The sequence below is a fragment of the Aeromonas sp. 2692-1 genome, assembly GCF_013085505.1.
In the GTDB taxonomy this organism is placed as follows: Bacteria; Pseudomonadota; Gammaproteobacteria; order Enterobacterales; family Aeromonadaceae; genus Aeromonas; species Aeromonas hydrophila.
The window spans coordinates 4,842,061-4,897,803 of record NZ_CP038513.1 but is presented as its reverse complement, the minus strand read 5'-3'; the positions used below and the strand labels follow the sequence as shown (position 1 = coordinate 4,897,803).

The following is a 55,743-nucleotide window of genomic DNA, read 5'->3' as shown; positions in this document are numbered from 1 at the left end:
GCCTGCGTGCCGCCGGCCCGGAAGACTTCGATACCGAGTGGCTCTCGCTGACCCTGGGGGTCAAGCTGGTGGCGGATGTGAACGAGGCGCTGGCCCACATGCGCGAGCACAACGCCGGTCACTCCGATGCCATCCTCACCAACGATCTGGCCAATGCCGAGCGTTTCGTCAACGGGGCCGGTTCGGCGGCGGTCTATGTCAATGCCTCCACCCGCTTCACCGACGGCGGCCAGTTCGGTCTGGGGGCCGAGGTGGCGGTCTCGACCCAGATGCTGCATGCTCGCGGCCCCATGGGGTTGACCGAACTCACCAGCTACAAGTGGGTGGGATTGGCGGACTATCTGAGTCGCGCCTGACGCCTTTGTGGCCCTGTGTGAAGATGCCGACTCAGGTCGGCATTTTTTTGCTTTTTTCTTGCCTGCTATCAGGGGCTTGCATATAACTATCCAGCGAGGTGTGGCGATATTTTGAGCGCTGCGCTAGCCACAAAAACGGGAGCAGATTCAAGGATGAAGCAAACAGATTGGATGAAGCGCTGGGGCTCGCTCTGGCTGGGGTTGCCGCTGCTGCTGGGGGCACTCTGCTTCAGCAGCAGCAGCCACGCCAGCTGGGATCAGGATCTCTACCGCCAGTTGGGGCTGGCCGGCAAGCTCGACAAACAGGTATTTCGCAAGGCCATCAACAGTTACCAGAGCGTGCGCCACAAGCGCAAACCCATCCTCACCATCATCGACTACAGCAAACCTTCGACCATGCGCCGGCTGTTCGTCATCGACGTGAAACGCCACAAGCTGCTCTACCACACCTGGGTCAGCCATGGCCGCAATTCGGGCGAGCTGGCCGCCAACCAGTTTTCCAACCAGTTCAACTCCATGAAGAGCTCGCTCGGGGTCTATCGCACTGCCGAGACCTATCAGGGCAAGCACGGCTATTCGCTGCGCCTCGATGGCCTCAGCCCTGGCCAGAACAGCAATGCCCGCAAGCGGGCCATCGTGGTGCACGGCGCCGACTATGCCAGCCCGCGCCATCTGCGCAAATATGACAAACTGGGCCGCAGCTGGGGCTGCCCCGCACTGCCCAAGGAGCAATCCAGGGCCATCATCGACATCATCAAGGGGGGCAGCGTCATCTACGCTCACGGCTGAGGCCGGCCCGCGAGCCCAAATATAAAAGGCCAGCGAATGCTGGCCTTTTGCAGTGAGTCTGGCGTTGCGGCTACTTGCGTACCACCAGCACGGGGCAGGGGGCATGGCGCACCACGGACTCGGCCACGCTGCCTACCAGCAGATGGCTGATGCCGGAGCGGCCGTGGCTGCCCATCACCACCAGGTCGGCTTTCTCTTCCTTGGCCTGCACGACGATCTCGTCGGCGGCGCGACCGAAGCGCACCTCGAAGGTGGCCGGGATCGGCAGGCTGGCGATCAGCTCCTTCATCTGGCTCTTGGCCTGACGCTCCATCTCATGGGTGATCTCGATGGCAGTCATGTGCAGGATCTTGTAGCTGTCGAAGCCGTGCAGTTGATCCACCACATGGACCAGTTTGAGTTCGGCCTTGTGGCTCTGGGCCATGAATACGGCATAGTCGAGCACGGCTTGTGACATCTGGGAAAAATCGACCGGACAGAGCAGGGTTTTAATGGATGGCATATGAAGGCTCCCCTATGTTGGGTTACTAATGAATCTTATTGTCAATAATACCGATTCAGCGGGCAATAACCCTCGACTCGCTCGCAAAACCGGGAAAAAGAGGTGCGTTGCCGGCAGATCTTCATATCATGGGGAATGGCTTGGGCGCGGCTGCAAACGGCATCGCCTGCGGAGAAACGGTAAGACATGATTCGTTTGTTGCTTTCATTGACGTTGCTGATTTGCTGGCCAGGTCGGGCCGATCCCCTCTATGTCTATTGCGATGACTGGCCGGGCTTCTGCCAGCCGGATGGCAGGGGTGTCTATCTGGACATAGTGCGGGCCATCTATCAGCCCAACGGCTACCAGGTCATGCCGCGTATCGTGCCCTACAAACGGGCCCTGGCGGTGATCGCCCAGAAAGGGGGTGACATGGCGATGGGGGTCTATCGGGATGAGGTGAGCGGCGTGCTGCAACCCCGCCATCCCGCCTCGGCCGATGATCTGACGGTGCTGATGCTCAAGAAGTGGCGGCCCCAGTGGCAAGGGGAGCACAGTCTGAGCGGGCAGGGGGTGGTATGGCTGCGGGGCTGGGCCTTTGACAAGTACATACCGGTCTCCATGCGCTGGCACGAGATCGACAGCCACGACATGGCGCTGCAGCTGCTGGCCAAGGAGCGCTATCGCTATTACCTGACCGCCGGGGTGCTCTACTCGGCGGACTCCATTCCCGCCAACATGCAGCGCATCTTCCTGCGCTGGGTCCCGACCTATCCCATCTTTGCCGATACCGAGAAGGGGCGCAGCCTGCAACAGCTCTGGGATCAAGGCATGGTCAATCTGGTGCGACACGGCACCCTGGCCGAGATCTACCGACGCTACCAGCTCTACGACTATTACCGCGATTTCATCAAGCAGCAGGAGCAGAGGCTAGCCCCTGGCAACTAAAGCGCCCTGCGCCGGGGGCTGGCTACCTGTGCAGGCTCTCTTCGGTCAGCTTGCCGCGCAGCCGCTTGGCCAGCCGGTCATAGAGGATCACGTTGACCGAGGCCGCCAGGTTCATGCAACCGTGAGGTATGGCTACGTAGATCATCTGCTGCTTACTTGGCACGCAGCTGCTTGGCCAGTCGGTCGTAGAGGATCACATTGACCGAGGCCGCCAGGTTCATGCAGCCGTGCGTCGGGACGTAGATCACCTCCTGCACCGCCTTGAAGCGGGCGGGATCCAGGGTGCCGTCCTCCGGGCCGAAGATGTAGAAGGCGCGCGCCGGGTGCACATAGTCCGGCAGCGAGGTGGCCCCCTCGATCAGGTCCACCAGCACCGGCGTGCAGCCGGCCGGCACCATCTCCATCAGATCGTCGACCCCGAGCAGGGGGATCTTCTCCACCATCTGCTTGGTATCGGTGGCGAAGCGGCGCGCCAGCTCGAAGCGGTTGCCGGTGTAGTAGACCTCGTCCGCCCCGTAGCAGCCGGCGGCCCGCATCACGGCCCCCACGTTCTCCGGTGACTTGGGGTTGACCAGCCCGATGCAGCAATAGCCTGCGTCGCCATGCGGCGCTGACTCGTCCCCCTGTGGTGGCAGGCATTCGTGATCTGACTCTCTCATCTCGCTCTCCTCTGTGGCGGCCGCATTATACTCCCGCGCCGCCCCTTGCCCAGCCTGGGTATGCACTCCCGCCTGACGGGCCCAACAAGGGGGCGCTTGCACCGTCCCGGCGCAACTCGGCCTGAGTGGCCGCAGTGGCGCAGGGGCTGACATCTTGGCGCAGGGTTTGCAGTTATCCCAGGAGAGAGTAAATGCGGCTTATCCGGACAAAGGCGTCCGTCCCCAGCGGGGGCGGGCGCTTTTTTTATGGGCCATGGCAGCGGCGACCCAGGGATGGGGAGCCGGACGACGAGGAGCAAGGGAATGAACACCACCTGTGCCTATTGTGGAGTGGGCTGCGGCATCCGGCTGAGCCAGGAGGGGGATGGCTGGCAGCTGCAGGGGGATGAGGGGCATCCGGCCAACGCGGGGGCTCTGTGCGTCAAGGGGGCCAGTCTGCTGGAGAGTCTGGATTTCCCCGATCGCCTGCTCTATCCGCGTTGGCTGGGGCAGCGCATCGACTGGGAGCAGGCCCTGGATACCCTGGCGGAGCGTTTCGCCGCCATTCTGGCCGAATCCGGCCCACAGGCCATCGGCATCTACCTGTCGGGCCAGCTCACCACCGAGGATTACTACGTCGCCAACAAGCTGATGAAGGGGTATCTCGGCAGCGCCAACGTGGATACCAACTCCCGGCTCTGCATGTCGTCGGCGGTGGCGGCCCATCAGCGCGCCTTCGGCGAGGATCTGGTGCCCGCCTGTTACGAGGATCTGGAACTGGCGGATCTGGTGGTGATCACTGGCGCCAACACCGCCTGGACCCACCCCGTGCTGTTTCGTCGCCTGCAGCAGGCGCGGGCGCGGCGCCCCGAGCTCAGGCTGGTGGTACTGGATCCGCGCCGCACCATGACGGCGGAGCAGGGGGACCTGCACCTGGCCCTCAGGCCCGGCAGCGACGTGGCACTGTGGAACGGACTGTGCCGCTACCTGCTCGATCACGACGGCTGGGACAAGGATTACGTGGCGCGTCATGTGAGCGGCTTCGAGGCGCTGGCGGCGGCGCTGGACGACCCGGCCTGGCAGCTGGAGGCGGTGGCCCAATGTTGCGATCTGGCGCCAGGGGATCTGCTCGGCTTCTACCGGCTGTTTGCCTGCACCCCCAAAACGGTCAGTCTGTTCTGCCAGGGGATCAACCAGTCCAACCAAGGGGTGGACAAGGCCAACGCCATCATCAACGCCCATCTGCTGTGCGGGCGCATCGGCAAGCCGGGGGCGGCTCCCTTCTCCATGACGGGGCAACCGAACGCCATGGGCGGGCGCGAGGTGGGGGGGCTGGCGACCCAGCTGGCGGCCCACATGGGCTTTGGCGAGGCTGAGCGCGATCGGGTGCAGCGTTTCTGGCAGAGCCCGACCATGGTGGGCGGCCCCGGCCACAAGGCGGTGGAATTGTTTGAGGCGGTGCACCGGGGGGAGATCCGCGCGCTCTGGGTACTCGGCACCAACCCGGCGGTCTCCCTGCCAGACGGCAACCGGGTGCGTGAGGCGCTGGCTCGCTGCGAGCTGCTGGTGGTCTCCGAGGTGACCGCGAACACCGACACGGCGCGCCTCGCCCACCTGCTGCTGCCCGCCGCCGCCTGGGGGGAGAAGAGCGGCACCGTCACCAACTCGGAGCGCACCATCAGCCGCCAGCGCGCCTTCCTGCCCCTGCCGGGGGAGGCCAGGCCCGACTGGTGGGCGCTGACCCGGCTGGCCCGCCGGCTCGGCTTCGGTGAAGGGTTTGCCTATGAGCACGAGCACGAGATCTTCTGTGAACACGCCGCCCTGTCGGGCTTTGAGAACGAGGGGCAACGCCAGTTCGACATCTCGGGGCTGGCCCGCCTCAGTCGGGCCGAGTTCGAGGCGCTGGCGCCGCTGAGTTGGCCCGTCAATGCCCGCTGGCCCCAGGGCCGGGCCCGGCTGTTCGAGGATGGGCGCTTCGCCACCCCGGATGGCCGTGCCCGTCTGCTGCCCCTGGCCCAGCTCTTTCCCCCCGAGCCTGTCGCTGCGCCAGAAGCGGTGCAGCCGCAGGCGGGCCTCTCCTTGCTGCTTAACAGTGGTCGGCTGCGGGATCAGTGGCACACCATGACCCGCACCGGCCACGTACCGCGCCTGCAGGAGGCCGAGCCCTGGCCCAGGGTGCGGCTCGGCGCCGCCAGCCTGCTGGCGCTGGGGTTCAAGGAGGGGGATCTGGTGCGCCTTCACAACGAGCTCGGGGAGGCGCGGCTGTTGGTGGGGCTGGACGAGGGGCTCAGGGAGGGGGAGGCCTTCCTGCCCATGCACTGGACCGACAGCCAGTGCAGTCAGGGGGCGGTCAATCGCCTTATTGCCGCCGTGGTGGATCCCCTTTCCGGCCAGCCCATGTTCAAGCAGGGCCGGGTGCGGGCCGAGCCGCAGCCGACCCGTTGGCAGGGACTCTGGCTCGGTCGGCGAGACTGGGACGAGCCGCTGGACTGGTGGGCCAGGCGCCCCCTGCCCGAGGGCAACTGCACCCTGCTGGCCTCCTGGTCAGAAGCGCCCGAAGCCTTGTGGCAACGGCTGGCAACCCAGGGACGCTGGCTGCGACTGCCGCTAGCATCGGGCTGGCTCGCCGTGGTGCTGGCCGGGGATCGCATCGATGGCCTGCTGCTGGTGGGGGAGCGGCGCCCGGACATCAAGGTCGAGCTGCTGGCGAGCCTGCTCGGCACCCCGCTGCAGGCGGGAGCCCTGAGCCAGACCCTGAGTGCAGCCCTGCTGGGGGAGAGCCGGCTGATCTGCTCCTGCCTGCGGGTGTCGGAGCTGCGCATCGTCGATGCCATCGTGCGACAGGGGGTGAGCGAGCTGGCGGGGCTGCAGGCCCTGCTCGGCTGCGGCAGCAACTGCGGAACCTGCCTGCCAGAGATCGACAAGCTGTTGATCAAACATGTTTTTATCACCACCGCTTAAGACGGGATACAAGGAGTCTGTGATGAGCCAAATCAGTCTGGTAGGGGCCGGTCCAGGCCCGCTCGAATTGTTGACCCTGCGCGCGCTGCAGCGGCTCGAGGCGGCGGAGGTGGTGGTCTATGACCGCCTGGTGGGGGAGGAGATCCTGGCCCGCATTCCCCAGGGGGCGGCCCGCTTTGACGTGGGCAAGCGCTGCGGCGAGCCGAGCCCGAGTCAGGCGCAGATCAACGCCCTGCTGCTGGCGCTGGCTCGCACCGGCAAGCGGGTGGTGCGGCTCAAGGGGGGCGATCCCCTGGTGTTCGGCCGTGGTGGCGAGGAGGCACTGCACCTGGCCCGCCACGGCATCGAGGCCGAACTGGTGCCCGGCATCACGGCGGCGCTTGGCTGCGCCGCCAGCAGCCTGATCCCGCTGACCCACAGGGGGCTGGCCCGCTCCCTGACCCTGGTCACCGGCCACCTGATGGACGAGGGCGACTATCAGGGCTGGCAGGGATTGACCCGGGCCGGCCACACCCTGGTGTTCTACATGGGGCTGGAGCGGGCGGCCGAGATCCGGCAGGGGTTGCTGGCGGCCGGTGCCTCACCGGATCTGCCGGTGGCGCTGGTGGTGGCCGGTTGCAGCGCCCGCCAGCAAGTCCATGAGACCCGGCTGGACGGGCTGGCGCAGGCCGCCGGGGCCCTGCTCGGCCAGAGCCCGGTGCTGATGATCATGGGGGAGGTGGTGCGCCTGCGGGCCGAGCTGCAGGGCCTGCTGGGACAGGCGCTGGATCGGGTGGCCTGAGCCGCCGCTCCCCCTCTACCTCTACTACCTCCAGAGGAATAAAAAGGGGGTAGATTCAAACAGTTGGCGCTCATGTTGCCTCTGTGGTGACAGACCACAGTGGTGGCAGACCAATCGAATGCCGTTGGCAAGGAGCGCCATGACCATTCTCACTTCAGGGGGGCCCGCTGGCCCCGTTTCCCGCCTGCTGATCCACGCCGACGAGCCGGGTCAGGCCAACCGGATGGCCCTCTTGGTCAGCCAGTATGGCCATCAGCCCAGGATCCTCGATGCTCGCCAGCTGCTGAGCCCGGACGGGCAGGGAGATGCCCTGCTCGTCAGCAGTCGCCGTTTCGACGCCGAGACGCGGCTCGGTCTCTCCCTCTGGCCTGACATGCCGCGCCTGCTGTTCTGCGAGCGGCTGGGGGGCGAGGCGCAGCAGGCCTTGCTGCAACAGGGAGTCTTGCTGGTGCCCCACCCGTGCGGGGAGAAGGAGCCGGTGGAGCAGTGGCTGCGCCTCGCCCGCAGCCAGCTGGCCATGGTGCAGGCGCTGGCGCAGACCGAGAGCGAGCTGCGCCAGCAGCTGGTGGAGCGGCGGCTGATCGAGCAGGCCAAGGGGCGGCTGATGCGCCATCAGGGGCTGGACGAGGAGCAGGCCTACCGCCTGATGCGCAGCACCGCCATGAGTCGGCACCTGAGCCTGGGGGAGCTGGCTCGGCAACTGCTGTTGGCACTGCCCGCCTGAGAACCGGGTCCACGCTCCTACTGCGAGGCCGTGATCAAGGCTCATGTGCCGCTCGGAATCCTCATTTATGTCTATAAACTCCGGTTCCTGCGCTGCTCTTTACCTTGCTGACGACCTCTCGTGACAGATCGCGAACCGGTTCTGAAGGGACTGGCAAACCGTTTTGGTGCAACTGCGCCTCATTGAGGCGCATAAACGGGCAGGGGAGGCGCCTAGGGCCGCTCAGGGCCCGCCAGCGGTGGCTTGGCCAGATTGGCACGGAAAGTGAATCAACGAACAGACAGAACAAGACGCAGTGGTGAGGCCGCAAGGCTCCACCGGCAACAGGGCAAAGAAGCCTCACCGATCCCGGATCGGTGGGGCTTTTTTTTGGTCGTCATCCTGCAACGAGGCAGGCGGGCGAGAGCCCGGAACAGGAACCGAGCGAGGGAATGGCATGAACAGACGACAAGGATGTGCGGGGATGCTGCTGGCGGTGTTGTCACTGCCGGCGCTGGCCGTGGTGGGGGCGCCCGAGCAGGAGGAGATCAAGCTCGGCTTCATCAAGCTGACCGACATGGCACCGCTGGCGGTGGCCTATGAGCGCGGCTATTTCGAGGACGAGGGGCTCTATGTCACCCTCGAGGCCCAGGCGAACTGGAAGATCCTGCTGGATCGGGTGATCGACGGCGAGCTGGACGGCGCCCAGATGCTGGCGGGCCAGCCCCTGGCGGCTCACATCGGCATCGGTACCCAGGCCGAGCTGGTGACGGCGTTTGCCATGGATCTCAACGGCAACGCCATCACGGTGGCCAAGCCGGTGTGGGCCGCCATGGCGGCCAAACTGCCCAAACCGGTGGCGGGCAAGGTGCCGGCGCCGGTGAGCGCCGCCGCCCTCAAGCCGGTGGTGGAGCAATACCGGCAGGCGGGCAAGCCGTTCAACATGGGGATGGTGTTCCCCGTCTCTCCCCACAACTACGAGCTCAGGTACTGGCTGGCGGCCGGCGGCCTGAATCCCGGTTTCTACGCACCCAAGCTCGGGGACAACTCGGGCCAGCGCCAGGCGGACGTGCTGCTGTCAGTCACCCCGCCGCCGCAGATGCCTGCCACCCTGGAGGCGGGCACCATCGCCGGCTACAGCGTGGGGGAGCCCTGGAACCAGCAGGCGCTCGCCAAGGGGATCGGGGTGCCGGTCATTACCGATCAGGAGGTCTGGCGCAACAACCCTGAGAAGGTGTTCGGCGTCACCCGGCAGTGGGCCGAGCGCCACCCCAACGCCCACGTCCGGCTGGTGAAGGCGCTGCTGCGGGCCGCCTGGTGGCTGGATGCCGAGCAGAACGGCAACCGGCGCGAGGCGGCCAGACTCTTGGCCAAGCCCGAGTACGTGGGGGCCGACGAGGCGGTGATCGCCAGCTCCATGACCGGCACCTTCGAGTACGGCAAGGGGGACGTGCGCCAATTGCCGGACTTCAACGTCTTCTTTCGCCATCACGCTACCTACCCCTACTACTCGGACGCCATCTGGTATCTGACCCAGATGCGGCGCTGGGGCCAGATCCCCGAGGCCAAGCCGGATGCCTGGTTCGAGCAGGTGGCCAAGGCAGTGTATCAACCCGAGGTCTATCGTCTGGCCGCCGAGGCGCTGATCGCCGAGGGCAAGCTCAAGGCGCAGGACTTCCCCGACTTTGCCAGCGAGCAGGGCTATCGCGGCCCTCAGGATGGCTTCATTGACGGCCTCATCTACGACGGCCGCCACCCCAACGCCTATCTGCAGCAGTTCGCCATCGGCCTCAAGGGCGATGAGCGGGTGCAATGAGCGAGGAGCGCGCAATGAAACGACATCAGTGGAAAATCATGGATTGGAAAAACCTGGTGCAGCCCCTGTTGGGTGTGCTGCTGTTCCTCGGCCTCTGGCAGTGGGGGGCGAGCCAGGTACAGACCAGCCTAGGCACGTTGCCGGGGCCGCTTGCCACCGCCAGCCAGCTCTGGTCGCTGGGTCAGGATCACCTGGCCGAGCGGGAGAAAGCGAGCGCCTTCCTCGAGCGCCAGCGGGTGCGCAACGCCGAGCGACTGGCTGCGGATCCGGCGGCCGAGGTAAAGCTGCGCCCCTACACAGGGCGCCCCACCTTCTTCGATCAGATAGGGACCAGCCTGCTCACCGTGCTGTGCGGCTTTGGCCTCGCGACCCTGATCGCCATCCCGTGCGGGGTACTGCTCGGCATGAATCAGGGGCTCTATCGCGCCGCCAACCCGGTGATCCAGCTGCTCAAGCCGGTGTCGCCGCTGGCCTGGCTGCCGCTCATCACCCTGGTGGTGAGTGCACTCTACGCCAGCCCGACTCCCTGGCTTGCCAAATCTTTCCTCACCTCGGCGCTGACGGTGACCCTCTGCTCCCTCTGGCCGACCCTGATCAACACTGCGGTCGGGGTGGCGGGGCTGGACCGGGATCTGCACAACGTCAGCCGGGTGTTGCGGCTCTCTTTCCTGACCCACGTGCGGCGCATCGTGCTGCCCGGCGCCCTGCCCATGATCTTTACCGGGCTGCGGCTCTCCCTGGGGGTGGCCTGGATGGTGCTGATCGCGGCTGAGATGCTGGCCCAGAACCCGGGGCTCGGCAAGTTCGTGTGGGACGAGTTCCAGAGCGGCGGCTCGACCTCGCTGGCCCGCATCATGGTGGCGGTGATCACCATTGGCCTCATCGGCTGCGCCCTGGACAGGGGCATGCTGGCCCTGCAGCAGTGGTTGTCCTGGGACAAGCGGCAGGTGCTGCGTTAATCACATTCATATTCAGGCGGGAGAAGAGCCAATGAAGAGTTATCTGCAGTTAAGCGACGTCGGCATCTCGTTCGAGACGGAGCAGGGGCGCTTCGAGGCACTCAGCCGGGTCAACCTGCGCATCGAGCGGGGGGAGTTCGTCTCCCTCATCGGTCACTCCGGCTGCGGCAAGAGTACCGTGCTCAATCTGGTGGCCGGGCTGCTGGAGCCCACCACGGGGGGCATCATCCTCGACGGGCGCGAGGTGGCGGGGCCGGGCCCGGAGCGGGCCATGGTGTTCCAGAACCACGCCCTGCTGCCCTGGCTCAGCGTCCAGCAGAACGTAGCGCTGGCAGTGGCCCAGGTGGAGCCGAACCGGCGGGCGGTGGCGGAGCGGGTGGACTACTACCTCTCCCTGGTGCAGATGGATCACGCCAGCCAGAAGATGCCCCATGAGCTGTCGGGAGGGATGAAGCAGCGGGTCGGCATCGCCCGCGCCCTGTCGCTCTCCCCCAAGGTGCTGCTGATGGACGAGCCGTTCGGTGCCCTCGATGCCCTGACCCGGGCTCATCTGCAGGACGCCCTGATGGCCATCCAGGCGGAGCTTGGCAACACCGTCATCATGATCACCCACGACGTGGACGAGGCGGTGCTGCTCTCCGATCGCATTGTCATGATGACCAATGGCCCCGCCGCCACGGTCGGGGAGATCCTGACCGTGGACTTGCCAAGGCCCAGAGACAGGGTCGCCCTGGCGGACGATGGTCACTATCACAAGCTGCGCCAGCAGGTGCTGCGCTTCCTCTACGAGAAGCAGCGCAAGGTGACGCCCCTCAAGGTGGCCGAGCCAGTTCGCAGCCAGCGCCGGGCCTGAGCCCCAGAATTCAAGGAAGAGAAATATGGCTAACAAAGAGAAACTGCTGATGGCGGGCAACGGCATGGATGATGAGATGGACCATCACTGCGTCGAGTCGTCCGAGAGGATGGAGAAACAGCGGCTGCTGGTGGTAGGCAACGGCATGGTGGGTCATCACTTTGTCGAGCAACTGGTGGCGGTCGGTGGCCTCGAGCGCTTCGAGGTGACGGTGTTCGGCGCCGAGCCGGACTCCGCCTACGACAGGGTGCACCTCTCTGAAGTATTCGGCGGCAAGGCGCCCGAGGCGCTGCGCATGGCGGATCCCGCCCGGTATGAAGAGAACGGCATTGCGCTGCGGCTGGGGGCCGAGGTGGAGGTGCTGGACAGAGATACCCGCACCCTGACCCTGGCCTGTGGCGAGCAGTTCGGTTACGACCGACTGGTGCTGGCGACCGGCTCCGTGCCCTTCGTGCCGCCCATTCCCGGCCATCGGCGGGAAGGCTGCTTCGTCTACCGCACCCTGGGGGATCTCGCCGCCATCCGCGATGCCTGCGCTGGCGCCCGCAGTGGCGTGGTGATCGGCGGCGGCCTGCTCGGGCTGGAAGCGGCCAACGCGCTGCGCCTGCTCGGCCTCAAGACCCAGGTGGTGGAGTTCGCCCCCAGGCTGATGCCGGTGCAGCTCGACGAGAGCGGCGGCGCCGTGCTGCGAGACAAGATCCGGGCGCTCGGGGTCGAGGTGCTGGTGGAGAAGGTCACCGAGTGCATCGAGGACGGGGAGCAGGCCCGCCACCGGCTGCGCTTCAAGGACGGCTCTCACCTGGAGACCGACGTGCTGCTGTTTTCGGCCGGCATCCGACCCGCCGACGGCCTGGCCCGACAGGCCGGGCTGAGCGTCGGCGAGCGTGGCGGCATCTGCATCGACGACGGCTGCCACAGCTCGGATCCCGCCATCTTCGCCATCGGTGAGTGCGCGCTCTGGCAGGGCCGCATCTTCGGGCTAGTGGCACCCGGCTATCAGATGGCCCGCGCCGCCGTGGCCAGCCTGTGCGGCGGCGAGAGCCGCTTCGTGGGGGCGGACATGTCCACCAAGCTCAAGTTGATGGGGGTGGATGTGGGTTCCATCGGTGACGCCCACGCCAGCACCGCCGGCGCCCAGGAGCTGCTGTTGCTGGACAGGGTCAACGGCATCTACAAGAAGCTGGTGACCGACGGCGAGGGGAGCCGGTTGCTCGGCGCCATCCTGGTGGGGGACGGCACCGATTATGAGCGGCTGCTGCAGTACTACCAGAACGGGGTGGCACTGCCCCAGCCGCCGCTCTCCCTGCTGGTGGGGGAGGCGGGTGGCGCGGCGGCGCCCCTGGTGCTGCCGGACAGCGCCATCCTCTGCTCCTGCCACAACGTCAGCAAGGGGGCCGTGGTGGCCGCCGTCAAGGCGGGCAATCACGAGCTGGCGGCGGTGAAGAGCTGCACCAAGGCGGGCACCGGCTGCGGCGGCTGCAGCAACCTGCTCAAGCAGGTGGTGGAGCAGACCCTGGAGGATCTCGGGGTAGAGGCGGACAAGGGGCTGTGCGAGCACTTCGCCCACAGCCGTCAGGAGCTCTATCACCTGGCCAGGGTCGGCGAGCTGAAGAGCTTCGAGGCGCTGCGCGACAAGCACGGCAAGGGGCTGGGCTGCGACATCTGCCGGCCGACAGTCGCCTCCATCCTGGCGTCGCTCTGGAACGAGCACGTGCTGGAGCAGCCCCACCGCGCCCTGCAAGACAGCAACGACGCCTTCCTTGCCAACCTGCAAAAGGACGGCACCTACTCGGTGGTGCCGCGCATTCCGGGCGGGGAGATCACCCCGGAGGGCCTCATCACCATCGGCGAGGTGGCGCGCAAGTACGGCCTCTACACCAAGATCACCGGCGGCCAGCGCATCGACCTGTTCGGCGCCCGGGTCGATCAGCTGCCCGCCATCTGGGGTGAGCTGGTGGATGCGGGGTTCGAGACCGGTCAGGCCTACGGCAAGTCGGTGCGCACCGTGAAGTCCTGCGTGGGTTCGACCTGGTGCCGCTACGGGGTGCAGGACTCCATGACCCTGACCCAGACCCTGGAGCACCGCTACAAGGGGCTGCGGGCTCCCCACAAGCTGAAGTTTGCGGTCTCCGGCTGCACCCGGGAGTGCGCCGAGGCCCAGAGCAAGGACATAGGCGTCATCGCCACCGAGCGGGGCTGGAACCTCTATGTGTGCGGCAACGGCGGCATGCGGCCGCGCCACGCCGACCTCTTTGCCACCGATCTCGACGAGCAGACCCTGATCCGCTACATCGACCGGCTGCTGATGTTCTACGTGCGCACCGGGGACAGGCTGCAGCGCACCTCGGTCTGGATGGAGAGCATGGAGGGCGGGCTCGACTACCTCAAGTCGGTGATCATCGAGGACCGACTCGGCATCGGCGCCGAGCTGGAAGCCATGATGGAGGGGATAGTCGGCAGCTGGCAGTGTGAATGGAAGAGCACCTTGGCGGATCCGGACAAACTCAAACTGTTCGAGGCCTTCGTCAACCGGCCCGAGGATCAGACGCCGCCACGGCGGGAGGAGCGGGGTCAGTGGGTGCCGGATATCGCTGTCAAGGCGGTGGTATGAACCGGGCCAGCGGGTTGCAAGCCAGCCATCGGCATCAAGGAGAGGGTATGAATGGTAGCTATGAGTTGGGCAGCAGCCATAAAGAGCAGGAGGTTGAGATGAACAGACTCAAGGACGATATGTTGCCATCGGAGCATGGCGAATGGCTGCGGGCATGCGAGCTGGCCGCCTTGCCTGAGCAGGCGGGGCGCAGCGCCTGGCTGGGGGGGAGGGCGCTGGCGCTGTTCCGGCTCGGTGAGCGGATCTATGCGCTGGACGCGGTGGATCCCCTGACCGGGGTAGCGGTGCTGGGCCGCGGCCTGGTGGGGGATTGCGACGGTGAGCCGGTAGTAGCCTCGCCGCTCTACAAGCAGCGTTACGCCCTGGCGGATGGCCGCTGCCTGGACGACCCGGCATTGCGGGTCGCCTGCTGGCCGGTGATGCACAGTGCCGGCGAGGTCTGGGTGTTGTTGGGGTGAATGGCACCATCTGAAAACCGTTTTCCTGTCACCGGGTTTTGCCCGGTGATTTTTTGTGCGCAAGCCGACAATTTTTGCACGAGGCGATGGCGGGTAAACGTTTTTCGGAAATAATGGACAAACGTTTGTAACTGGATGTTTGTCTATGACGGAACGTGAGCAAGAGATCCTCGCCCTGCTGCGCCAGGACCCCATGATTGCCCAGCAGGAGCTGGCAGACAGGCTCGGCATCAGCCGCTCAGCGCTGGCGAGCCACATCTCCAGCCTGATGCGCCAGGGCTATGTGCAGGGGCGCGGTTATGTGCTGCGGGAAGGGCCCTACGCCGTGGTGATCGGCGGCGCCAACATGGATATCTGCGGCTGCAGCCACGACAACCTGCGCATCGGCGACTCCAACCCCGGCAAGGTACGCACCTCGGCCGGCGGGGTGGGGCGCAACATCGCCGAGAACCTGGCGCGGCTTGGCACCGACACCCGGCTGCTGAGCGCGGTGGGCAACGATCAATACGGCCATCATCTGCTGGACGTGACCCAGCGTGCCGGCGTCGACGTGCGCCAGGTGCTGATGCTGGATGGCCAGGCCACCTCCTGTTACCTCAGCCTGCACGATGGCAGCGGCGAGATGAGCTGCGCCGTCAACGACATGGCGATCATCGAGCAGCTCACCCCGGCCCGGCTCACCCCCTTGAGCGGTTTTCTCGGCGCGGCCCGGCTCTGGGTGCTCGACACCAACCTCGCCACTCACACCCTCGACTGGTTGTTCGAGCGCCAGGGGGAGCACATCATCTTCGTCGACACCGTCTCGGTGGCCAAGGTGGAGAAGATCCGCCCCTGGCTGCACCGCATCCACACCCTCAAGCCCAACCGCAGCGAGGCGGAGCAGCTGTGCGGCTTCACCATCGCCGGGCCCGACACCTGGCCCATGGCGGCGGCCTGGTTCCACCGCGCCGGGGTGCAGCGGTTGTTCCTGAGCCTCGGCGATCAGGGAATTTTCTATAGCGACGGGGAGTGCCAGGGCCATCTGCCCGTGCTCGGCAGCCCGGTCGTCAACGTGACCGGCGGCGGCGATGCCTTCATGGCAGGGCTGGCCCACGCCTGGTTGCAGGAACAGGGCATCATGGAGACAACCCGGTTCGCCCTCGGTTGCGCCGCCCTCACCGTCAATTGTTCCGATACCGTCTTTTCCGGCCTATCCAAGGCCGCCGTTGAACGCATGCTGGAGGAGTACCCATGTTGAACGCTTACCTCGATATCCAACCTGAAGTCGCCGCCGCGCTGGCCGCCGGCAAGCCGGTGGTGGCCCTGGAGTCCACCATCATCTCCCACGGCATGCCCTATCCGCAGAACGTGGAGACGGCGCGCCAGGTCGAGCAGGTGGTGCGCGACAACGGCGCCGTGCCGGCCACCATCGCCATCATCGATGGCCGCCTCAAGGTGGGTCTGGATGAGGGGGCGCTGGAGGCGCTGGGCCGGGCCGGTCATGCTGCCACCAAGTGCAGCCGCCGCGACATTCCCTTCGTGCTGGCGAACAAGGGGCTGGGGGCGACCACGGTGGCCTCCACCATGATCATCGCCGCCATGGCCGGGATCCGGGTGTTCGCCACCGGCGGCATCGGCGGCGTGCACCGCGGTGCCCAGGAGACCTTCGACATCTCGGCCGACCTGCAGGAATTTGCGCAGACCCCGGTAGCCGTGGTCTGCGCCGGTGCCAAGTCGATCCTCGACATCGGTCTGACCCTGGAGTACTTGGAGACCCAGGGCGTGCCGGTGATCGGCTACCAGACCGAGGAGCTGCCCGCCTTCTACACCCGCGAGAGCGGCTTCAAGGTGGATTACCGGCTGGAGAGCCCGGCGGCGATCGCCGAGGCGCTGCGTCTGAAGTGGGAGCTGGGGCTGGCGGGGGGGCCGTAGTGGCCAACCCGATCCCGACCCAGTTTGCCATGCCTAAGGCCGACATCGACGCCGCCATTGCCCAGGCACTGCGAGAGGCGGACGAGCAGGGGGTCAAGGGCAAGGAGTCCACCCCCTTCCTGCTGGCCCGGGTGTGCGAGCTGACCGGCGGCAACTCGCTGGCGGCCAACATCCAGCTGGTACTGAACAACGCCGCGCTGGGGGCGCGCATCGCCGCCAGCCTCTGATCCGCTGTCGCAACAAAAAAGAGGGCCCGCGGGCCCTCTTTTTTTCATCTCGGCTCAGTGAGTCGCCGGGGGACGTTATTGCAGCACCAGTCGACCGTGCAGCGGCTGCACGGGGCGGTTGTTGGGGTGGTGCATCACCGCCTTGAAGGCGTCGATCTGGGCCTGACTCACCTGCACCGGTTGCTTCATCACCAGCCAGCGTACCCCTTCCGAGCAGGGCGGAGTGGTCAGCGAGCCGCTGAAGCGGTAGTAGTCGCGTTTGGCGGGCAGCAGTTGTTCGGCCGAGATCGGTTCCTTGAAGGCGTGACTCTCTCCCGCCTTGGCCGGCAGCAGTTGCCAGGCCTGGCTCAGGGCAGCATTGGCCTGGCCCGGCTCGAACATCACCGCCACCACCGCCAGCTCACCCTTGGCGTTGGCATGCACCAGGTGCCCCTCCAGCGGATAGGAGTGGCCCTTGATGAGGTTTTCGCTGGGGGCGTGGAAGTGGAACTGCTTGAGCTCAAAGCGCATGCCGTCGAGCTCAAGGCGGCTGCCCGGGGCATAGTTGACCTGCACCGTGTGGCCGTTGTTGGTGACGCTGCGCCCCCCGCCAGGTAGTGAAACTGCAGCGGGGCCAGCTTGGCCTCGACCAGACCGTCGAGGTTGACCGGCGACTGGTTGCTGCCTGCACACTGGCCAAATTCCGGGGTCAGTCTGGCCCACTGCGCCGGGCCGGCCTCACCGCTGTATTCCCAATGCGGGGTGGCGGCGAAGGCGGTGGGGCAGAGCAACAGGGCGGCGGCCAACAGGGACTTTCTCATCATGCATCCTTATCTTGATTGAAAAGCACGGCGATCCGTTTCCTGCATTGACGAGGAAATAACGGAAGGCATCATCTGAATTGCGGGATACAGAAGGTCAGACAGTATTTTTATTATTGGTTGGGTGACCACCAACGATATTTATGATGTATTCAAGATGAATCTAAATAATGGGCGGTCACGCCTGCATATTGAATAATCGCTTTATTCAATGACAGCAATCTAATTAATTGGCTGTCATCGCAGATGAATTTGCTCATAATTCATTCATCGGAATTCAGTTCTTTTTTGCCGCGCAAGTCCCCGCCACCAGTCCGTCTGTAATATATTAATTCATTGTTTTTAATGTGGTTTTTGTTGGTCTCATTTGATCTTGAACAAATAATGCACAGGCTTTCCCGGGCAGGCTGAGGCTGCTGTTATGCACAGCCACAAGGGAGAGAGAAAAAATGAATAAATATTGTCTGTTGCTGGCGTTGGGCCTGCCAGGGATGGGGTGGGCGAACGAGCCGATCCAGCCGGTGGAAGCGGCCAAGGTGAGCGCACCGGAAAAAGTCGAGCTGGGCAAGATGCTGTTCTTCGAGCCGCGGCTCTCGAAATCCAACGCCATCTCCTGCAACTCCTGCCACAACCTGGCCACCGGCGGGGTAGACAACCAGGTCAGTTCCCTCGGCCACAAGTGGAAGGAGGGGCCGATCAACTCGCCCACCGTGCTCAACTCCAGCCTCAACTTCGTGCAGTTCTGGGATGGGCGTGCCAAGGATCTGCAGGCGCAGGCGGCGGGCCCCATCGAGAACCCGCTGGAGATGGCCTTCACCCACAAGCTGGCGGTGGAGACCCTGCACACCCTGCCCGAGTACCGGGCCCGGTTCAGCGCCGTGTACGGCAAGGCGGACTTCGGCATCGACGAGGTGACCGATGCCATCGCCGCCTTCGAGGAGACCCTGGTCACCCCCAACGCGCCGTTCGATCGCTGGCTGAAGGGGGATGCCAAGGCGCTGACCGCGCAGCAGCTGAAGGGCTATCAGCTGTTCAAGGAGAAGGGTTGCACCGCCTGCCACAACGGGGTGGCCATCGGCGGCAACTCCTATCAGAAGATGGGGCTGGTCAAGCCGTTCAAGACCGACAACCCGGCCCAGGGACGCGGTGGGGTGACCGGCGAGAAGCAGTTCATCGGCTGGTTCAAGGTGCCGACCCTGCGCAACATCGAGCTGACCTATCCCTACTTCCACGACGGATCTGTGTGGGATCTGAAGGAGGCGGTGCAGATCATGGCGGACATCCAGCTCGGCCAGACCCTGAGCGAGCAGGAGGCGGACGACATGACCGCCTACCTCAAGAGCCTGACCGGCGAGCAGCCGCAGATCGTGTTGCCTATTCTGCCGCCCTCCCAACCCGATACCCCCAGGCCTCAGGTCAAGAGCTGAGCGGGAGTGATGATTGCAGCGGAGCCACCGGCTCCGCTTTTTTGTTCCTATCTATCTGATAAGCCTCTCGAAGTTACTGCACTGACACAATGACAAAAGGATGACAATCCCCCAGCTGGCGGCGTCGATTTTACCGATTTGCAGCCCTCTTCACATTTCCGACACGCTCACAATTTGTTCGATTGCCTTACTCATCCGACCTGGTGTCAAATCACTCCGCCTAATACAAGGAGTGGCATAATAATGAATAATATCAATAAATTAGTTCTGGCTATCGGATTCACTCTCACCACCTTCCCGAGCCTGGCGGCGGGCTTCCAATGCAAGGATCACGTCAAGCTCGGGGTGCCCAGCCAATCCAGTCAACTGCTGTGCCGGGACGGCTATGCCGCCGGTTACAACTACGACACCAAGGTCTCTGACTGGGTCTCTTACCGGATGACGGCCGCCAGCGCCCAGGGGCAGGTGCCGCGCAAGGATGCCTTTGCCGAGGACAAGGAGGTGCCGGTGCAGTTCCGCGCCACCCTGGCCGACTACAAGGGCTCAGGTTATGACCGCGGCCATCAGGCACCGGCGGCGGACATGCGCTCCACTGCCACCACCATGAAGCAGAGCTTCCTGCTGACCAACATGACCCCGCAGCTGCCGGCGCTCAACCAGGGGGCCTGGCGCATCCTGGAGGAGAAGACCCGGCAGTGGGCCATCGCCTACCAGGATGTCTACGTGATCACCGGCCCCATCTTCACCAACTCCGACGCCTCCATCGGCAACGGCGTGACCGTGCCCCACGCCTATTACCGGGTGGTGATGGATGTGGCCAACAAGGAGGCGATCGCCTTCATCCTGCCGCAGCAGAACGTGTCGGCCAGCAAGCTGGCAGACTACATCGTGACGGTGGATGCGGTGGAGGAGCAGACCGGACTGGACTTCTTCGCCGAGCTGCCGGATGAGCAGGAAGAGGCCATGGAGTCTCAGCTGATGGCCATGTGGGGCAACTGAGCCTGGTCATGAGCACCATGAAAACAGGGGCCGCGGCCCCTGTTTTCATTTGCTCAGTTCATCCCCGACCTTCTTGACGGTATCCCGGGTGCCGTGGCCGATCTCCCGGGTCACGTCGCGGGTGGTGTGGCCAATCTCGCGGGTCACGTTGCGAGTGGTGTGCCCCACGGTTCTGCCCGCCTCCTTGATGTCGGCGCAGCCGCCGAGCAGGCTGCCCAGGGTCAGGCCGAGGGCCATCAGGGTCATGCAGTCACGCCTCATGCCGTGCTCCTTCTCGTTTCATCATCATCTCCATGCCGATGGCGGCATTATGGCCTCGTGTGCAACGGGCGGGCAACCAGCAGGGTGTGGCCGGGCCCCGGGATCTCGTGCTCGGCCTCCACGTGAAAGTGGGCCTCGCGCAGGCACTGGTACAGCTGTTTGGAGTGGTAGAAGCGGCTGTTGCCGTTGGCCAGACAGGTGAAGTAGAGGGAGGTGGCGTTGAGACTGAAACTGGCGGCTTCAAAGGATTGTCTGTCCCAGAACAGCTCCAGGATGCAGACCCGGGCGTCCGCTTTCATGGCCAGTCTGACCCGGTTCAGGATGGCGACGATCTGCGCGTGGCTGAAGCAGTCGAGAAACTGGCTCATCCACCAGATATCCGCCTCGCCGGGCAGGGGGCCCGCTTGCAGTAGATCCACCGGGTGGCCATGCACCCGCGCCGCCAGCCCCGCCTCCTCGATGTTGCAGCGGGCCAGCGCCAGCTGCTCGGGCAAGTCCAGGATGGTGACCTGCAGCGCCGGATCCCGCTTGGCGCAGGCGATGGCCCACTTGCCGGTGTTGCCGCCAAGATCGTAGAGGTGGCGCGGCTCGTAGCCAAACACCTTGTCCTGGGCCTGCTGGAAGGCCCAGTCGGAGTAGAAGTGATCGAAGGCGAACCAGCTGCGGCGGGCCGGCTCGGGCAGCTCGCTCAGGTGCGGATAGAGGGTTTGCCAGGGGCCGAACTCTTGTAGACCGGCGGGGGTGCCGTCGCGGATGGCGTCGAGCAGGTGGGCGAGGGGTTGATAGCAGACGTGCTGGGTGAAGTCGAGATTGACCCGGCTCATGGCGTCGTGCAGCAGGTATTTGCCGACCCGGCCCAGCACATAGTGCTCCTCGCTCAGATAGCAGAGCCCGCCGCCGAGCCCCATGTCCAGCAGCACGCCGGCGCCGTATTCGCTGATCTGACACGCCTGGGCGATGTCGGCTAGCGCGGCCCCCCGTGAACCGCGGGTCTCGAGATAGGCCAGCACCCCGGTTTCACGCAGGCACCAGCTGGCCTGAAACAGCATGGGCCCGAAGGCGATTTTCTGGGCCTCGCTGATGGCTTCCAGCGCGTTGTAGGGGTCCGCCTGATAGTGATTCACGGGGTGGCTCCTGCCGGATCAGCGGCTCTGGGTGCGGGCGAGTTCCGCCTGAATGGCCTGGTTCAGACCCAGTACCCAGCGGTTATAACTGCGGTGGATGCTGCCCTTGCCTTTGTCGTCCAGATTGACGCTGCTCACATAATTAATGGAATAATCGCGAGCGCTATAAGGAATATTGATCACCGCCTGATGCTGGCGCACATTGACTTGGCCTCGAATTAGTCCTGGCTGCTCCTGGCGCATTACCCAGCTCTTGCTGATGCCGGCCGTAATAATGGCATTGGCCACCTGTTCTTCGGTCAGATTGAAGGGCACCGGATTGGCTGCCATATTGCGAATTGGCTGGCTGGTGGAGCAGGCGGCAAGCAGGGCACAGGCCAGCAGCAGGGATATTTTATTAATGAGTTTCATAATATTTTCCTTGGGAAGGATATTCATCAATTTGGGCGTGGCAATGAGACAACACAAATAGTTTATTTTCAATCACCAAGGCGGTTGATAATCTGCGCTGGCTATTATTTTTGATGAATAATGGTATTATTCGCCGGTATTAAGCCGATGACGCCATTCAATGTCGTGGAGCAGGCACTGCCCGCCGGGTGAGTGCCTTTTATCGTCTTCGCGTCCACCCATCGATGTAAGGACAGGTTGCCCGAAACATGCTCTCTTTCTCGCTGCTGGATAGTCAGGCCCTGTCACCCGGTCTGGCCGATGAGGCTGCCTGGCAGGCGTGGGCGCAGCAGGGCCGCTGGCCGGTCGACCCGCCGTTTCCCGCCACCCCCTTGCTGCCCATGATGATGGCGCGCCGCCTGAGTCAGGGCGCCCGGCTGGCGGTGCAGGTGGGGCTGAGCCTGCTGGCCCGCCACCAGATAGACAGTGCCGTATTCGTCAGCCGTCATGGCGAGCTGGCCCGCTCCATGACCCTGCTGCAGGCGTTGGCGGACGGGCAGGCGTTGTCGCCCACCGATTTCTCCATGTCGGTACACAACACCGCCGCCGGGCTCTGCTCCATTCAGGGCAAGGCCGCCATCCCCATGACCTCGCTGGCCGCGGGGGAGAACAGCCTGATGGCGGGCCTGACCGAAGCGGTCTGCGCCCTGCAGGCCGGTGCCCGTCGGGTGTTGCTGGTGGCTTTCGAGGGGCCGATGCCCGCGTTTCACCGCCCCTGGTTGGCGGAGGAGGCGCCACCCCATGCGCTGGGGCTGGTGCTGACGGCGGGCGAAGAGTGGCACTGCGCGGGGGCGCATCGCACCGCCGCGTCGGCTGCCCGCCCGCTGCCCCAGAGTCTGGCCTGCTGGCGTGCCCTGCTGCGAGGCGAGCCGACCCTGCTCCTCGCTGACGACCGTCAGGAGTGGAGATGGCAGCGTTGCTGAACCGGGGCTGGCGGCTGATCGGCACGGCTCTGGGCTTCACCCTGTTCGGGGTGGGCGGCCTGCTGCTCTCCCTGTTCTGGTTTCCGCTGCTGGCGCTCTGTCTGCGCGGCGAGCGGCGTCGTACCCTGGCCCAGCTCACCATCCGCCACAGCTTTCGGCTGTTTCTCGGCGTGCTGCGTGGCTGGGGAGTGCTCGAGTACAGCGTGAGCGGCATGCCCGCCCACTTGCGCGGCGCCCTGGTGGTGGCCAATCACCCCAGTCTGCTCGATTACGTCATGCTGGCGGCCGAGATGCCGGTGTGCGACTGCATCGTCAAGCAGTCCCTCTGGCGCAACCCCTTCATCGGCGGCGTGGTGCGGGCGGCCGACTACCTGCCCAACGTGGCAGGGGAGGATCTGCTGGCCCTGTGCCAGGCGCGGATCCGGGCCGGCGGCCTGCTGCTGGTGTTCCCGGAGGGAACCCGCACTACCCCGGGCGAACCCATCAAGCTGCAGCGCGGCGCGGCCCAGCTGGCGGTGCGCAGCCAGGTGCCGTTGCAACTGGTGCGGATCCACTGCAGCACCCGATTTCTTACCAAGCAGGACAAATGGTTCAAGATCCCGGAAAATAAGCCGATTTTCACCATAGAATTCCTGCAGCAAGTGGCGGCGGACGAGGTGGTCGCCACCGGCCAGAGCAGTGCGCTGGCCGCCCGCCAGTTGACCCGGTTTCTCACCCAGGCCCTGCAACCGGGGCCCCAATGACAGCATGTGGAACAGTTATGCAAGACCTGCATCTAGAGATAAAACAACTCATCATCGACAGCCTCAACCTCGAGGGGCTCACCCCTGACGACATCGACAGTCAGGCGCCGCTGTTCGGTGACGGCCTGGGGCTGGACTCCATCGATGCGCTGGAGCTGGGCCTTGCCATCAAGGGTCGCTACGGCATCGTGCTCTCCGCCGAGGATGAAAACACCCGTCGTCATTTCGCCTCCGTCACGGCGCTGGTCGCCCTGGTGCAGGCCCAGTCGAAAGGGGAGGCCTGAGCCATGACCCGTGACGACATCTTTGCCCAGATCAAGGCTGCCCTCGTCGAGCTGTTCGAGGTCGACGAAGAGGCCATCACCCCCGAGGCCCGTCTTTATCAGGATCTCGAGCTCGACAGCATCGACGCCATCGATCTGGTGGTGCACCTGCAGAAGTTGACCGGCAAGAAGATCAAGCCGGAAGAGTTCAAGTCGGTGCGCAGCGTCAATGACGTGGTGGATGCGGTCGAGCGTCTGCTGGCCGACGCCTGATGCCGGTGCACGCCCTGCCATGATGCGCTGGCTCTCCTGGCTCTCCTGGCTGGCCGGTGGTGCCCTGCTGCTCTACCCGCTGGCGGTCTACTGGGGGTTGACCCACGCCGGTCAGACCCCGCTGCTGCTCGGTCTGCTGCTCATCTTCTCGCTGCGACTCTTGCCCGGCCTGCTCAAGGGGCGGGTCCGGCTCGGCCCCTTGCCGGAATGGCTCTGGCTGGGCCGCCTGCTGGCCTGCATCGGCTTGGGGCTGACCCTGCTGTCGGCCCTGTTCAGCGCCCGGCACTGGCTGCTCTACTATCCGCTGGCGGTGAGCCTGGCGCTGCTCTGCCTGTTCGGCTGGAGCCTGACCCGTCCCATGAGCCTGGTGGAGCGGCTGGCCCGCCTGCAGGATCCCGCTTTGCCGCCGGCCGCCATCGGCTACACCCGGCGGGTGACCCAGGTCTGGTGCGGCTTCTTCGTCATCAACGGCGCGCTGGCAGCCTTCACCATTTGGCACGGGGATCTGGCGCTCTGGAGCCTCTACAACGGTCTCATCAGCTACGCCCTGATGGGCGGCCTGATGGGCGCTGAGTATCTGGTGCGCCGCCGCCTGCTCAAGAGGCTGGCCCCATGACCCTGCTGCAAACTATCTGGCAGCGGGACGGCGAGCGCGTGGTGGCGTTCGGCCCGGATGGCGAGGTGACCCTGGCCGAGCTGCGCCGTGGCAGCCTGCAGCTGGCGCGGGCCATGGCCCGTCTGGCCGGCTCAGATCGGCCGGGCATGCGCTGGGCGCTCTGTTTCGATGACAGCCTGCTGTTTGCCCAGGCGCTGCTCGCCTGCGCCCTCGGCGGGCACCGGGCCATCCTGCCGGGTCATCAGCGGCTGGCCGGTCTGCAGGCGCTGCAGAGCCAGTTCGACGGCCTGCTCACCGACGGCGAGCTGCCGGGGACGGCGCTCACGGCGGCGCAGCTCAGGCTGCCGCTGCTGGCGGTGGATGAGGAGCGGGAGGCAGACGGCGCAACCCTGCCGCCCGAGCGTCTCGATCTCACCCTGTTCAGCTCCGGCTCCACCGGCGAGCCCAAGGCGATCCCCAAGGCCTGGCCCCAGCTGGAGGCGGAGTTGCGGGTGCAGATGGCGCTGTGGGGCGAGCGGCTGGCGGGCACCCGGGTGCTGGCCAGCGTCAGTCACCAGCACATCTACGGCCTGCTGTTTCGCATTCTGTTGCCGCTTGGCCTCGGTATCCCCTTTGATCGCCGCAGCATCGACTACCCGGAGCAGCTGGCGCTGCAAACGGCCCCCTGGTGCCTGATCGCCTCTCCTGCGTTTCTGAGCCGGCTCGATCCGGCCATTCCTGCCGCCGGCTGCCGGCTGATCGTCTCCTCCGGCGGTCCCCTGCAGCCGGGCGATGCCCAGCAGGCCAGACAGCTGTTCGGTCAGCTGCCGGTGGAGATCTTCGGCAGCAGCGAGACCGGCGGCATCGGCTGGCGCCAGCGCCACCAGGTACAGACTCCCTGGACGGCGCTGCCCGGGGTCGAGGTACGGGTCGGCCCGGAGCAGGGCCTGCTGCTGCGCTCCCCCTTCCTGCCGACGGCGGAGTGGCTGGCCTGCGCCGATCGCATCGCCTTGCACGAGGAGGGCTTCGAGCTGCTGGGCCGCCAGGATCGGGTGGTCAAGCTGGAGGAGAAGCGCATCTCCCTCGACGAGGTGGAGGCGCGCCTGCAGGGGCTGGCGGAGGTGGAATCGGCCGCCGTGCTGCCGCTGCAGCAGGGCCAGCGCCAGATCCTCGGCGCCGTGCTGGTGCTAAGCGAATTGGGCGCCGCCCGCTGGGCCGAGCTGGGGCCCGGGCGTTTCCTGCTGGCCCTGCGCCAGCAGCTGCGTCCCTGGCTCGAGCCGGTCGCCCTGCCGCGCAGCGTGCGCCGGGTCGAGCAGATGCCCGTCAACGCCCAGGGCAAGCGCCCCTGGCCACAACTCAAGGAGCTGTTCGATGCGCCTCTCGGTTGACTCTCTGCCAGCGAACACCTTGCCCACCGTGCTGGCCTGCGAGACGCTGGCCGACGGGGTGTGCCTGCAACTGCGGCTCGATCCCGATTTGCCCTGGTTTGCGGGCCATTTTCCCGGTGCGCCCCTGCTGCCCGGGGTGACCCAGATCCACTGGGTGATGCACTATGCCGCCAGCCTGCTCAAGCTGGCGCAGCCGTTTCACGGGGTGGATCAGCTCAAGTTCCAGCGCCCCCTGCGCCCCGGGGCCGAGTGCAGCCTGCGTTTGCAGTGGCAGGCGGACAAGGGCCAGCTCCTCTTCCACTATCTGCTCGGCGATGAGCCGGCGAGCAGCGGACGGGTGCGGCTGATCCCATGACGCCCTGCATTCTCATCCCCTGTTACAACCACGCCGGCCCGCTGGCCGCCGTGCTGGCACGGCTGGCCGAATACGGGCTGCCCTGCCTGCTGATCGACGATGGCAGCGAGCCCGTCGCCGCCGCCGAGCTGGCTGCGCTGGCCGCGCGTTACCCCTGGGTCACCCTGCTGCGCCACCCCCACAACCAGGGCAAGGGGGGCGCCGTGATGACGGGGCTGCGCCGCGCCCATGAACTCGGCTTCAGCCACGCCCTGCAGGTGGATGCCGACGGCCAGCACGATCTGGCGGACATTCCGGCCCTGCTGGCCGAGGCGGACAAGCACCCGGCGGCGCTTGTCTCCGGCCGTCCGCTCTATGATGATTCCGTGCCCAAGGGGCGCCTCTACGGCCGCTACATCACCCATGTCTGGGTCTGGATCGAGACGCTGTCGTTCGCCATCAAGGACAGCATGTGCGGCTTTCGGGTCTATCCGCTGGCGGTCACCTGCGCGCTGCTCGAACGGGTGGCGCTCGGCCGGCGGATGGATTTTGACACCGAGGTGATGGTGCGCCTCTACTGGGCCGGGGTGGCTGTGCGCTTCGTGCCGACCCGGGTCATCTATCCCGCCGATGGCAGCTCCCACTTCCAGCTCTGGCGCGACAACCGCGACATCTCCTGGATGCACACCCGGCTGGTGTGCCGCCTGCTGTGGGATCAGCTGCTGCGCCTCGGCCGCTGGCCCCGCCGCCTCGGCGCCAGGGCGGCGCAGCTGTGGCGCGAGCGGCGCACCCACTGGTCACGCACCCCGGAGCGAGGATCCCTGCTCGGCATGCAGATCATGCTGACCAGCTATCGCCTGCTGGGGCGGCGTGGCTTCTCCCTGCTGCTCTACCCGGTCATCGGCTACTTCTGGCTGACTGGTCGCGCCCAGCGCCAGGCATCCCAAGCCTATCTGACCCGCCTCGAGTCCTTCGCCAATGCGAGCGGTGTGGCGCTGCCCGCCGAGCCGAGATCGAGCTTTCGCCACTTCCTGCGCTTTGGCGAGGCGGCGCTCGACAAGTTGGCGGGCTGGCGCGGCGACATCACCGAGCAAGAGGTGGAACTGGTGGGAGCGGAGCACTACCAGGCCGCCATCAACAGCGGTCAGGGCGTGCTGCTGCTGGGCTCCCACCTCGGCGATCTCGAGCTGTGCCGCGCCCTGGGCAGCCGCAAGCAGGGGCTGCGCATCAATGCGCTGGTGTTCACCCGCCATGCGGTCCGCTTCAACGCATTGCTCAAACAGATCAACCCGGATTCGCACCTCAATCTCATCCAGGTGCAGGAGCTGGGGGCCGATACCGCCATCCTGCTCAAGGAGAAGTTGGAGCGGGGGGAGTGGGTGGTGATCGTCGGCGATCGCACCTCGGTGACCCGGGAGAAGCGGGTGATCTGGGCCGACTTTCTCGGCGCACCGGCGCCTTTTCCGCTCGGGCCCTTCGTGCTCAGCAGCGTGCTGGGCTGCCCGGTCTACCTGATGTTCGGCCTCAAGGAGCAGGGCCGCTTTCGGGTGCATTTCGAGCCCTTTGCCGACGGCCAACCCCTGCCACGGCAGGGGCGCCAACAGATTCTTGCGTCCCGGGTGCAGGCCTATGCCGATCGCCTGCAGCATCACTGCCTGCAGGCCCCGCTGGACTGGTTCAACTTTTTTGATTTCTGGCAGCTGACCGATGAACAAGAGTGAGATGAGACGGGTCACCTTCGGCGCCGAGCCGCTGACCATAGAGGACGTGGTGGCGCTGGCCGAAGGGCGCGCCACCCCCGCACTGAATCCGGATCCCGCCTTCATGGCCCGCATCCAGCGGGGCGCCGACTTTCTCGACCGGCTGCTGGCCGAAGAGGGGGTGATCTACGGGGTGACCACAGGCTATGGCGATTCGGTGACCCGGCCGGTGCCAACCGAGCTGGTGCCCGAGCTGCCGCTGCACCTGACCCGCTTTCACGGCTGCGGGCTGGGAGCGGATCTCGAACTGGATGCCGCCCGCGCCGTGCTGGCAACCCGGCTCTGCTCGCTGGCGCAGGGGGTCTCCGGGGTCAGCCCGGCCTTGCTCGAGCGGCTCTGCTGGCTGCTGGAGCAGGATCTGGTGCCGCGCATTCCCGAAGAGGGGTCGGTGGGCGCCAGTGGCGATCTCACCCCGCTCTCCTACGTGGCCGCCGTGCTGGTGGGGGAGCGTGAGCTTCATCATGATGGTGTGCTGCGCCCCGCCGCCGAGGTCTATCGGGAGCTGGGGGTCACCCCCCTGACCCTGCGGCCGAAAGAAGGGTTGGCGCTGATGAACGGCACCTCGGTGATGACGGCACTGGCCTGTCTCGCCTACGCCCGCACCGACTACCTGATGCGGCTGGCGACCCGGATCACCGCCCTGGTGAGCGTCGCCATGGGGGGCAACGCCTTCCACTTTGACGAGCGGCTGTTTGCCGCCAAGCCGCACCCCGGCATGCAGGGTATCGCGGCCTGGCTGAGAGAAGACCTGGTGGCCGGCGAGCTGCCGCGCCACAGCGATCGGCTGCAGGACAGATACTCGTTGCGCTGCGCCCCCCATGTCATCGGGGTGGTGGCCGACAGCCTGCCCTGGTGGCGCCAGCTCATCGAGAACGAGCTCAACAGCGCCAACGACAACCCGCTGATCGACGGTGAGGAGGAGCACGTGATGCACGGCGGCCACTTCTACGGCGGCCACATCGCCATGGCGATGGACAGCATGAAGGCGGCCGTCGCCAACCTGGCCGATCTGCTGGATCGCCAGCTGGCCCAGCTGGTGGACAGCAAGTTCAACGGTGGCCTGCCGAGCAACCTCTCCGGCGCGCCACAGGAGCGGCAGATGATCAACCACGGCTTCAAGGCGGTGCAGATCGGTGTCTCGGCCTGGACCGCGGAGGCGCTCAAGCAGACCATGCCTGCCAGCGTCTTCTCCCGCTCCACCGAGTGCCACAATCAGGACAAGGTGAGCATGGGCACCATAGCGGCGCGTGATGCGCTGCGGGTGCTGACCCTGACCGAACAGGTGGCGGCCGCCTGCCTGCTGGCGGCGGTGCAGGGTGTGGAGCTGCGCCTGGCCCGGCCCACCCCCTTCACCCGTCCGCTCGGCACTGCGCTGGCCGCCATGGTCGCGCAGGTGCGGGCCGAGTTTGCCCCGCTGCTGGAAGATCGAGGGCTCGAGCCCGAACTGAGGGCGCTGATCGCCCGCATTCGTCAGCGCCACTATCCCCTTTATGGTCCGAACCGGAACTGAGACAAGATCACTATTGATGAGACAAGCCATGCAGAATGAACCCTGGCAGATCAGTGCCGAGATCGAGGTGACCATCCCGTTCCACGACGTGGACTGGGTGGCTGTGTCGCGCTGGCGGGGAGACCACTTGTGAGAACAACCATGCAGAATGAACCCTGGCAGATCAGCGCCGAGATCGAAGTGACCATCCCATTCCACGACGTGGACATGATGGCGGTTGCCTGGCACGGCCACTACTTTCGCTACATCGAGCTGGCCCGCTGTGCCCTGCTCGACCTCATCGACTACAACTACCCGCAGATGGAGGCCTCCGGCTACCTCTGGCCCATCATCGATACCCGGATGAAGTACCTGGCGCCGCTGCGCTTCGGCCAGCGAGTGCGGGTGCGCGCCACCCTGACCGAGTACCAGAACCGCCTGAAGATCGACTACCTGCTGAGCGACGCCGCGAGCGGCACCCGCACCAGCAAGGGTTACAGCATCCAGGTGGCGGTGAGCAAGGCGAGCGGTGAGATGTGCCTGGCCTCGCCCCAGGTGCTGCTGGACAAGCTGGGGGTGAGCCAATGAGCCGGCTGACAAGGCCGCTGCTGGCCGGTCTGCTCCTGCTGCTGACATGGCCGCTGCAGGCGGCGCCCCTGAGCCGGGCCGAGGTGCAGCAGCTGCTCGCCCTGAGCCAGGCCAAGCAGGCCCGTTTCGAGCAGGAGAAGCAGGTGGCGGGGTTGAGCCAGCCGCTCAACGCTTCCGGCGAGCTGCTGCTGGTGCGCGATCAGGGGCTCTGGTGGCAGCAGCAGAAACCCTTTCCGCTGACCCTTGTCCTGACGCCCACCCGCATGGTGCAGCAGATGGCGGGCCAGCCCGCCACCGTCATCGACAACCCCCAGCTGCTGGAGTTCAGCCAGATGCTGCTGGCGCTGTTCGGCTCGGACGAGGCTACTCTGAGCCGCTACTTCAGCATCGACTTTCACAGCACGGAGGCGGGCTGGCAGCTGGTGCTGGTGCCGACCCTGGCACCGCTCGACAAGGTGTTTGCCAGCCTCACCCTGAGCGGACAGGGGCAGCTGGATCAGCTGCTTATCGCCGACAAGCAGGGTGACAGCACCCGCATCCGCTTCACCGCCTGGCGGGATCGCGCCCTGCCGCTGACCCCTGAGGAGCAGGCCCGTTTTGCTGCCCACTAGCACGATGACGCGCCAGCGCGGCGCCCCCGCCGGGACGAGGAGAGCCCCTCTTGCTGCAAGCTGAAACCACCTGGCGCTGGCTCTCCTGGCTCTGGCTGCTGCTCAGCGCGCTGGCGCTGGCGCTGCTCGGCTGGCAACTCTCCCACAGCCGGATCAACACCAGCCTGATGGATCTGCTGCCCCACGAGGAGCGATCCGCGCTGGATCCCGCCCTGCGTGAGGGCTTGTTGCGCCAGGTCGACAGGCAGCTTGTCTGGATGCTGAGCCTGCCGGCGGGGCAGGATGGGCTGGCTGCGGCGCAGGCGTGGGCAAAGACCCTGAAGGCCCTGCCCGAGCTCAGCGCGGTGCGTGCCGCCCAGCCGGAGCTGGCCTCCGCCTGGCAAGGCTTCATCTATGACTATGGCTGGCAGCGCCTCGACGAGGGCAGCCGGGCGCGGCTGGCCGCGGGGCCAGAGGTCTGGAGCCAGTGGGTACTCGGCCAGATCTACAGCCCCTTTGGCGGCGTCTCCCGCACCGAGTGGCAGGCCGATCCCCTGCTGCTGACCCGGGCCGCGGTGCAGGGACAGATGGCCAGCCCCCTGCGCCTCGACCACGGCTGGCTGATCAGCCGGGACGAGGCCGGGCGGCAGTGGTACCTGCTGCGCGCCGAGCTGGACTTGTCGGCCTTCGATCTTGCCCGCAACAGCGAGCTGCTGACCCGGCTCAACGAGGCGGAGCAACACCTCAAGGCCGAGTTTCCGGGCGTGGAGCTGCTGCGCCGTGGCACCCTCTTCTACAGCCAGCATGCCAGCGAGCTGGCCCAGCAGGACATCTCCACCATAGGGCTCGGCTCCACGGTCGGGGTCTTGCTGCTGATGTGGCTGGCGTTTCGCTCGTTGCGGGCGCTCTGGATCTCCCTGCTGCCCATCGCCGTCGGCCTCGCCTGGGGGGTATTGGCGGTGTTGCTGTGGTTTGGCGAGGTGCACATGTTCACCCTGGTGATCAGCTCCAGCCTGGTCGGCATCATAGATTACGGGATCCACTTCCTGACCGAGCGGCGCCTGCATGGCCGGCAGGAGAGCCCGCATCAGACCCGTGCCCGCCTGCTGCCCAGCCTGTCGATGGCGCTGTTCGCTACTTTGGTCGGCTATGGCCTGCTCTGGCTGGCGCCGTTCCCCGGCCTGCAGCAGATGGCACTGTGCGCCCTGGTGGGGCTGACGGCGTCATTCATTACCGTGCTCTGCCTGTACCCGCTCTGGCTCGGGGAGTTGCCCCAGCGGGAGGCGCGCGTGCTGGTGCCGATGGCGCTCTGGCTCACATGGTGGCGCGAGTGGCGTCTCTTGCGCTGGGGCGTGCCCCTGCTCTGGCTGACCCTGATCGGGGCGGGCTTGAGCCGGCTGGCCGTCGATGACGACATCGCCCGCCTGCAACCGCTGCCCGTCGAGCTGCAGGCCCAGGAGCGGCAGATCCAGCGCCTCACCGGCCAGCAGGGGGCATGACCGGCTTCCTGGTGACGGCGGCCGATGGTGAAACGGCGTTGCAGCGGCTCGAGGCCATGAGCCGCAAACTGGCCGAGGCCAAGGCCGAGGGTCAGCTGACGGGCTTCGTGTCACTGGCCCAGTGGCTACCCTCGCTGGCACGCCAGCAGGCGGATCACGCCGCCCTCACGGGCCTGTTGCCGGAGGTGGTGAGGCGGCTCAACCAGGCCGGGGTGCCGGTCAAGGCCGAGCCTCGCCCCTGGCACCCGCTGACCCCGCAGCAGTGGCTGGCCAGCCCGGTCAGCGAGGGCAGCCGGCTGCTGTGGCATACCATGGCCGATGGCCGGGTGGCGCTCTGGCTGCCGGTCAATGGCGTGACGGATGCAGTCGCCGTGGCGGCCCTGGCCGAGGGGCAGGAGGGGGTGTTCTGGCAGGATCCGCGCAATCAGTGGAGCCAGCTGTTCGCCCACTACCGGGTCAAGCTAACCGAACTGCTGCTGGTGGCGATCGCCCTGGTGGGGGGGCTGCTGTGGGCCCGCTTCGGCTGGCGCAAGGGGGGGCGGATCCTGCTGATCAGCGGGTTTTCGCTGGGGTCTGGGCTGGCCCTGCTGGCTGCCTGCGGCCAGCCACTCACCCTGTTTGGGGTGCTGGCCATGAGCCTCATCTTCGGCATCGGCATCGACTACAGCCTGTTTTTTGCCTACAGCGGCGGGGATCCCCTGCGCCAGCGTTCGACCATGTTCGCCATCCTGCTAGCCAACCTGACCACCCAGCTCTCGTTCGGTTTGTTGGCGCTGAGCCACACCTCTGCCATCGCGGGCTTTGGTCTGGTGCTGAGCGGCGGTATCTTTACCGCCTTCCTGTTGTCGCCTCTGGTGCTGGATAAACAGGGATTGAACAAGCCGGCATGCACCCCGCCGGTGCGGGGCCACCGAGAGCAGGAGCAACCATGAGACCACTGTTCGCCTTTATCATTCTCTTGCTGGCTGGTTGCAGCAGCCAGCCGACCCCCACCGCCTATCTCGACAAGGGGACCGTCATGACGCTGCCGGCCCCCGTGTTGGCTGCCCCCTTCTATCGCCAGCAGCTGCTGACCGCCAGCGTGGGGGAGAGCACTCACCAGCTGATGACGGTGCTGGAGGCCGACGGCCGCCAGCTGACCCTGGTGGGGCTGACCCCGAGCGGGGTGCGGCTGTTTCTGGTGCGCTATGACCAGCAGGGGATCTCCACCCGCCAGCTCAGCCCGCTGCTCAGCACCGGCATGCCGCCGGTGAGTCAGGTGCTGGCGGACGTGATGCTCTGCTACTGGCCGCTCGCCAGCTGGCAGTCGCAGCTGCCACCGGGCTGGACGCTGCGCGACGAAGGGCCGCTGCGCCGGCTGCGCGCCCCCGACGGCGCCCTGGTCACCGAGATCCGCTACCGCGACGTTGACGGTGTGCGCGAGCCGGTCGGCCTGCAGCAGCACGTATTCCACTACCGCTTGCAACTAGAGACCCTGAGCCAATGAGCTGTTATATCGCCGCCTATGGCCTCGTCTCGGCATTGGGGACGGGGCGCGATGCCAGCGCCGAGGCGCTGCTGGCCTGGCAGCAGTCGGGCGTGAGCCCGCTGGATCGCCACCGGGCGCCGCTGCTGGATGGCCGTCAGACCCCGGTGGGACGAGTGGAGGGGGAGTTGCCGGCCATACCGGCGGCGCTGGCCCCCTACGCCTCGCGCAACAACCAGCTGCTGCTGGCGGCGCTGGCCCAGGTACAGCCCGCCCTCGACGAGGCGCTGGCGACACATGGCCCCGCACGGGTGGGGCTGGTGCTTGGCACCAGCACCGCCGGGATCGGCGAGGCCGAGCTGGCGGTGGCCGCCGCCCGGCGCGGGGAGGCCGTGCTGCCAGCCTTTGACTATCGCCAGCAGGAGCTGGGCTCGCCGTCCGAATTTCTGGCCCGCCACCTCGGCCTGACCGGGCCAGCCTGGACTATCTCAACTGCCTGCTCCTCCAGCGCGCGCGCCTTCATCAGCGGCCAGCGACTGCTGGCGGCCGGGCTGGTGGACGCCGTGCTGGTGGGCGGCGCCGACAGCCTGTGCGGGCTCACCCTCAACGGCTTTGACAGTCTGGAGTCCCTCAGCTGTGCGCGCTGCCAGCCGTTTGATGAGGCGCGCCAGGGGATCAACATCGGCGAGGGGGCGGCGCTGTTTCTGCTGAGTAACACGCCTGCGCCGCTGGCGCTGCTGGGAGCGGGGGAGTCCTCCGATGCCTGGCATATCTCGGCGCCCCATCCAGACGGTATCGGCGCCGAGGCGGCGATGCAGATGGCGCTGGCCCAGGCGGGCCTGACGCCGGCGCAGGTGGGCTACGTCAACCTGCATGGCACCGCCACCCGCCTCAACGACGCCATGGAGAGCCAGGCGGTGCATCGGCTGTTTGGTGCCGAGGTGCCCTGCAGCTCCACCAAGCCGCTCACCGGTCATGCCCTGGGGGCGGCGGGGGCCATCGAAGCCGCGCTCGCCTGCCTGCTGCTGGAGCGCGCTCTGCCGTTGCCGTCCCAGCGGGTGATGACGACGGATCCGGCGCTGGCGCCCATCCGGCTGGTGAGCGGCGAGGTGCCGCTCGCGGCGCCCCGGGTGCTCTCCAACTCCTTTGCCTTCGGTGGCAACAATGTCAGCCTGTTGCTTGGGAGCGTCCACCATGAATGAGCCAGGTTCACTGCCCGCCATCGAGACCCTGCTGCCCCACCAGGCCCCCATGCTGCTGCTGGACAGGCTCTGCGCGGTGGATGCCCAGCAGGCGCGCTGCGAGACCCGCATCGGTGCCCGCCATGCCCTGCTGCTGGATGGTGAGGGCAACCTGCCCGGCTGGGTCGGCATCGAGCTGATGGCGCAGACCATCGCCGCCTGGGCCGGCATGCAGGGGCGTCTGCGCGGCGAGCCGGTGCGCATCGGCATGCTGCTCGGCAGTCGCAAGTATCGCTGCCTGTGCCCCGCCTTTGCGGCCGGCAGCCTGCTCACCATCGAGGCTTGCTGCCTGTTGCAAGACGGCGGCATGGCCAGTTTTGATTGCCGGATCCTGCTGGACGGGGAGGAGTGCGCCCAGGCGCGGCTCTCCACCTACCAGCCGAGCCCCGGCGAATTGTCCGATTTGTTAGCCTGAGGAAGCTTCATGATCTCTAGCGTATTGGTCACGGGCGCCAGCAAGGGGATAGGCCGCGCCATCGCCCTCAAGCTGGCGGCCGACGGTTTTTCCATCGTGGTGCACTACCACAGCGATCGGGCCGGGGCCGAAGCCACCCTGGCCAGCCTGCAGGCGGCCGGTGGGCAGGGGCGCCTGCTCCAGTTCGACATCGCCGATCGGCAGGGTTGCCGCGCGCAGCTGGAGGCCGACATGGCCGAGCACGGCGCCTATTACGGCGTGGTCTGCAACGCCGGCATCATCCGTGACGGCGCCTTCCCCGCCCTCACCGACGAGGAGTGGGACGGGGTGCTGCACACCAACCTGGACGGCTTCTACAACCTGCTCAAACCCTGCATCATGCCGATGATCGGCCTGCGCCGGGGCGGGCGCATCGTGACCATCTCCTCGGTGTCCGGGCTGATGGGCAACCGGGGCCAGGTCAACTACAGCGCCGCCAAGGCGGGCATCATGGGCGCCACCAAGGCGCTGGCCCTCGAGCTTGCCAAACGCAAGATCACGGTGAACTGTGTGGCCCCCGGCCTCATCGACACCGGCATGGTGGACGATGAGGTGAAGGCGGAGGCGATGAAGTTGATCCCGCTCAAGCGGATGGGGCAGGCCGACGAGGTGGCCGGGCTGGTCTCCTACCTGATGTCCGACATCGCCGGCTATGTCACGCGCCAGGTCATCTCCATCAACGGAGGCATGGTATGAAGCGGGTCGTGGTGACCGGCATGGCCGGGGTGACCGCCTTCGGGCAGGATTGGCCGAGCGTGCGGGCTCGCCTGCAGGCGGGGCGCAACGCCGTGGTGAACATGCCGGAGTGGGCCATCTACGACGGCCTCAACACCCGGCTGGCGGCCCCCATTCCGGACTTCACGCTGCCGGCCCACTATCCGCGCAAGAAGACCCGCGCCATGGGGCGGGTCTCCCAGCTGGCGACCGTCGCCAGCGAGCTGGCGCTGGTGCAGGCAGGGCTGCTGGACAACCCGGCGCTCACCGACGGGCGCACCGGCATCGCCTATGGCTCCTCCACCGGCAGCACGGACCCCATCCGCGCCTTTGGGGTCATGCTCAACGACAAGAGCACCGCCAGCATCACGGCCACTACCTATGTGCAGATGATGCCCCACACGGCGGCGGTCAACACCGGGCTGTTCTTCGGCCTGCGCGGGCGGGTCATTCCCACCTCCAGCGCCTGCACCTCCGGCAGCCAGGGCATAGGTTATGCCTATGAGGCGATCAAGCACGGCTACCAGACCCTGATGGTGGCTGGCGGGGCGGAGGAGCTCTGCCCGTCGGAGGCCGTGGTGTTCGATACCCTGTTTGCCACCAGCCAGATGAACGACAACCCCGAGCTGGCGCCGCGTCCGTTTGACCGGCAGCGGGACGGGCTGGTGATAGGTGAGGGGGCCGGCACCCTGGTGCTGGAGGAGCTGGAGCATGCACAGGCGCGCGGCGCCACCATCCTCGCCGAGCTGGTGGGCTTTGCCACCAACTGCGATGCGGCCCACGTGACCCAGCCCCAGCAGGAGACCATGCAGCTCTGCATGGAGATGGCGCTGGCCCAGGCCGGGCTCACGGCCGCCGACATCGGCTACATCAGCGCCCACGGCACCGCCACCGAGCGCGGTGACATCGCCGAGAGCCACGCCACCGCCGCCATCTTCGGCGACCGTACCCCCATCTCGTCGCTCAAGAGCTACTTCGGCCACACCCTGGGGGCCTGTGGCGCCATCGAGGCCTGGCTGGCGCTGGAGATGATGCAGGAGGGGTGGTTTGCCCCCACCATCAACCTGACCGAGCCGGACCCGGCCTGCGCCCCGCTCGATCACGTGGTGGGCAGCGGCCGCACGCTGGCGGTGGAGTACCTGATGTCCAACAACTTCGCCTTCGGCGGCATCAACACCTCCCTCATCTTCAAACGCTGGTCCTGAGTATCGGTGCCCTGCCTGGCAGGGCGCCGGTACAGCCTGGGTTTAGCCTTGATGAATTAATATGCCCCCCGTTTTTTTCGGGAGGCATCATGTCTTTGTTATCTGGTTTTTCTTGTGCCGCCGCGCGGCTGCGTGTCCTGCAGGGCGTTCTGTTATCCAGCTTGTTGTGGGCGCTGGCCGCCCCCGCCATGGCCGATGATGAATTTCGGCTGGGCAAGACCATTCTGCTCGGGGTCGGCGATCACCCCGCCATCATTCCCATGCTCGCCTGCCGGCCGACCAAATCGATCATGGTCAAGGCAGGGCGGGAATTGACCCTGGAGCGGGTCAAGGTGTTTTATGGCAACGATCGCAGCAAGACCCTCTATTTCGACAAGGATCTGAAAGAGGATCAGGAGTCGGGGTGGAAATCCCTCGGCAGCCGGCTCTGCATCAAGCGGATCGAGGTGTACGGCAATTCGGAAGGGAGCAAGGCCGGGGTCAAGGTATACGGCCGCAAATAAGCAAAGGGCGGGGCAAATCCCCGCCCAGCTCTTATTTCTTCGGACGGAACGGCTTGATGACGGTCTCGTCGCACTCGAGATAGGGGCCTTCCATCAGGTCGATGCAGTAGGGGATGGCGGGGAAGACCGCATCCAGGCACTCGCGGATCGACTTGGGTTTGCCCGGCAGGTTGACGATGAGCGAGCTGCCGCGCAGGCCGGCGGTCTGGCGCGACAGGATGGCGGTCGGCACGAACTTGAGGGATTCGGCCCGCATCAGCTCGCCAAAGCCCGGCATCATGCGATCGCACACGGCTTCAGTGGCCTCCGGGGTGACGTCCCGCTTGGCCGGCCCGGTGCCGCCGGTGGTGACGATGAGGCTGCACTGCTCCTGGTCCGCCAGCCGGATCAGGGTCGCTTCGATCTGCTCCTGTTCATCGGGGATCACCTGATAGACGGGCTCCCACGCCGAGGTCAAATATGCGTTCAGCGTGTCGATGATGGCCTTGCCGGACAGGTCTTCATAGATGCCTGCACTGGCGCGATCGCTGACGGTGACGATACCGATTCTTGCCTTGCTCATGGTCTGCTCTTGGTTGCCGCTATAAGTGGCAAATAAAATAACATAATCAGCAAGATATGTTAAACCAGCCGGATGGTGGCGCGAAGGCGAGCGTCAAATGGAAAGCCATATTGGCAGCCTCCTTTCAATAAGACATAACATCGGCATATTGCCGTGCCAAAAATGTATAAACGAACTCGCCATCGATATTCAGGAATAATCGGTTGATCCATAACGAATAACCCGTCTGGGTTCCCGCCGCGCCGTCATCTTTTGGCGCAAGAGGAGGGGAAAGCGGGCCCGGCGGATTGAACCGTGGCGGGGTTCGGCTTATATAACTCCATATGCGATTGGTGAAAATATGAACCGATTGTTGTTGTTTGAGTATCACCATGCAGCGGCTGGCCGCGGGAGGGCATATGGAGTTGCCTGATTTTGATACCTTGAAACGGTTGGCGGTGGCGGAGCCCGAGCGGCTCGACGAGTTGCTGCAGCAGCAGATTGAAGGGCTGATCGACCGGGTCAGCCCGCAGCAGCAAATGCGTCTGCGCGGCCTGCAATTTCGCATCGACTGTCAGCGTCAGCTGGCCAAAAACAATCTGGACAGCTGCATCCGGATTGCCGCCATGATGCACGACTCCTTTTATTCCATGCGCTGTGAAATGGTTCATCTCAATGATCCTGATTATGCTGAACCATTGCCGGAATATAAGGAGAACAATGTCCTCTATTTCAGCGACTATTACCGCAAGAAAAAATAATATTATTCCAGAGTGATTGTTGAAATATATCCCCGTTATTCTGCGCCGTTGCCGGGTGAGGCCGGCTGACGAACGTTGAACAGTTTGGCGTGATTTGTAATCCATTTGATGTATTTTTGTGTCGCCTTTTATTTTATTTGAGTTTGGTTATTGGCGTGATATGTGTAGATGTATGGCGCCGATTGTTAGGCTAATATGGCGAGACTTTTTTAATTTGCTACGACTCGAAGGGATTATGAGAAGTATCACACCAAGACGGGTGCTGTCGCGGGAGCAGCAGACGGAAATCACCCGCATTATCGTCAAGGTGGGCCAGATGCTGGCCCAGTTCGGCGCCGAGAGTCGCATCATCGAGCAGACCACGGTCCGGCTCGGCATGGCGCTCGGGCTGGAGAGCGTCGAGATGGCCATCTCCTCCAGCGCCATCGTGCTCACCAGCCTCTATCAGGGCAGTTGCGTCACCACCACCCGGCGGGTGCGCGAGCATGGCATCAACATGCAGGTGGTGTGCGAGATCCAGCGCATCTGCATCATGGCGGAGAAGGAGCTGATCGGCGCACGGGAAGTGCGTCAGCGGCTCGATGCCATAGTGCCGTTTCACTATCATCCCTGGCTGGTGGTACCCATGGTGGGGCTCTCCTGCGGCGCCTTCAGCCTGCTGTTTGGCGGCGACTGGCCCATCTTCCTGGTGACCTGCTTCTCGGCCTCGGTCGCCATGCGGGTACGCCAGCTGATTGCCCGCCATCACCACAGTCCCCTCATCAACTTTGCCGCCACCGGTTTCATCGCCACCCTGCTCGCCTCCAGCGCCACCTTCTTCAACTGGGGGGCGCAGCCCTATCTCGCCATGGCGGCCAGCGTACTGCTGCTGGTGCCGGGCTTTCCGCTCATCAACGCGGTCTCCGACATGGTGAAGGGTTACTTCAACATGGGGCTGGCCCGCTGGGGCACGGCGACCCTGCTGACCATCAGCGCGGCGATAGGGATTATTCTCGCCATGTCGGTGACCGGCATCTGGGGGTGGAAGGTATGAAGAGCTTTGACGTTGTATCGACTCTGTTGATCGGGGCAAACCGGCTATCCATCAGCGCGCGGAACCATATCGGGATTATTCTCGCCATGTCGGTGACCGGCATCTGGGGGTGGAAGGTATGATGGATTTCATCTGGCTGCTGGCCAAGGATGCCTTCTGGTCGGCCATTCCGGCGGTGGGGTTTGCCATGCTGTTCAACGTGCCGCCACGGATGTTGAAGTACTGCGCCATGGGCGGCGCGCTGGCTCACAGTCTGCGCACCCTGCTGATCCATCAGGGCATGCCCATCGAGTGGGCCACCCTGGCGGCGGCGACCACGGTCGGCTTTGTCTGCGTCTACTGGTCGCGCCGGCTGCTGGCACCGCGCCCGGTGTTCAGCGTTGCCTCCATCATCCCCATGATCCCGGGCAGCTATGCGTTCAAGGCGATGATCGCGGTGGTGGAGCTCAATATCTCCGGGGTGACCATGGAGCTTATCCAGAGCGCGGTGGAGAACGGCCTCAAGGCGCTGTTTATCGTGGGGGCCCTCAGTTTCGGTTTGGCGATCCCCTCTCTGGTCGTGTACCGTAACCGCCCCATTATCTGACCGACGGTTCGAGAGGTTGACCCCATGATGATTTCCATGATTGCCGCCATGGCCCACGATCGGGTGATAGGGCTGGACAACCAGATGCCCTGGCACTTGCCGGCGGACCTGGCCCACTTCAAGCGGGTGACCCTGGGCAAGCCGGTGCTGATGGGGCGCAAGACCTTTGAATCCATCGGGCGGCCGCTGCCTGGCCGCCGCAATCTGGTGATCAGCCGCAACCCCGACTACCGGGCCGACGGCGTGGAGGTCATCGATTCGGTGGAGGCGGCGCTGGCGCTGCTGGCCGGCAGCGACGTGGCCGAGCTGATAGTGATCGGGGGCGGTCATCTCTACGGCCAGCTGCTGCCACGGGCCGACAGGCTCTATCTGACCCGCATCGATCTGGCGGTGGAGGGGGATACCCGCTTCCCGGCCTTCGACGAGGGCGACTGGTCGTGCATCGAGCGCGAGTCACATCAGCCTGACGAGAAGAATCCCCACTCCTACTGTTTCGAGACCTGGCAGCGGCGCTGAGACCAGTATGGTCGTGTGACCTCTATTCAATAATGGATTGACGTTTTTTGAGTGAATGACATGGATAGTGATTCAACAGTGCCTATTGTCACCCTGCTCGCCCAATTTGATTACGCTTCCTGGCCCCGCTTTCCCAAGCGAGAACCCTATTGTCGTAAGAAGCTGCTAGCGAGGGCTTCAAGTGAGAATCAATTTTACGATAGAGATCGACAATGGATTGATAAGACGCTCGCCAATATCCCCGTTCCTGAAGGGGATGCATACGCGGTGTTGCCAAGGGTTGAGAGTGTTTGCCTGGCGGAGCTGGATCACTTGCTGGGTACAAGCCTGCTGGCAGGCCGTTGGCCACATACAGAATATCGCCGCTATCCGCTGCTCTATTGGCAACTGGTGCGTTACTACCAGATAGAGTTGCATCGCAGCAGACAGTTGAACCTGTTGCAGCCTCATGCAGGATTTGACTTTGGGCGCATGGGGTATGTGGCGATGTTGCTGGCCTTGCTCGGTGATCGCCGTCGTTTGACGGATTGTGTGGCATTGGCTCATAGCGCCCCGGCTATCTGCCCAGCGACTAAGTTTATTCGCCCCTATTTTATAGAAACCTTTGCCTTGCAGCTCACCAGTCGCTTTCTGGGATGGGGGCCCTTGCCACTGGGCGTCGACTTGGCTCAGGAGCCGCTCTATCTGGCGCTGTTGACCTTGTGGGACAGTGAAGATGTGGGCACGGTGGGATATTTGTTGACCCAGGCATGTCATTTGCACACTTACGGCGAGCTCAAGGATCCCCGTTTCCATCGAAAGGAGGCGATCATCGGCTGGTGGCACTACTGGCCGCTGGAGGTGCTGCTGGTATTGCGCCTGCGTCAATGGGCGGGGTTGTCCTTGCCGGTAGTAGAGCATCCCCTGATGGCTGCGCCTTTTGATGTGCTGCCACCTGCGCTGGAGGATCCCGCCGAGGTGTGGCCTTACGAAACCCTGCCGCGCCACTTTGCCACTCACTATCCCGAAGCCCCGGCACTGTTGGCGCAAATGTGCCAGCCCCCCGCATCCGCCACACCAGGTGTCTGGCCAACGCTGAGTGAACTGGAACAGGTGCTATCACGTGGTGTGCCCAAATGGCCGCCACAGCGGGGTGATGCTCCCACACCGCGCAGAAAGAGTGCCACGGCATCCTCATCGACCCCATAAGAGAATCTGTATGTCTCCTTGCCTGACCACCCTGCTCGCCCAATTTGATTACGCTTCCTGGCCCCGTTTTCCCAAGCGAGAACCCTATTGTCGTAAAAAGCTGCTAACAAGGGTTTCAAGTGAAAATTATTTTTACGATGCAGATAGACAATGGATTGACAAGACGCTCGCCAATATCCCCGTTCCTGAAGGGGATGAATACGCGTTGCTGCCAAGGGTTGAGAGTGTTTGCCTGGCGGAGCTGGATCACTTGGTGGGAACAAGCCTGCTGGCAGGCCGTTGGTCACAAACGGCATATCGCCGCTATCCGCTGCTCTATTGGCAACTGGTGCGTTACTACCAGATAGAGTTGCATCGCAGCAGACAGTTGAATCAGTTGCAACCTCATGCAGGATTTGACTTTGGGCGCATGGGGTATGTGGCGATGCTGCTGGCCTTGCTCGGTGATCGCCGTCGTTTGACGGATTGTGTGGCATTGGTCCATAGCGCCCCGGCTATCTGCCCAGCTACCAGGTATATTCGTCCCTATTTTATAGAGACCTTTGCCTTGCAGTTAACCAGCCGCTTTCTGGGGTGGGTGCCCTTGCCACTGGGCGTCGACTTGGCCCAGGAGCCGCTTTATCTGGCGCTGTTGACCTTGTGGGACAGTGAAGATGTGGGGATGGTGGGACACTTGTTGACCCAGGCATGCCATTTGCACACTTACGGCAAGCTCAAGGATCCCCGTTTCCATCGAGAGGAGGCGATCATCGGCTGGTGGTGCTACTGGCCGCTGGAGGTGCTGTTGGTATTACGCCTGCGTCAATGGGCGGGGTTGCCCTTGCCGGTAGTTCATCATCCCCTGATGGTCGCGCCTTTTGATGTGCTGCCACCTGCGCTGGAGGATCCCGCCGAGGTGTGGCCTTACGAAGCCCTGCCGCGCCACTTTGCCACTCACTATCCCGAAGCTCCGACATTGTTGGCACAAATGTGCCAGCCCCCCGCATCCGCCACGCCAGGTGTCTGGCCAACGCTGAGTGAACTGGAACAGGTGCTATCACGTGGTGTGCCCAAATGGCCGCCACAGCGGGGTGATGCTCCCACACCGCGCAGAAAGAGTGCCACGGCATCCTCATCGACCCCATAAGAGAATCTGTATGTCTCCTTGCCTGACCACCCTGCTCGCCCAATTTGATTACGCTTCCTGGCCCCGTTTTCCCAAGCGAGAACCCTATTGTCGTAAAAAGCTGCTAACAAGGGTTTCAAGTGAAAATTATTTTTACGATGCAGATAGACAATGGATTGATAAAACGCTCGCCAATATCCCCGTTCCTGAAGGGGATGAATACGCGGTGCTACCAATGGTCGAGAGCGTTTGCTTGGCGGAGCTGGATCACTTGCTGGGTACAAGCCTGCTGGCAGGCCGTTGGCCACAAACGGCATATCGCCGCTATCCTCTGCTCTATTGGCAACTGGTGTGTTACTACCAGATAGAGCTGTATCGAAGTAAACAATCTGGTCAATTAAAACCCGATGCTGGTTTCAAATTTCATCGTATAGGCTTTGTGGCAATGCACCTAGCTTTACTTGGTGATCGCCGTCGTTTGACTGATTGTGTGGCGTTGGCTCATAGCGCCCCGGCTATTTGCATCGCGAATGAATATATTCGCCCCTATTTTATAGAAACCTTTGCCTTGCAGCTAACAAGCCGCTTTCTGGGGTGGAGGCCCTTGCCACTGGGCGTCGACTTAGCCCAAGAACCGCTCTATCTGGCGCTGTTGACCTTGTGGGACAGTGAAGATGTAGGAACGGTGGGACACTTGTTGACCCAGGCATGCCATTTGCACACTTACGGCGGGCTCAAGGATCCCCGTTTTCATCGAGGGGAGGCGATCATCGGCTGGTGGCACTACTGGCCGCTGGAGGTACTGTTGGTATTACGCCTGCGTCAATGGGCGGGGTTGCCCTTGCCGGTAGTTCGTCATCCCCTGATGGTCGCGCCTTTTGATGTGCTGCCACCTGCGCTGGAGGATCCCGCCGAGGTGTGGCCTTATGAAGCCCTGCCGCGCCACTTTGCCACTCACTATCCCGAAGCTCCGACATTGTTGGCACAAATGTGCCAGCCCCCCGCATCCGCCGCATCCGGTGTCTGGCCTGGTCTGCACGATCTGGAGGCGGTACTGGCCCAAGGTCTCCCTAAGTGGCCACCACGGCGGGGTGATGTACTCAAGACCACATGAAAACAAGATAACAGTGACTGCGGTTACTATTGCAAAAGCTCGTACAAGGCAATTCAAAAAGGTTTCCTACTGGTTGCTAGATAACAGGGCATGGCCTGTTATCTAGCCTCGGTATTTTGCAGTCCTTTTTCACAGGGCTGTCCGGCAGGTGGGGCACTCTCATTGCTTCGCTCAACCGTCTTCCCGCATTCCCTTATCTTTTGCTTGCCTATCAATAGAGCTGTAATCATTTACCCATCCCCTCGGGCTGTGCCGGATCCTGTCTGGCGGTCCCCTCCAATCTGCCAAATTTCCACCTTTCTTGGTTTATCAAAATACAAAATCCATTAGTTGTCTAATGAGTTATTTCGTGTGGCGCGGCCTGGTTATATCAATTTATATTTTTATGTACAATCTCAATGCATTGAAAATAAACAAATTATTTGTTTTTATGTGTGCGTGGACTCTTTTGGTTCTTTTGTTTTGGTTTTAAATTACTTAGTGTTAAAAGTAATTGGCTCACGTTCGACGGTTTGCCAAGCAAGTCGTCGGCCAAGAAAAAAGGACAATATGACAGTCAAACTCGAGGTTAAATCACTCTACAAAATCTTCGGCGATCAGCCGGAAAAAGCGTTCAAATTGCTGGCGAAAGGGCATGACCGCGCCAGCATCCTGCAAAAAACCGGGCAGACCCTGGGGGTCCAGGATGTCAATCTGGCCATCGACGAAGGGGAGATCTTCGTGGTGATGGGCCTCTCCGGCTCGGGCAAGTCCACCCTGGTGCGTCTCTTCAACCGGCTGATCGAGCCGACCCGCGGCCAGGTGCTGATCGATGGCGAGGACATCGCTGCCATCTCCGACAGCGAGCTGCGTCAGGTGCGGCGCAAGAAGATCAGCATGGTATTCCAGTCCTTCGCCCTGATGCCGCACCTGAGCGTGCTGGAAAACACCGCCTTCGGGCTGGAGCTGGCCGGTGTGCCGCTGGCGGAGCGTCAGCAGAGCGCCCGCCAGGCGCTCCATCAGGTGGGCTTGGGTCAGTGGATCGATGCCTTCCCCGATGCCCTCTCCGGCGGCATGAAGCAGCGGGTCGGCCTGGCCCGCGCGCTGGCCAACGACCCCGATATCCTGCTGATGGACGAGGCTTTCTCCGCGCTGGATCCGCTGATCCGCACCGAGATGCAGGATGAGCTGCTCAAGCTGCAGGCCAGCCAGCAGCGCACCATCATCTTCATCTCCCACGATCTGGACGAGGCGATGCGCATCGGCGATCGCATTGCCATCATGCAGGACGGCCAGCTGGTGCAGGTCGGCACCCCGGACGAGATCCTCAACCAGCCCGCCAACGACTATGTGCGCGCCTTCTTTCGCGGGGTGGATCTCGCCAACGTGTTCAGCGCCCGCGACGTGGCCAGCCGCAAGCAGATGCCGCTCATCAAGAAGCACACCACCGACGGGCCGGGCAACGCCCTGCGCCAGCTCAAGGAGCAGGAGCGGGAGTTCGGTTATGTGGTGGATCGCCGGCGTCGCTTCATCGGGGTCGTCTCAGTGGAGTCGCTCGGTCAGGCGGTCAGGGCCAAAGGCAGCCTGGAGCAGGCGCTGCTGGCGGACATCCAGCCCATTCTGGCGGACACCGCCCTCAACGAACTGATCAGCCAGGTGGCGGCCGCCCCCTGTCAGGTGCCCGTGGTCGAGGAGGATGGCACTTACCTGGGCCTCATCTCCAAGGCCAACCTGCTGAACACCCTGGACAGGAGTACCCCGGCATGAAGCGGATGAATCCCCATTTTTTACTGAGCGGGCTGCTGGCCCTAGTGCTGCTGGCGAGCCCCTCCCTGCGTGCCGATGAGGCTGCTGTCGACCCCTGGGGGGCCAGTGCGGCTGCCACCGAGGTGGCCGATCCCTGGGGCAGTACCGACACTGAGGCGACCGACTGGCAGAACCAGATCGAGGCGGTTGACACCACAGCCGCCGTCGACTGGCTGGATCCCTTCCAGCAGGCGCTGGTGCCGCTGGATAGCTGGGTCGAGGGCGGCATCGGCTGGCTGGTGGATAACCTGCGGCCGCTGTTCCAGCTGATCCGAGCGCCGGTGGAGCTGGCGCTGGGCGGCATGACTCATCTGCTGCAGACGGTGCCCTCCACCCTGATGATCGGCCTGCTGACCCTGATCGCCTGGCAACTGGTGAACGGTCGCATGGCGCTGGGAACCCTGTTCTCACTGGTGGTGGTGGGGCTTATCGGCGCCTGGTCTGATGCCATGGTGACCCTGTCGCTGGTGCTGACCTCGCTGTTCTTCTGCGTGCTGATCGGGCTGCCGGTCGGCATCCTGCTGGCGAGGAGCGAGCGACTGTCGCGCTGGACCCGGCCGCTGCTGGATGCGATGCAGACCACCCCGGCCTTCGTCTACCTCATCCCCATCGTCATGCTGTTTGGCATCGGCAACGTGCCCGGGGTGGTGGTGACTGTCATCTTCGCGCTGCCGCCGATGATCCGGCTCACCATGCTGGGCATTCGCCAGGTGCCAGCCGATCTGGTGGAGGCGGCCCACTCGTTCGGCGCCAGCCCCTCCCAGCTGCTGTTCAAGGTACAGCTGCCGCTCGCCATGCCCACCATCATGGCCGGGGTCAACCAGACCCTGATGCTGGCGCTCTCCATGGTGGTGATCGCCTCCATGATCGCGGTGGGGGGCCTAGGCCAGATGGTGCTGCGCGGCATCGGCCGACTCGACATGGGTCTCGCCTCCATCGGTGGCCTCGGCATCGTGCTGCTGGCCATCGTGCTCGACCGCCTGACCCAGGCGATGGGACAGCCGGATCGCAGCCGTAGCGGCCGCTGGTATCAACGCGGCCCCGCCGCCCTGCTGCTGCGCCTGCTCGGCCGCGACAAGTCAATCGATTACAAAGGAGTAAATGCATGAGACTCATCACCAAGACGCTGACCCTGGGTTCCCTGCTGTTGAGCTCCCAACTGCTCGGCCCGCTCGCCATGGCCAGCACCGAGCTGCCGGGGGAGGGCGTGCGCGTCCAGCCCCTGCAGAGCTCGTTGCCGGAGGAGAGCTTTCAGACCCTGCTGGTCAGCAAGCTGATGGCGCGCCTGGGCTATGACGTCCAGCCAGCCCAGGAGGTGGACTACAACGTGGCCTACGCCTCGGTGGCGCAGGGGGATGGCACCTTTCTCGCCTTCAACTGGATACCGCTGCAAAACAACAAGTACGAACAGGCTGGCGGTGACAAGGTGTTCTTCCGTGAGGGCACCTATGTGGCCGGGGCCGCCCAGGGCTATCTCATCGACAAGCAGACCGCGACCCGCTACGGCATCACCAACCTGGGTCAGCTCAAGGATCCCAAGCTGGCGGCGCTGTTTGACAGCGATGGCGACGGCAAGGCCGATCTGGTGGGCTGCAACCCGGGCTGGGGCTGCGAAGAGGCGATCAACCGTCATCTGGCCGGCTTTGGTCTGACCCCGACCGTCACCCACAAGCAGGGCAACTACGCGGCGCTGATCGCCGATACCCGTGCCCGTTACCAGGCCGGCAAGCCGGTGCTCTACTACACCTGGACTCCCTACTGGCTCAGCAGCGAGCTGGTGCCGGGCAAGGACGTGGTGTGGCTGGAGGTGCCCGCCGACGGCCCTGACGCGGCCAAGACCCGGCTGCCGAACGGCAAGAACTATGGCTTCCCGGTCAACACCATGCACATCGTTGCCAACAAGCAGTTCGCCGAGGCCAACCCGGCAGCCGCCAGGCTGTTCTCCATCGTCAAGCTGCCGCTCAATGACATCAACGTCCAGAACGGCCTGATGAACAAGGGGCAGAACAAGCCGGCGGACGTGGAGCGTCATGCCGACGCCTGGCTCAAGGGCCACGAGGTGCTGGTGAACGACTGGCTGACCCAGGCGCGCGCCGCCGCCAAGTAATGAGGGGTGGAATGCCACCCTTTTGCGAAAATTAAAACGCCCGGCAGTTGCCGGGCGTTTTTTATGGGCGCCGTGCGGGTGGACAGCCTGGCTCAGATGCCGGAGCCGTCGTTCTCGCCGTTCTCCTCGTGCAGGCCGCATTCGCGCTTGAGGCCGAAGAAGCGGGTCTGCTCCTCGCTCATGCCGGGCTCCCACTTGGTGGTGGTGTGCACGTCGCCCACCGACAGGTAGCCCTGCTCCCACAGCGGGTGGTAGGGCAGGTCGAACTCCTTGAAGTAGTAGAAGACGTCCTTGTTGCTCCAGTCGATCACCGGCAGGAACTTGAAGCGGCCGCGCTGGATGGCCAGCACCGGCAACTTGCCCCGGCTGCCGGATTGCTCCCGGCGCAGGCCCGAGAACCAGGTGCGGGCACCCAGCTCGTTCAGGGCGCGGTCCATCGGCTCCACCTTGTTGAGCTGGTTGTAGCGGGTGATCCCCTCCACCCCCTGCTCCCACAAGAGGCCGAAGCGGGCCTCCTGCCAGGCCGGACTGAGCTCGGCCCGGTAGATTTTGAGGTTGAGGGCGAGCCGCTCGGTCAGCTCGTCGATGAAACGGTAGGTCTCGGGGAACAGATAACCGGTATCGGTCAGCACCACCGGCACACCGGCCCGCTCGCGGCTCACCAGGTGCAGCATCAGCGCTGCCTGGATGCCGAAGCTCGATGACAGCACGTGCTCCCCCGGCAGATTGGCCAGGGCCCAGCGCACCCGCTCGGGGGCGCTGATGGCATCGAGAGCCCGATTGATGGGGGCCAGCGCTTCGACCTGCTCCTCGCGACTCAAGGCCAGCAGGGCGTCGAGGTCGAGCCGGCCGTCGGCGGTGCGCGCCAGCCGCTCTGTATCGGTCTGATCAGGCTGCATAGAAGTCCCTCGCGGAGTCGATGACCGGGGCTATGATGCCGGCGCGGATGACGAAGTCGCCGAAGCACTCGCCCGCGTTGCGATCCTTGGCCCAGCGGCCGATCAGGGCATCCAGCTCGGTCAGGATCTGCGGCTCGGTGATGTTCTCCAGGTGCAGACGCGGGATGCGGGTCCCCTCGAGGTTGCCACCCAGGTGCAGGTTGTAGCGCCCCGGCGCCTTGCCCACCAGACCCACCTCCGCCAGCATGGCGCGGCCGCAGCCGTTGGGGCAGCCGGTGACCCGGAAGATGATGGCATCATCGGCCAGGCCGTGTTTGGCCAGCAGCCCCTCGATGTCGGTGACGAAAGCCGGCAGCATGCGCTCGGCCTCGGCCATCGCCAGCGGGCAGGTGGGCAGGGCCACGCAGGCCATGGACTGCTTGCGCTGTTCGCTCACGCCGTCATCCAGCAGGCCGTACTGGCGTGCCAGTGCTTCGATGCGGGCCTTCTCGCCGGCAGGTACGCCTGCGATGATCAGGTTCTGGTTGGCGGTGAGGCGAAAATCCCCCTGATGCACCTTGGCGATCTCCAGCATGCCGGTCTTGAGGGGCTTGCCCGGGAAGTCCAGCAGGCGGCCGTTCTCGATAAACAGGGTCAGGTGGTGCTTGCCGTCGATCCCCTCTACCCAACCGAAGCGATCGCCACGGCTGGTGAACTCATAGGGGCGTACCGGTCCGAACTGGATGCCGGCGCGGCTCTCCACCTCGGCCTTGAAGGCCTCGACGCCGACGCGCTCGAGGGTGTACTTGGTCTTGGCGTTCTTGCGGTTGACCCGGTTGCCCCAGTCGCGCTGGGTGCTGACTACGGCGGCCGCCACTTCCAGCACGTGGGAGAGCGGCACGAAGCCGAAATCGCTCGCCTTGCGCGGGTAGGTGCTGGTGTCGCCGTGGGTCATGGCCAGACCCCCGCCCACCAGCACGTTGAAGCCCACCAGCTTGCCGTGATCACTGATGGCCACGAAGTTGAGATCGTTGGCGTGGATGTCCACGTCGTTGTGGGGCGGGATCACCACAGTGGTCTTGAACTTGCGCGGCAGGTAGTTGGAACCCAGGATCGGCTCTTCGTCACCCCCCAGCTTCTCGCCGTCCAGCCAGATCTCCACGTAGGCGCGGGTCTTGGGCAGCAGGTGCTCGGAGATCTTCTTGGCCCACTCGTAGGCCTCCTGATGCAGCTCTGACTCCACCGGGTTGCTGGTACAGAGCACGTTGCGGTTCACGTCGCCGGCGGTGGCTATGCTGTCGATGCCGGTGCTGTTGAGGGTCTGGTGCATCATCTTGATGTCGCGCTTGAGCACCCCGTGGAACTGGAAGGTCTGGCGGGTAGTCAGGCGGATGCTGCCGTACAGGCTGTGATCCTCGGCGAACTTGTCGATCACCTGCCACTGGGCCGGGGTGATGATGCCGCCGGGCAGGCGGGCGCGCAGCATGACGTTGTGCAGCGGCTCCAGCTTCTGGGCGGTGCGCTCCGGGCGGATGTCGCGGTCATCCTGCTGGTACATGCCGTGAAAGCGGATCAGCTGGAAGTTGTCGCCGTTGAAGCCACCGGTGAGCGGGTCTGTGAGATCCTGCGCTATGGTGCCGCGCAGGTGATCGCTCTCGCGTTTCAGACGTTCGTTGTCGGCCAGCGGTCCTTCCACCGGTCCCGGAATCAGTTGTTTGCTCATCAATAGACATCCCTTTGATAACGTTTGGCACGACGCAATTCGCTCAAATACTCTTCTGCTTCCTCACGGCTCTTGTGGCCATGTTCCGCAATCACATCCAGCAGGGCTTCCTGCACATCTTTCGCCATCTGGTTGGCATCGCCGCACACATAGAAGTGAGCGCCTGCTTCCAGCCACTGGTAGAGCTCCTGGCCCGCTTCCCGCAGGCGGTGCTGTACATAGACCTTCTCGGCCTGATCCCGGCTGAAGGCCAGCGAGATCTTGCTGAGCAGCCCGCTCTTCACATAGCGCTGCCACTCCACCTGATAGAGGAAATCCTGGGTGAAGTGCGGGTTGCCGAAGAACAGCCAGTTGTTGCCTTCGGCCCCCTGGGCCTCGCGCTCCTGCAGGAAGGCGCGAAACGGGGCGATGCCGGTACCCGGGCCCACCATGATGACGGGGGTGTCGGGGTTTGACGGCAGGCGGAAGTTGTCGTTGTGCTCGACGAACACCCGCACCTCGGCATCTTCAGCCAGCCGATCCGCCAGGTAGGAGGAGGCGGCGCCGCTGCGCACAGTGCCGTCTTCCTGTGGGTAGCGCACCACGCCGACGGTCAGGTGCACCTCCTCTTCCACCTCGCTTTGGCTGGAGGCGATGGAGTAGAGGCGCGGGGTGAGCGGGCGCAGCAGGTCCAGCAGCTGTTCGGCTGTGAGCGCGGTCGGGAAGCGTTTCAGTACATCCACCACCTGGGCAGAGGCCACCAGCGCGTTGACCTGGGCCTTGTCGCCAGCCAGATCTTTCAGTGCCGCGTTGCCCGATATATCAGCGAGTCCTGTGATAAAGCCGCCGTGCAAGCGGGTCAGCTCCAGCTCGCGGCTGAGCACTTCGCGCAGGCTGCCGCGGGCGGTGGCCTCGTCGCCGGAGAGACCGGCCAGCGCCAGCACCTCGTTCACCAGTGCGGGGTCGTTGTCAAACCAGATGCCGAGGGCATCGCCCGGCTGGTAGCGGATGCCGGACTCTTCAAGGCTGATCTCGATGTGACGGATATCCTTGGTCGAGTCGCGGCCGGTGATCTTCTGATTGACCGAGAGTTTGGCCGGGAAGGGGTTCTCCTTGCTGTATTGGCTGTGGCCGACCGCCTGCTGTACCGCACTGGCCACGCTGCTGCCGGCGGGACCGGCGGAGAGGGTGGCGGCAATGGCATTGAGCGCCTGTTCACCCCACGCCTTGGCGGCATCCTGATAATCCACGTCCAGGCTGGCGAGCTCATGCACCCGATCGGCGCCGGCCTTGGTCAGCAGGCTGTCAAAGTCCTTGCCGGTCTGGCAGAAGAATTCATAGGAGCTGTCACCCAGCCCCAGCACGGCGAACTTGAGCCCTTCCAGCTTGCCGACCTTGCCCTTCTTGAGCTGCTCGAACAGATCGACTGCGCTCTCCGGCGGTTCACCCTCCCCGTAAGTGCTCACTACCACCAGCAGGTGGGTCTCTTTCTTGAGCTGCTTGGGTTTGTAGTCCGCCATGGAGGTGAGGGTCACCGGCAGGCCGCGCGCCTCGGCCTGCGCCTTGATGGCGCTGGCCACGCCCTTGGCGTTGCCGGTCTGGGAGCCGTAGAGAATGGTCAGATTGCCGCTGGGGGCTGTGGCGGCTGCGCCGGTTACGGTAGGCTGGCTGCCCGCCTGGGAGAGACCGTAGAGATAACCGCTGACCCAGGCCAGTTGCTGGGTATTGAGGGTCGATAGCGCCTGGCTCAGCTGTCGCTGCTGCTCGTCAGAGAGGGGAGTCAGGTTGGTCAGGGAGTCCTTCAATTGCATCACACACGTCTTCCATGGTCTGATTTTTGGTCAGGTTAAGGGGTGTGATGGATAACAACAAAGAATAAAAATGTCTTTTTTATTCTATTACTGCATTAAAAAGGCGATGGAGAGGGTCGCAAGGCGACTCAGGTCGACAGGGCTCTCATGGTATAAAGGGCGATGAATGAACCCGTATTACCCACACAGGAAGCGTGAATGTCGACCATCAGCTTGTTTCATGTCAATGCCTTCAGCCGGCACCCCTTTGGCGGCAACCCGGCGGTGGTGGCGCTGGGGCCGAGCCAGCCGGATGCCACCCTGCTGGCCATGGCGGCCGAGTTCAACCTGTCGGAGACCGCCTTTCTGGTGCCCCTTGGCCATGCCCGCTATCAGCTGCGCTGGTTTACCCCCGAGCTGGAAGTGGATCTCTGTGGCCACGGTACCCTGGCAGCGGCCCACGTGCTGTGGCAGAGGGGGGCGGTGGCAGAGGATGAGGTCATTTACTTCGAGACCCGCAGCGGCGAGCTGCTGGCCCGGCGCGAAGGGGCGTGGATCTGGCTCGATTTCCCGCGCATTGCCACGGCGCCGCTCATTCTGGATCCGGTCTATGCGGCCGCGGTCGGTTGTCAGCCGCTGCAAACCCTGGCGGCTGGCGCCAAGTTCTTGCTGGCGCTGGCCAGCGAGGAGGAGGTTCGTGCGCTTACCCCAGATTTTCAGGCCCTGCGCGCGCTGCCCGGTCGCGGCCTGATGGTGACGGCGCCCTCGCGCGATCCGGACCATGACTTCGTCTCCCGCTACTTCGCCCCCTGGGTCGGGGTAGATGAGGATCCGGTGACCGGCTCCAACCACTGCGCCCTGGTGCCCTTCTGGGCCGAGCGGCTCGGCAAACGGCAGCTGCGGGCCCGCCAGATCTCGGCCCGGGGTGGTGAGCTGCTGCTAGAACTGCAGGAGAGTCGGGTGCTGATGGCCGGTCAGGCCGTCACCTTGTGGCAGGGGGAGTGGCTGCTGCCAGTGGCCTGATAAGCGGCAAACTGGCGGTGTATTGAAGGTTCGTCAGCGGTTTGTGTCCGCCATAAAAAAAACGCCCCGCGGTGGCGGGGCGTTTTGATTGCGATGGACGGCTGTTTCTTCGGCTCTTACTTTTGTGGACGCAGAGCCGGGAACAGGATGACGTCGCGGATGGTGTGGCTGTTGGTGAACAGCATCACCAGACGGTCGATACCGATACCCTGACCGGCAGTCGGCGGCAGACCGTGTTCCAGTGCGGTCACGAAGTCGGCGTCGTAGAACATGGCTTCGTCATCGCCTGCGGCTTTCTGGTCAACCTGAGCCTGGAAGCGCTCGGCCTGATCTTCCGCATCGTTCAGCTCGGAGAAGCCGTTGGCCAGCTCGCGGCCGCCGATGAAGAATTCGAAGCGGTCGGTGACGTCCGGGTTCTGGTCGTTGCGACGGGCCAGCGGAGAAACGGCGGCCGGGTACTCGGTAATGAAGGTCGGTTGCAGCAGCATGTGCTCCACGGTCTCTTCGAAGATCGCGGTGATCACGTGGCCCAGTTCCCAGCTCTTCATCAGCTCGATGTGCAGGCGCTTGGCGACGGCGGTGGCCTTCTCCAGGGTCGCCAAATCGTCACGGGTCACATCCGGGTTGTACTTCAGGATGGAGTCAACCATGGAGAGACGCTGGAACGGCTGACCGAAATCGATGGTCAGACCCTCTTCGCCCTCTTTGGCGTAACGGATCTTGGTGTCGCCCAGGATGTCCTGCGCCAGGGTGCGCAGCATCTCTTCGGTGAGATCCATCAGATCGATGTAGTCGGCGTAGGCCATATAGAACTCGAGCATGGTGAACTCGGGGTTATGGCGAACGGAGATACCTTCGTTACGGAAGTTGCGGTTGATCTCGTAGACACGCTCGAAACCACCGACCACCAGACGCTTCAGGTAGAGTTCCGGAGCGATACGCAGGTACATGTCGATGTCCAGCGCATTGTGGTGAGTGATGAACGGACGGGCAGAAGCGCCACCCGGGATGACCTGCATCATGGGGGTTTCCACTTCCATGAAGCGCTTGTCGTTCAGGAACTTGCGGATACCGGCCACGACCTTGGTACGGGTCACGAAGGTCTTGCGGGACTCTTCGTTGGCGATCAGATCCAGGTAACGCTGACGGCAGCGGGCTTCCTGGTCGGTCAGACCTTTGTGCTTCTCGGGCAGCGGGCGCAGGGCCTTGGTCAGCAGGCGAATGTCGGAGACATGAACGGAGAGTTCGCCTGTGTTGGTGCGGAACAGGGTACCTTCGACACCCACGATGTCGCCCAGATCCCACTTCTTGAACTGCTCGTTGTAGAAGCCTTCCGGCAGGTCGTCACGGGTGACGTAGACCTGGATCTTGCCAGCCATGTCCTGCAGGGTGGCGAAAGATGCCTTGCCCATGATCCGGCGGGTCATGATGCGACCGGCAATCTTCACCCGTTTACCCAGTGCGGCCAGTTCGTCGGCGCTCTTGTCACCAAACTCGGCGTGCAGATCACCGGAAAGGCTGTCACGACGGAAGTCGTTGGGGAAGGGGTTGCCCTGGGCGCGCAAGGCGGCCAGCTTGGAACGACGCTCCTGCATCTCGTTGTTCAGATCGAGAGTTTGGTCGACTTCCGGAGTAGTGGTTTGTTCAGACATGGTGATTCCTGCTGTTCTGTTTTTTTACAGGCCTGATTTCAGGCTAGCTTCGATAAACTTGTCCAAGTCGCCGTCGAGTACCGCCTGGGTGTTGCGGGTTTCGACGCCGGTACGTAGATCCTTGATGCGCGCATCATCCAGCACATAGGAACGGATCTGGCTGCCCCAGCCGATATCGGACTTGGTCTCTTCGAGGGCTTGCTTCTCGGCATTCTGCTTCTGAATTTCCAGCTCGTAGAGCTTGGCCTTCAGCTGCTTCATACACTGATCTTTGTTTTTGTGCTGGGAACGATCGTTCTGGCACTGTACCACGACCCCAGTAGGAATGTGGGTAATACGTACCGCGGATTCGGTCCGGTTGACGTGCTGACCACCGGCGCCG

53 protein-coding genes and 4 pseudogenes (2 of these 57 cut by a window edge) are annotated in these 55,743 nt (G+C 64.3%); 44 read left to right on the top strand and 13 right to left on the bottom strand.

Translation table 11 applies throughout. The features are described from left to right. Positions 1-356: pseudogene (locus E5E97_RS22845) on the top strand (glutamate-5-semialdehyde dehydrogenase); its annotated part reaches 901 nt to the left of the window's first position; the annotation flags it as partial. Between the two features lie 153 nt (positions 357-509). Then, the gene (locus E5E97_RS22840; RefSeq protein WP_171281165.1) at positions 510-1,145 is read left to right on the top strand and encodes a murein L,D-transpeptidase catalytic domain family protein; all 636 of its coding nucleotides are present in this window, start codon (positions 510-512) and stop codon (positions 1,143-1,145) included. Between the two features lie 70 nt (positions 1,146-1,215). Here E5E97_RS22840 and E5E97_RS22835 read toward each other — a convergent pair whose 3' ends face one another. Continuing rightward, on the bottom strand, positions 1,216-1,647 hold the full coding sequence (locus E5E97_RS22835) for a universal stress protein (RefSeq protein ID WP_011707183.1): 432 nt from the start codon (positions 1,645-1,647) through the stop codon (positions 1,216-1,218). A gap of 186 nt (positions 1,648-1,833) precedes the next feature. On the opposite strand from E5E97_RS22835, the gene E5E97_RS22830 reads away from it, so the two are divergent. Next, positions 1,834-2,574, top strand: coding sequence for a hypothetical protein (locus E5E97_RS22830; protein WP_077095674.1), 741 nt, complete (start codon positions 1,834-1,836; stop codon positions 2,572-2,574). Between the two features lie 22 nt (positions 2,575-2,596). Here E5E97_RS22830 and E5E97_RS22825 read toward each other — a convergent pair whose 3' ends face one another. Both E5E97_RS22825 and E5E97_RS22820 read right to left on the bottom strand, forming a co-directional pair. Further along, positions 2,597-2,719 (bottom strand): RNA methyltransferase, encoded by a 123-nt coding sequence (locus E5E97_RS22825; RefSeq protein WP_171281164.1) that lies wholly within the window; start codon positions 2,717-2,719, stop codon positions 2,597-2,599. Positions 2,720-2,726: 7 nt separating this feature from the next. Next, positions 2,727-3,233: an RNA methyltransferase gene (locus E5E97_RS22820; RefSeq protein WP_024943580.1), complete on the bottom strand. Its 507-nt coding sequence runs from the start codon at positions 3,231-3,233 to the stop codon at positions 2,727-2,729. Between the two features lie 303 nt (positions 3,234-3,536). Here E5E97_RS22820 and E5E97_RS22815 point away from each other — a divergent pair, with 303 nt between their 5' ends. The 10 genes and pseudogenes from E5E97_RS22815 to E5E97_RS22770 all read left to right on the top strand — a co-directional run bounded on the left by E5E97_RS22815 (position 3,537) and on the right by E5E97_RS22770 (position 16,492). Beyond that, the gene (locus E5E97_RS22815) at positions 3,537-6,173 is read left to right on the top strand and encodes a nitrate reductase (protein ID WP_171281163.1); all 2,637 of its coding nucleotides are present in this window, start codon (positions 3,537-3,539) and stop codon (positions 6,171-6,173) included. A 22-nt stretch (positions 6,174-6,195) separates the two neighbouring features. Continuing rightward, positions 6,196-6,954, top strand: coding sequence for a uroporphyrinogen-III C-methyltransferase (gene cobA, locus E5E97_RS22810; RefSeq protein WP_171281162.1), 759 nt, complete (start codon positions 6,196-6,198; stop codon positions 6,952-6,954). Between the two features lie 139 nt (positions 6,955-7,093). Next, the gene (locus E5E97_RS22805; protein WP_171281161.1) at positions 7,094-7,678 is read left to right on the top strand and encodes an ANTAR domain-containing response regulator; all 585 of its coding nucleotides are present in this window, start codon (positions 7,094-7,096) and stop codon (positions 7,676-7,678) included. Positions 7,679-8,114: 436 nt separating this feature from the next. Next, positions 8,115-9,473 (top strand): CmpA/NrtA family ABC transporter substrate-binding protein, encoded by a 1,359-nt coding sequence (locus E5E97_RS22800; RefSeq protein WP_253265128.1) that lies wholly within the window; start codon positions 8,115-8,117, stop codon positions 9,471-9,473. 38 nt (positions 9,474-9,511) lie between these two features. Further along, on the top strand, positions 9,512-10,432 hold the full coding sequence (locus tag E5E97_RS22795; RefSeq protein WP_227290879.1) for an ABC transporter permease: 921 nt from the start codon (positions 9,512-9,514) through the stop codon (positions 10,430-10,432). A 31-nt stretch (positions 10,433-10,463) separates the two neighbouring features. Then, entirely contained in the window at positions 10,464-11,285 is an 822-nt protein-coding gene (locus E5E97_RS22790) for an ABC transporter ATP-binding protein (protein ID WP_171281160.1), read from the top strand. A 25-nt stretch (positions 11,286-11,310) separates the two neighbouring features. Beyond that, positions 11,311-13,896 (top strand): nitrite reductase large subunit NirB, encoded by a 2,586-nt coding sequence (gene nirB, locus E5E97_RS22785; protein WP_171281159.1) that lies wholly within the window; start codon positions 11,311-11,313, stop codon positions 13,894-13,896. Positions 13,897-13,994: 98 nt separating this feature from the next. Further along, a complete protein-coding gene (gene nirD / locus E5E97_RS22780) occupies positions 13,995-14,354 on the top strand; it encodes a nitrite reductase small subunit NirD (protein WP_171281158.1) in 360 nt (119 codons plus the stop codon). A gap of 145 nt (positions 14,355-14,499) precedes the next feature. Continuing rightward, complete coding sequence (locus E5E97_RS22775; protein WP_024943589.1) at positions 14,500-15,591, top strand: PfkB family carbohydrate kinase; 1,092 nt, start codon at positions 14,500-14,502, stop codon at positions 15,589-15,591. After that, a pseudogene (locus E5E97_RS22770) lies at positions 15,585-16,492 on the top strand (pseudouridine-5'-phosphate glycosidase). The gene E5E97_RS22775 and the pseudogene E5E97_RS22770 overlap by 7 nt, the downstream one beginning before the upstream one ends. 75 nt (positions 16,493-16,567) lie before the next feature. Here the strand turns inward: E5E97_RS22770 and E5E97_RS22765 are convergent. After that, positions 16,568-17,292, bottom strand: a pseudogene (locus E5E97_RS22765) (carbonic anhydrase). 449 nt (positions 17,293-17,741) lie between these two features. On the opposite strand from E5E97_RS22765, the gene E5E97_RS22760 reads away from it, so the two are divergent. Next, the gene (locus E5E97_RS22760) at positions 17,742-18,719 is read left to right on the top strand and encodes a cytochrome-c peroxidase (protein ID WP_029299222.1); all 978 of its coding nucleotides are present in this window, start codon (positions 17,742-17,744) and stop codon (positions 18,717-18,719) included. A 243-nt stretch (positions 18,720-18,962) separates the two neighbouring features. Then, positions 18,963-19,718, top strand: coding sequence for a DNA/RNA non-specific endonuclease (locus E5E97_RS22755; protein ID WP_011707167.1), 756 nt, complete (start codon positions 18,963-18,965; stop codon positions 19,716-19,718). A gap of 45 nt (positions 19,719-19,763) precedes the next feature. Here E5E97_RS22755 and E5E97_RS22750 read toward each other — a convergent pair whose 3' ends face one another. The 3 genes from E5E97_RS22750 to E5E97_RS22740 are packed head-to-tail and all read right to left on the bottom strand — an operon-like array spanning position 19,764 to position 21,586. Beyond that, positions 19,764-19,979 (bottom strand): hypothetical protein, encoded by a 216-nt coding sequence (locus tag E5E97_RS22750; RefSeq protein WP_017409353.1) that lies wholly within the window; start codon positions 19,977-19,979, stop codon positions 19,764-19,766. Between the two features lie 47 nt (positions 19,980-20,026). Next, a complete protein-coding gene (locus E5E97_RS22745; protein WP_171281157.1) occupies positions 20,027-21,103 on the bottom strand; it encodes a methyltransferase in 1,077 nt (358 codons plus the stop codon). An 18-nt stretch (positions 21,104-21,121) separates the two neighbouring features. After that, the gene (locus tag E5E97_RS22740; RefSeq protein ID WP_011707164.1) at positions 21,122-21,586 is read right to left on the bottom strand and encodes a hypothetical protein; all 465 of its coding nucleotides are present in this window, start codon (positions 21,584-21,586) and stop codon (positions 21,122-21,124) included. Positions 21,587-21,762: 176 nt separating this feature from the next. Here E5E97_RS22740 and E5E97_RS22735 point away from each other — a divergent pair, with 176 nt between their 5' ends. The 18 genes and pseudogenes from E5E97_RS22735 to E5E97_RS22650 all read left to right on the top strand — a co-directional run bounded on the left by E5E97_RS22735 (position 21,763) and on the right by E5E97_RS22650 (position 37,580). Continuing rightward, the gene (locus E5E97_RS22735) at positions 21,763-22,476 is read left to right on the top strand and encodes a beta-ketoacyl synthase chain length factor (RefSeq protein WP_171281156.1); all 714 of its coding nucleotides are present in this window, start codon (positions 21,763-21,765) and stop codon (positions 22,474-22,476) included. Further along, positions 22,461-23,219, top strand: a complete 759-nt coding sequence (locus E5E97_RS22730; protein WP_171281155.1) for a lysophospholipid acyltransferase family protein — start codon at positions 22,461-22,463, stop codon at positions 23,217-23,219. The genes E5E97_RS22735 and E5E97_RS22730 overlap by 16 nt, the downstream gene beginning before the upstream one ends. 17 nt (positions 23,220-23,236) lie before the next feature. Further along, on the top strand, positions 23,237-23,503 hold the full coding sequence (locus E5E97_RS22725; RefSeq protein WP_029299230.1) for a phosphopantetheine-binding protein: 267 nt from the start codon (positions 23,237-23,239) through the stop codon (positions 23,501-23,503). 3 nt (positions 23,504-23,506) lie between these two features. Continuing rightward, the gene (locus tag E5E97_RS22720) at positions 23,507-23,755 is read left to right on the top strand and encodes an acyl carrier protein (protein WP_011707160.1); all 249 of its coding nucleotides are present in this window, start codon (positions 23,507-23,509) and stop codon (positions 23,753-23,755) included. Then, positions 23,724-24,371: a hypothetical protein gene (locus tag E5E97_RS22715; protein WP_253265127.1), complete on the top strand. Its 648-nt coding sequence runs from the start codon at positions 23,724-23,726 to the stop codon at positions 24,369-24,371. The genes E5E97_RS22720 and E5E97_RS22715 overlap by 32 nt, the downstream gene beginning before the upstream one ends. Then, a complete protein-coding gene (locus E5E97_RS22710; protein WP_171281154.1) occupies positions 24,368-25,738 on the top strand; it encodes an AMP-binding protein in 1,371 nt (456 codons plus the stop codon). Before E5E97_RS22715 ends, E5E97_RS22710 begins: the two co-directional genes overlap by 4 nt. After that, positions 25,722-26,093 (top strand): hydroxymyristoyl-ACP dehydratase, encoded by a 372-nt coding sequence (locus E5E97_RS22705; protein ID WP_171281153.1) that lies wholly within the window; start codon positions 25,722-25,724, stop codon positions 26,091-26,093. Before E5E97_RS22710 ends, E5E97_RS22705 begins: the two co-directional genes overlap by 17 nt. Next, entirely contained in the window at positions 26,090-27,793 is a 1,704-nt protein-coding gene (locus tag E5E97_RS22700; protein ID WP_171281152.1) for a glycosyltransferase, read from the top strand. The genes E5E97_RS22705 and E5E97_RS22700 overlap by 4 nt, the downstream gene beginning before the upstream one ends. After that, entirely contained in the window at positions 27,780-29,342 is a 1,563-nt protein-coding gene (gene hutH / locus E5E97_RS22695) for a histidine ammonia-lyase (protein ID WP_171281151.1), read from the top strand. Before E5E97_RS22700 ends, hutH begins: the two co-directional genes overlap by 14 nt. A gap of 141 nt (positions 29,343-29,483) precedes the next feature. After that, the gene (locus tag E5E97_RS22690) at positions 29,484-29,909 is read left to right on the top strand and encodes a thioesterase family protein (RefSeq protein WP_011707154.1); all 426 of its coding nucleotides are present in this window, start codon (positions 29,484-29,486) and stop codon (positions 29,907-29,909) included. Continuing rightward, the gene (locus tag E5E97_RS22685) at positions 29,906-30,520 is read left to right on the top strand and encodes an outer membrane lipoprotein carrier protein LolA (protein WP_171281150.1); all 615 of its coding nucleotides are present in this window, start codon (positions 29,906-29,908) and stop codon (positions 30,518-30,520) included. The genes E5E97_RS22690 and E5E97_RS22685 overlap by 4 nt, the downstream gene beginning before the upstream one ends. A 50-nt stretch (positions 30,521-30,570) precedes the next feature. Next, a pseudogene (locus E5E97_RS23795) lies at positions 30,571-32,930 on the top strand (MMPL family transporter). Further along, positions 32,927-33,484 (top strand): DUF3261 domain-containing protein, encoded by a 558-nt coding sequence (locus E5E97_RS22675; RefSeq protein ID WP_171281149.1) that lies wholly within the window; start codon positions 32,927-32,929, stop codon positions 33,482-33,484. Before E5E97_RS23795 ends, E5E97_RS22675 begins: the two are co-directional and overlap by 4 nt. After that, complete coding sequence (locus tag E5E97_RS22670) at positions 33,481-34,665, top strand: beta-ketoacyl-[acyl-carrier-protein] synthase family protein (RefSeq protein ID WP_171281148.1); 1,185 nt, start codon at positions 33,481-33,483, stop codon at positions 34,663-34,665. Before E5E97_RS22675 ends, E5E97_RS22670 begins: the two co-directional genes overlap by 4 nt. After that, the gene (locus tag E5E97_RS22665) at positions 34,658-35,119 is read left to right on the top strand and encodes a hotdog family protein (protein ID WP_171281147.1); all 462 of its coding nucleotides are present in this window, start codon (positions 34,658-34,660) and stop codon (positions 35,117-35,119) included. The genes E5E97_RS22670 and E5E97_RS22665 overlap by 8 nt, the downstream gene beginning before the upstream one ends. 9 nt (positions 35,120-35,128) lie before the next feature. Beyond that, a complete protein-coding gene (locus E5E97_RS22660; protein ID WP_103828082.1) occupies positions 35,129-35,854 on the top strand; it encodes a 3-ketoacyl-ACP reductase FabG2 in 726 nt (241 codons plus the stop codon). After that, positions 35,851-37,077, top strand: coding sequence for a beta-ketoacyl-ACP synthase (locus E5E97_RS22655; RefSeq protein ID WP_171281146.1), 1,227 nt, complete (start codon positions 35,851-35,853; stop codon positions 37,075-37,077). Before E5E97_RS22660 ends, E5E97_RS22655 begins: the two co-directional genes overlap by 4 nt. 164 nt (positions 37,078-37,241) lie before the next feature. Continuing rightward, positions 37,242-37,580, top strand: coding sequence for a DUF2541 family protein (locus E5E97_RS22650; RefSeq protein ID WP_017409337.1), 339 nt, complete (start codon positions 37,242-37,244; stop codon positions 37,578-37,580). Positions 37,581-37,611: 31 nt separating this feature from the next. On the opposite strand, the gene mog is transcribed toward E5E97_RS22650, so the two are convergent. After that, positions 37,612-38,142, bottom strand: coding sequence for a molybdopterin adenylyltransferase (gene mog / locus E5E97_RS22645; RefSeq protein ID WP_016351777.1), 531 nt, complete (start codon positions 38,140-38,142; stop codon positions 37,612-37,614). 398 nt (positions 38,143-38,540) lie between these two features. Between mog and E5E97_RS22640 the strand changes: the two genes are divergently transcribed. The 10 genes from E5E97_RS22640 (at position 38,541) to proX (ending at position 48,316) form a co-directional block, all read left to right on the top strand. After that, positions 38,541-38,882 carry a DUF3135 domain-containing protein gene (locus tag E5E97_RS22640; protein WP_017409336.1) on the top strand — a complete coding sequence of 114 codons (342 nt, stop codon included), beginning with the start codon at positions 38,541-38,543 and terminating at the stop codon, positions 38,880-38,882. 235 nt (positions 38,883-39,117) lie between these two features. Then, positions 39,118-39,915, top strand: a complete 798-nt coding sequence (locus E5E97_RS22635) for a threonine/serine exporter family protein (protein ID WP_011707144.1) — start codon at positions 39,118-39,120, stop codon at positions 39,913-39,915. Positions 39,916-40,033: 118 nt separating this feature from the next. Further along, positions 40,034-40,501 carry a threonine/serine exporter family protein gene (locus tag E5E97_RS22630; RefSeq protein WP_011707143.1) on the top strand — a complete coding sequence of 156 codons (468 nt, stop codon included), beginning with the start codon at positions 40,034-40,036 and terminating at the stop codon, positions 40,499-40,501. Between the two features lie 24 nt (positions 40,502-40,525). Next, positions 40,526-41,017: a type 3 dihydrofolate reductase gene (gene folA / locus E5E97_RS22625; RefSeq protein WP_171281145.1), complete on the top strand. Its 492-nt coding sequence runs from the start codon at positions 40,526-40,528 to the stop codon at positions 41,015-41,017. Between the two features lie 60 nt (positions 41,018-41,077). Beyond that, on the top strand, positions 41,078-42,205 hold the full coding sequence (locus E5E97_RS22620) for a hypothetical protein (RefSeq protein ID WP_171281144.1): 1,128 nt from the start codon (positions 41,078-41,080) through the stop codon (positions 42,203-42,205). 10 nt (positions 42,206-42,215) lie between these two features. Beyond that, positions 42,216-43,331 carry a hypothetical protein gene (locus tag E5E97_RS22615; protein WP_171281143.1) on the top strand — a complete coding sequence of 372 codons (1,116 nt, stop codon included), beginning with the start codon at positions 42,216-42,218 and terminating at the stop codon, positions 43,329-43,331. A gap of 10 nt (positions 43,332-43,341) precedes the next feature. Continuing rightward, a complete protein-coding gene (locus E5E97_RS22610; protein WP_171281142.1) occupies positions 43,342-44,424 on the top strand; it encodes a hypothetical protein in 1,083 nt (360 codons plus the stop codon). A 549-nt stretch (positions 44,425-44,973) separates the two neighbouring features. Continuing rightward, positions 44,974-46,170: a glycine betaine/L-proline ABC transporter ATP-binding protein ProV gene (gene proV, locus E5E97_RS22605; protein ID WP_171281141.1), complete on the top strand. Its 1,197-nt coding sequence runs from the start codon at positions 44,974-44,976 to the stop codon at positions 46,168-46,170. After that, entirely contained in the window at positions 46,167-47,318 is a 1,152-nt protein-coding gene (gene proW / locus E5E97_RS22600) for a glycine betaine/L-proline ABC transporter permease ProW (RefSeq protein ID WP_171281140.1), read from the top strand. Before proV ends, proW begins: the two co-directional genes overlap by 4 nt. After that, complete coding sequence (gene proX, locus E5E97_RS22595) at positions 47,315-48,316, top strand: glycine betaine/L-proline ABC transporter substrate-binding protein ProX (protein ID WP_043120942.1); 1,002 nt, start codon at positions 47,315-47,317, stop codon at positions 48,314-48,316. The genes proW and proX overlap by 4 nt, the downstream gene beginning before the upstream one ends. Before the next feature lie 92 nt (positions 48,317-48,408). Here the strand turns inward: proX and E5E97_RS22590 are convergent, their stop codons facing one another. From E5E97_RS22590 to E5E97_RS22580, 3 genes are read right to left on the bottom strand one after another with little or no spacing between them, the layout of a single operon-like run. Next, complete coding sequence (locus tag E5E97_RS22590; RefSeq protein WP_011707138.1) at positions 48,409-49,215, bottom strand: phosphoadenylyl-sulfate reductase; 807 nt, start codon at positions 49,213-49,215, stop codon at positions 48,409-48,411. Continuing rightward, the gene (gene cysI / locus E5E97_RS22585) at positions 49,205-50,917 is read right to left on the bottom strand and encodes an assimilatory sulfite reductase (NADPH) hemoprotein subunit (protein WP_171281139.1); all 1,713 of its coding nucleotides are present in this window, start codon (positions 50,915-50,917) and stop codon (positions 49,205-49,207) included. Before cysI ends, E5E97_RS22590 begins: the two co-directional genes overlap by 11 nt. Next, on the bottom strand, positions 50,917-52,707 hold the full coding sequence (locus E5E97_RS22580) for an assimilatory sulfite reductase (NADPH) flavoprotein subunit (RefSeq protein WP_171281257.1): 1,791 nt from the start codon (positions 52,705-52,707) through the stop codon (positions 50,917-50,919). Before E5E97_RS22580 ends, cysI begins: the two co-directional genes overlap by 1 nt. Before the next feature lie 198 nt (positions 52,708-52,905). Here E5E97_RS22580 and E5E97_RS22575 point away from each other — a divergent pair, with 198 nt between their 5' ends. Continuing rightward, the gene (locus E5E97_RS22575; RefSeq protein WP_171281138.1) at positions 52,906-53,709 is read left to right on the top strand and encodes a PhzF family phenazine biosynthesis protein; all 804 of its coding nucleotides are present in this window, start codon (positions 52,906-52,908) and stop codon (positions 53,707-53,709) included. A gap of 116 nt (positions 53,710-53,825) precedes the next feature. Here E5E97_RS22575 and lysS read toward each other — a convergent pair whose 3' ends face one another. Then, on the bottom strand, positions 53,826-55,361 hold the full coding sequence (gene lysS, locus E5E97_RS22570) for a lysine--tRNA ligase (protein WP_011707134.1): 1,536 nt from the start codon (positions 55,359-55,361) through the stop codon (positions 53,826-53,828). A 24-nt stretch (positions 55,362-55,385) separates the two neighbouring features. Continuing rightward, positions 55,386-55,743 (bottom strand): peptide chain release factor 2 gene (gene prfB / locus E5E97_RS22565; protein ID WP_011707133.1); it runs 741 nt beyond the window's last position. Within the gene, positions 55,386-55,743 belong to an annotated coding region that runs on past the window's edge; the region does not span the whole gene.

Excerpts from the sequence above, each read along its gene's own strand:
- E5E97_RS22840 (WP_171281165.1), top strand. The coding sequence starts at position 510 with ATGAAGCAAACAGATTGGATGAAGCGCTGGGGCTCGCTCTGGCTGGGG.
- E5E97_RS22835 (WP_011707183.1), bottom strand. The coding sequence starts at position 1,647 with ATGCCATCCATTAAAACCCTGCTCTGTCCGGTCGATTTTTCCCAGATG.
- E5E97_RS22830 (WP_077095674.1), top strand. The coding sequence starts at position 1,834 with ATGATTCGTTTGTTGCTTTCATTGACGTTGCTGATTTGCTGGCCAGGT.
- E5E97_RS22825 (WP_171281164.1), bottom strand. The coding sequence starts at position 2,719 with ATGATCTACGTAGCCATACCTCACGGTTGCATGAACCTGGCGGCCTCG.
- E5E97_RS22820 (WP_024943580.1), bottom strand. The coding sequence starts at position 3,233 with ATGAGAGAGTCAGATCACGAATGCCTGCCACCACAGGGGGACGAGTCA.
- E5E97_RS22815 (WP_171281163.1), top strand. The coding sequence starts at position 3,537 with ATGAACACCACCTGTGCCTATTGTGGAGTGGGCTGCGGCATCCGGCTG.
- cobA (WP_171281162.1), top strand. The coding sequence starts at position 6,196 with ATGAGCCAAATCAGTCTGGTAGGGGCCGGTCCAGGCCCGCTCGAATTG.
- E5E97_RS22805 (WP_171281161.1), top strand. The coding sequence starts at position 7,094 with ATGACCATTCTCACTTCAGGGGGGCCCGCTGGCCCCGTTTCCCGCCTG.
- E5E97_RS22800 (WP_253265128.1), top strand. The coding sequence starts at position 8,115 with ATGAACAGACGACAAGGATGTGCGGGGATGCTGCTGGCGGTGTTGTCA.
- E5E97_RS22795 (WP_227290879.1), top strand. The coding sequence starts at position 9,512 with ATGGATTGGAAAAACCTGGTGCAGCCCCTGTTGGGTGTGCTGCTGTTC.
- E5E97_RS22790 (WP_171281160.1), top strand. The coding sequence starts at position 10,464 with ATGAAGAGTTATCTGCAGTTAAGCGACGTCGGCATCTCGTTCGAGACG.
- nirB (WP_171281159.1), top strand. The coding sequence starts at position 11,311 with ATGGCTAACAAAGAGAAACTGCTGATGGCGGGCAACGGCATGGATGAT.
- nirD (WP_171281158.1), top strand. The coding sequence starts at position 13,995 with ATGAACAGACTCAAGGACGATATGTTGCCATCGGAGCATGGCGAATGG.
- E5E97_RS22775 (WP_024943589.1), top strand. The coding sequence starts at position 14,500 with ATGACGGAACGTGAGCAAGAGATCCTCGCCCTGCTGCGCCAGGACCCC.
- E5E97_RS22760 (WP_029299222.1), top strand. The coding sequence starts at position 17,742 with ATGAATAAATATTGTCTGTTGCTGGCGTTGGGCCTGCCAGGGATGGGG.
- E5E97_RS22755 (WP_011707167.1), top strand. The coding sequence starts at position 18,963 with ATGAATAATATCAATAAATTAGTTCTGGCTATCGGATTCACTCTCACC.
- E5E97_RS22750 (WP_017409353.1), bottom strand. The coding sequence starts at position 19,979 with ATGAGGCGTGACTGCATGACCCTGATGGCCCTCGGCCTGACCCTGGGC.
- E5E97_RS22735 (WP_171281156.1), top strand. The coding sequence starts at position 21,763 with ATGCTCTCTTTCTCGCTGCTGGATAGTCAGGCCCTGTCACCCGGTCTG.
- E5E97_RS22730 (WP_171281155.1), top strand. The coding sequence starts at position 22,461 with ATGGCAGCGTTGCTGAACCGGGGCTGGCGGCTGATCGGCACGGCTCTG.
- E5E97_RS22725 (WP_029299230.1), top strand. The coding sequence starts at position 23,237 with ATGCAAGACCTGCATCTAGAGATAAAACAACTCATCATCGACAGCCTC.
- E5E97_RS22720 (WP_011707160.1), top strand. The coding sequence starts at position 23,507 with ATGACCCGTGACGACATCTTTGCCCAGATCAAGGCTGCCCTCGTCGAG.
- E5E97_RS22715 (WP_253265127.1), top strand. The coding sequence starts at position 23,724 with ATGCGGTCGAGCGTCTGCTGGCCGACGCCTGATGCCGGTGCACGCCCT.
- E5E97_RS22710 (WP_171281154.1), top strand. The coding sequence starts at position 24,368 with ATGACCCTGCTGCAAACTATCTGGCAGCGGGACGGCGAGCGCGTGGTG.
- E5E97_RS22705 (WP_171281153.1), top strand. The coding sequence starts at position 25,722 with ATGCGCCTCTCGGTTGACTCTCTGCCAGCGAACACCTTGCCCACCGTG.
- E5E97_RS22700 (WP_171281152.1), top strand. The coding sequence starts at position 26,090 with ATGACGCCCTGCATTCTCATCCCCTGTTACAACCACGCCGGCCCGCTG.
- hutH (WP_171281151.1), top strand. The coding sequence starts at position 27,780 with ATGAACAAGAGTGAGATGAGACGGGTCACCTTCGGCGCCGAGCCGCTG.
- E5E97_RS22690 (WP_011707154.1), top strand. The coding sequence starts at position 29,484 with ATGCAGAATGAACCCTGGCAGATCAGCGCCGAGATCGAAGTGACCATC.
- E5E97_RS22685 (WP_171281150.1), top strand. The coding sequence starts at position 29,906 with ATGAGCCGGCTGACAAGGCCGCTGCTGGCCGGTCTGCTCCTGCTGCTG.
- E5E97_RS22675 (WP_171281149.1), top strand. The coding sequence starts at position 32,927 with ATGAGACCACTGTTCGCCTTTATCATTCTCTTGCTGGCTGGTTGCAGC.
- E5E97_RS22670 (WP_171281148.1), top strand. The coding sequence starts at position 33,481 with ATGAGCTGTTATATCGCCGCCTATGGCCTCGTCTCGGCATTGGGGACG.
- E5E97_RS22665 (WP_171281147.1), top strand. The coding sequence starts at position 34,658 with ATGAATGAGCCAGGTTCACTGCCCGCCATCGAGACCCTGCTGCCCCAC.
- E5E97_RS22660 (WP_103828082.1), top strand. The coding sequence starts at position 35,129 with ATGATCTCTAGCGTATTGGTCACGGGCGCCAGCAAGGGGATAGGCCGC.
- E5E97_RS22655 (WP_171281146.1), top strand. The coding sequence starts at position 35,851 with ATGAAGCGGGTCGTGGTGACCGGCATGGCCGGGGTGACCGCCTTCGGG.
- mog (WP_016351777.1), bottom strand. The coding sequence starts at position 38,142 with ATGAGCAAGGCAAGAATCGGTATCGTCACCGTCAGCGATCGCGCCAGT.
- E5E97_RS22640 (WP_017409336.1), top strand. The coding sequence starts at position 38,541 with ATGGAGTTGCCTGATTTTGATACCTTGAAACGGTTGGCGGTGGCGGAG.
- E5E97_RS22635 (WP_011707144.1), top strand. The coding sequence starts at position 39,118 with ATGAGAAGTATCACACCAAGACGGGTGCTGTCGCGGGAGCAGCAGACG.
- E5E97_RS22630 (WP_011707143.1), top strand. The coding sequence starts at position 40,034 with ATGATGGATTTCATCTGGCTGCTGGCCAAGGATGCCTTCTGGTCGGCC.
- folA (WP_171281145.1), top strand. The coding sequence starts at position 40,526 with ATGATGATTTCCATGATTGCCGCCATGGCCCACGATCGGGTGATAGGG.
- E5E97_RS22620 (WP_171281144.1), top strand. The coding sequence starts at position 41,078 with ATGGATAGTGATTCAACAGTGCCTATTGTCACCCTGCTCGCCCAATTT.
- E5E97_RS22615 (WP_171281143.1), top strand. The coding sequence starts at position 42,216 with ATGTCTCCTTGCCTGACCACCCTGCTCGCCCAATTTGATTACGCTTCC.
- E5E97_RS22610 (WP_171281142.1), top strand. The coding sequence starts at position 43,342 with ATGTCTCCTTGCCTGACCACCCTGCTCGCCCAATTTGATTACGCTTCC.
- proV (WP_171281141.1), top strand. The coding sequence starts at position 44,974 with ATGACAGTCAAACTCGAGGTTAAATCACTCTACAAAATCTTCGGCGAT.
- proW (WP_171281140.1), top strand. The coding sequence starts at position 46,167 with ATGAAGCGGATGAATCCCCATTTTTTACTGAGCGGGCTGCTGGCCCTA.
- proX (WP_043120942.1), top strand. The coding sequence starts at position 47,315 with ATGAGACTCATCACCAAGACGCTGACCCTGGGTTCCCTGCTGTTGAGC.
- E5E97_RS22590 (WP_011707138.1), bottom strand. The coding sequence starts at position 49,215 with ATGCAGCCTGATCAGACCGATACAGAGCGGCTGGCGCGCACCGCCGAC.
- cysI (WP_171281139.1), bottom strand. The coding sequence starts at position 50,917 with ATGAGCAAACAACTGATTCCGGGACCGGTGGAAGGACCGCTGGCCGAC.
- E5E97_RS22580 (WP_171281257.1), bottom strand. The coding sequence starts at position 52,707 with ATGCAATTGAAGGACTCCCTGACCAACCTGACTCCCCTCTCTGACGAG.
- E5E97_RS22575 (WP_171281138.1), top strand. The coding sequence starts at position 52,906 with ATGTCGACCATCAGCTTGTTTCATGTCAATGCCTTCAGCCGGCACCCC.
- lysS (WP_011707134.1), bottom strand. The coding sequence starts at position 55,361 with ATGTCTGAACAAACCACTACTCCGGAAGTCGACCAAACTCTCGATCTG.